This window comes from Granulicella sp. S190, from assembly GCF_009766095.1.
GTDB lineage: Bacteria > Acidobacteriota > Terriglobia > Terriglobales > Acidobacteriaceae > Edaphobacter.
On record NZ_LMUD01000002.1, the window covers coordinates 299,297 to 356,967 of the forward strand.

Annotated in this window: 31 protein-coding genes; 20 read left to right on the plus strand and 11 right to left on the minus strand. The window is 55.6% G+C overall.

Features of this window, described 5'->3' with window-relative positions; genetic code table 11:
* Positions 1-319 precede the first annotated feature (319 nt).
* From GSQ94_RS01180 to GSQ94_RS01230, 11 genes are all read left to right on the plus strand, one after another.
* Positions 320-919, plus strand: coding sequence for a hypothetical protein (locus GSQ94_RS01180; protein WP_158941483.1), 600 nt, complete (start codon positions 320-322; stop codon positions 917-919).
* Positions 920-1,005: 86 nt separating this feature from the next.
* A complete protein-coding gene (locus tag GSQ94_RS01185; protein WP_158941484.1) occupies positions 1,006-1,581 on the plus strand; it encodes a hypothetical protein in 576 nt (191 codons plus the stop codon).
* 66 nt (positions 1,582-1,647) lie between these two features.
* Positions 1,648-2,034, plus strand: coding sequence for a nuclear transport factor 2 family protein (locus GSQ94_RS01190; RefSeq protein ID WP_158941485.1), 387 nt, complete (start codon positions 1,648-1,650; stop codon positions 2,032-2,034).
* Positions 2,035-2,112: 78 nt separating this feature from the next.
* On the plus strand, positions 2,113-2,937 hold the full coding sequence (locus GSQ94_RS01195) for an SDR family oxidoreductase (RefSeq protein WP_158941486.1): 825 nt from the start codon (positions 2,113-2,115) through the stop codon (positions 2,935-2,937).
* Between the two features lie 30 nt (positions 2,938-2,967).
* On the plus strand, positions 2,968-4,116 hold the full coding sequence (locus tag GSQ94_RS01200) for an alpha/beta fold hydrolase (RefSeq protein WP_254063511.1): 1,149 nt from the start codon (positions 2,968-2,970) through the stop codon (positions 4,114-4,116).
* 160 nt (positions 4,117-4,276) lie between these two features.
* Positions 4,277-5,188: an AraC family transcriptional regulator gene (locus tag GSQ94_RS01205; RefSeq protein WP_158941488.1), complete on the plus strand. Its 912-nt coding sequence runs from the start codon at positions 4,277-4,279 to the stop codon at positions 5,186-5,188.
* A 157-nt stretch (positions 5,189-5,345) separates the two neighbouring features.
* A complete protein-coding gene (locus tag GSQ94_RS01210; protein ID WP_158941489.1) occupies positions 5,346-8,132 on the plus strand; it encodes a winged helix-turn-helix domain-containing protein in 2,787 nt (928 codons plus the stop codon).
* 8 nt (positions 8,133-8,140) lie between these two features.
* Complete coding sequence (locus tag GSQ94_RS01215) at positions 8,141-9,391, plus strand: condensation domain-containing protein (RefSeq protein ID WP_158941490.1); 1,251 nt, start codon at positions 8,141-8,143, stop codon at positions 9,389-9,391.
* Positions 9,392-9,461: 70 nt separating this feature from the next.
* Positions 9,462-9,866: a nuclear transport factor 2 family protein gene (locus GSQ94_RS01220; protein ID WP_158941491.1), complete on the plus strand. Its 405-nt coding sequence runs from the start codon at positions 9,462-9,464 to the stop codon at positions 9,864-9,866.
* 205 nt (positions 9,867-10,071) lie between these two features.
* Positions 10,072-10,416, plus strand: a complete 345-nt coding sequence (locus GSQ94_RS01225; protein ID WP_158941492.1) for a helix-turn-helix domain-containing protein — start codon at positions 10,072-10,074, stop codon at positions 10,414-10,416.
* Positions 10,417-10,813: 397 nt separating this feature from the next.
* Positions 10,814-11,209 carry a nuclear transport factor 2 family protein gene (locus tag GSQ94_RS01230; RefSeq protein ID WP_158941493.1) on the plus strand — a complete coding sequence of 132 codons (396 nt, stop codon included), beginning with the start codon at positions 10,814-10,816 and terminating at the stop codon, positions 11,207-11,209.
* Positions 11,210-11,246: 37 nt separating this feature from the next.
* Here GSQ94_RS01230 and GSQ94_RS01235 read toward each other — a convergent pair whose 3' ends face one another.
* The 4 genes from GSQ94_RS01235 to GSQ94_RS01250 all read right to left on the minus strand — a co-directional run bounded on the left by GSQ94_RS01235 (position 11,247) and on the right by GSQ94_RS01250 (position 15,241).
* Complete coding sequence (locus GSQ94_RS01235; protein ID WP_158941494.1) at positions 11,247-11,852, minus strand: hypothetical protein; 606 nt, start codon at positions 11,850-11,852, stop codon at positions 11,247-11,249.
* A gap of 842 nt (positions 11,853-12,694) precedes the next feature.
* Positions 12,695-13,054: a hypothetical protein gene (locus tag GSQ94_RS01240; protein WP_158941495.1), complete on the minus strand. Its 360-nt coding sequence runs from the start codon at positions 13,052-13,054 to the stop codon at positions 12,695-12,697.
* 115 nt (positions 13,055-13,169) lie between these two features.
* The gene (locus GSQ94_RS01245) at positions 13,170-13,865 is read right to left on the minus strand and encodes a response regulator transcription factor (RefSeq protein WP_158941496.1); all 696 of its coding nucleotides are present in this window, start codon (positions 13,863-13,865) and stop codon (positions 13,170-13,172) included.
* Positions 13,862-15,241, minus strand: a complete 1,380-nt coding sequence (locus tag GSQ94_RS01250; protein ID WP_158941497.1) for an ATP-binding protein — start codon at positions 15,239-15,241, stop codon at positions 13,862-13,864. Before GSQ94_RS01250 ends, GSQ94_RS01245 begins: the two co-directional genes overlap by 4 nt.
* A gap of 343 nt (positions 15,242-15,584) precedes the next feature.
* Between GSQ94_RS01250 and GSQ94_RS01255 the strand changes: the two genes are divergently transcribed.
* Positions 15,585-18,971: a carboxypeptidase-like regulatory domain-containing protein gene (locus GSQ94_RS01255; RefSeq protein ID WP_254063512.1), complete on the plus strand. Its 3,387-nt coding sequence runs from the start codon at positions 15,585-15,587 to the stop codon at positions 18,969-18,971.
* A gap of 273 nt (positions 18,972-19,244) precedes the next feature.
* On the opposite strand, the gene GSQ94_RS01260 is transcribed toward GSQ94_RS01255, so the two are convergent.
* The gene (locus tag GSQ94_RS01260) at positions 19,245-20,639 is read right to left on the minus strand and encodes a hypothetical protein (protein ID WP_254063514.1); all 1,395 of its coding nucleotides are present in this window, start codon (positions 20,637-20,639) and stop codon (positions 19,245-19,247) included.
* Between the two features lie 287 nt (positions 20,640-20,926).
* Between GSQ94_RS01260 and GSQ94_RS01265 the strand changes: the two genes are divergently transcribed.
* The 4 genes from GSQ94_RS01265 (at position 20,927) to GSQ94_RS01280 (ending at position 29,270) form a co-directional block, all read left to right on the plus strand.
* Positions 20,927-22,114, plus strand: coding sequence for a phosphatidylinositol-specific phospholipase C1-like protein (locus GSQ94_RS01265; protein ID WP_371417412.1), 1,188 nt, complete (start codon positions 20,927-20,929; stop codon positions 22,112-22,114).
* Between the two features lie 101 nt (positions 22,115-22,215).
* Positions 22,216-25,761: a TonB-dependent receptor gene (locus GSQ94_RS01270; protein ID WP_254063516.1), complete on the plus strand. Its 3,546-nt coding sequence runs from the start codon at positions 22,216-22,218 to the stop codon at positions 25,759-25,761.
* 86 nt (positions 25,762-25,847) lie between these two features.
* Positions 25,848-28,157 (plus strand): GH92 family glycosyl hydrolase, encoded by a 2,310-nt coding sequence (locus tag GSQ94_RS01275; RefSeq protein WP_158941498.1) that lies wholly within the window; start codon positions 25,848-25,850, stop codon positions 28,155-28,157.
* Positions 28,158-28,286: 129 nt separating this feature from the next.
* Positions 28,287-29,270 (plus strand): amidohydrolase, encoded by a 984-nt coding sequence (locus GSQ94_RS01280; protein WP_158941499.1) that lies wholly within the window; start codon positions 28,287-28,289, stop codon positions 29,268-29,270.
* A 97-nt stretch (positions 29,271-29,367) separates the two neighbouring features.
* On the opposite strand, the gene GSQ94_RS01285 is transcribed toward GSQ94_RS01280, so the two are convergent.
* From GSQ94_RS01285 to GSQ94_RS01295, 3 genes are all read right to left on the minus strand, one after another.
* Positions 29,368-31,857 carry an Ig-like domain-containing protein gene (locus tag GSQ94_RS01285; RefSeq protein ID WP_158941500.1) on the minus strand — a complete coding sequence of 830 codons (2,490 nt, stop codon included), beginning with the start codon at positions 31,855-31,857 and terminating at the stop codon, positions 29,368-29,370.
* Between the two features lie 79 nt (positions 31,858-31,936).
* Positions 31,937-34,348 (minus strand): choice-of-anchor tandem repeat GloVer-containing protein, encoded by a 2,412-nt coding sequence (locus GSQ94_RS01290; RefSeq protein ID WP_158941501.1) that lies wholly within the window; start codon positions 34,346-34,348, stop codon positions 31,937-31,939.
* A gap of 54 nt (positions 34,349-34,402) precedes the next feature.
* On the minus strand, positions 34,403-37,972 hold the full coding sequence (locus GSQ94_RS01295) for an Ig-like domain repeat protein (protein WP_158941502.1): 3,570 nt from the start codon (positions 37,970-37,972) through the stop codon (positions 34,403-34,405).
* A 214-nt stretch (positions 37,973-38,186) separates the two neighbouring features.
* On the opposite strand from GSQ94_RS01295, the gene GSQ94_RS01300 reads away from it, so the two are divergent.
* The 4 genes from GSQ94_RS01300 (at position 38,187) to GSQ94_RS01315 (ending at position 44,730) form a co-directional block, all read left to right on the plus strand.
* Positions 38,187-41,261 (plus strand): sensor histidine kinase, encoded by a 3,075-nt coding sequence (locus GSQ94_RS01300; protein ID WP_158941503.1) that lies wholly within the window; start codon positions 38,187-38,189, stop codon positions 41,259-41,261.
* Positions 41,254-41,868 carry a response regulator transcription factor gene (locus GSQ94_RS01305; RefSeq protein ID WP_158941504.1) on the plus strand — a complete coding sequence of 205 codons (615 nt, stop codon included), beginning with the start codon at positions 41,254-41,256 and terminating at the stop codon, positions 41,866-41,868. Before GSQ94_RS01300 ends, GSQ94_RS01305 begins: the two co-directional genes overlap by 8 nt.
* 291 nt (positions 41,869-42,159) lie before the next feature.
* The gene (locus tag GSQ94_RS01310) at positions 42,160-43,074 is read left to right on the plus strand and encodes a transcriptional regulator (protein WP_158941505.1); all 915 of its coding nucleotides are present in this window, start codon (positions 42,160-42,162) and stop codon (positions 43,072-43,074) included.
* Positions 43,075-43,272: 198 nt separating this feature from the next.
* Positions 43,273-44,730, plus strand: coding sequence for a hypothetical protein (locus tag GSQ94_RS01315; protein WP_158941506.1), 1,458 nt, complete (start codon positions 43,273-43,275; stop codon positions 44,728-44,730).
* A gap of 27 nt (positions 44,731-44,757) precedes the next feature.
* Here the strand turns inward: GSQ94_RS01315 and GSQ94_RS01320 are convergent, their stop codons facing one another.
* The 3 genes from GSQ94_RS01320 to GSQ94_RS01330 are packed head-to-tail and all read right to left on the minus strand — an operon-like array spanning position 44,758 to position 57,487.
* Entirely contained in the window at positions 44,758-47,373 is a 2,616-nt protein-coding gene (locus tag GSQ94_RS01320; RefSeq protein ID WP_158941507.1) for a condensation domain-containing protein, read from the minus strand.
* A complete protein-coding gene (locus GSQ94_RS01325) occupies positions 47,370-55,496 on the minus strand; it encodes a non-ribosomal peptide synthetase/type I polyketide synthase (RefSeq protein ID WP_158941508.1) in 8,127 nt (2,708 codons plus the stop codon). The genes GSQ94_RS01320 and GSQ94_RS01325 overlap by 4 nt, the downstream gene beginning before the upstream one ends.
* Positions 55,493-57,487, minus strand: coding sequence for an amino acid adenylation domain-containing protein (locus GSQ94_RS01330; protein ID WP_158941509.1), 1,995 nt, complete (start codon positions 57,485-57,487; stop codon positions 55,493-55,495). The genes GSQ94_RS01325 and GSQ94_RS01330 overlap by 4 nt, the downstream gene beginning before the upstream one ends.
* Positions 57,488-57,671: the final 184 nt, after the last annotated feature.

Below are 57,671 nucleotides of genomic sequence, written 5' to 3' on the forward strand. Positions count from 1 at the left end.
GATGTTCGGTCCTCCCGACGCAAAGCGAAGCAAATCTTTGTTAACGGCCTTGGCAGTGCAACGATTCGAGCCGAGACGTTCCAATTCGTTGCGATTCAGTTGGGTCCGCCGCAATAGTGCGCCTACTCGTGACAAGTGGCGAGCGATCGCTTCGTCCTTTGCATTGATTAACGATGATTTTCAGTGAGACCTATTCTGCGGTGCTGCAAGATAACTTTCGGAAGCACGGGGCGCAAGCGATGAAGGCCGCGGATGTGCTCACACGGAAATAACTGATGCTCTCAACCAAAACCGATGTAACAAGCAAAGGAGTACTGTCATGAAAAGAATTGCCGCACTCGCCATCCTTTTTGCCTCCGCATGCGCTATCGCACAGAACGATATGAGTATGCCGAAAGATTCACGTTCCGACGCCGACAAGATCGCAGACGCGCTGAAGGCCGGCCCTGAGTTCGTGACCAAGGATGCAACCGTTGTCGATTGGCCCAAAACAAAGGATGGAGAATACCGCGTTCTTCGTCCCGGAACGAATGGATGGACATGTCTGCCTGGACTTGGTGCGGCTCATCAGGACGAGCCCGGTTGCTACGATCCGGCGTTTTTTACGTGGATCAAGGACACGCTGGCGGGAAGAACGCCGCATCTTGACCGCGTCGGAATGTCATACATGTATGCAGGCAAATGGCTTGCGACCAAGGACCACCCCAGCCAGGATGATCCCCATGCCTTTCATGTCGGTCCGCACATCATGATCGTGACCCCGGATTCCAACGAGCTGACGCTGATGAATCGCGATGGTACGGGCGGCTTGGCCTATGTGAATGGTCTTCCCGGACGTCCTGGACTCTTCCTCGTCATTCCCATCAAGCAGTGGGGAGATCCCTACGTGACGAAGCCGATGGAGCCCATGAACCACTAAAGCATCTCTCGTCTGGAAGTGGTGAAAGGCAGACCCTTTCTACAGATCAACGGAATGCTCCCAAGAGAGAAGATATGAGGTGCAACTTGAAGATACACAAATCAGGTTATGGGATCGTCGTTGCTGTCTGCATCGGAGCGCTTGCACTTTACTGTGCAAGCCCCCGAACAGCGGTACACGCGGCGAATAACAACGACGCATCGACCCAGGCGAAGATAGCAAGCGCGATCTCTGCCGGGCCGGAGGACATCACCCGGGACGCCACCATCGCCGAGATGGACGCCAAAGGCAACATGACGGTCATTCGTAAGGGGACGAACGAGTGGACCTGCATGCCGGGAGACCCAAACAGTATCGCCGATCCTCCGATGTGCGAAGACAAAGCTTCCATGCAGTGGGATTACGCGTTTCGACGGCATCTGCCGAAACCGCTCAACACGGTTCCAGGGATCACTTATATGCTTGCGGGCGCAGAGCAGCGCAGCGATAGCGACCCCTATGACAAGACCAGCCCACCGATCAAGATCGGGCCGCATTGGATGATCATGTGGCCCTTCGATCCCAAGCTGACCGGACTGCCGACGAAGCACAAGCCTGCCGGTGCTTACATCATGTGGGCGGGTTCGCCCTATGCCCATGTCCACATCATGGGTAGACCGTAACAATTCATGCTCCGATGCCGATTGTTGTGATTGGCATCGGACACGCATCAGCTTAGGAGAATTGTCGTGACGGAAGAGAAGAAGAAAGAGATCGCGTTGACCTTTCTGACTGCTCTGCAGACCAGAAATGCGGCTGAACTACGGTCCGTACTTACCGACGATGCTGTATGGAGCCTACCCGGAACCAGCGCCGTGGGCGGCGAAGCAAAGGGGGCGGAAGCTGTCGTGGCCAAAGGCCAGTTTCTCGGCAGCCACGGAGTCAATTTCGCCCTGCTGCATGTTCTCTATGGCTGGAAGGATGTGGCCATCATGCTGCATAACACGGGCCAGCACGGAGACAAGATTCTTGATGAATATCTGACGTCCATTTTGTCTTTACGCGAAGAGAAGATCCAGCGCATCGACACATACATCTCCGATGTGCCGATGTTGGATCGTTTTGCGGGTGCGTAGCCTCCTCGCTACCATCGGTGCGGATCGAGATCATAATTCGGACGATCACGTCCGTCATAACCACAAGGAGAATTGCTAATGCCGCAGACAGTATTGATCACAGGTTGCTCCTCCGGACTTGGCCGGGCGACAGCATTGGATTTTGCACGCAAGGGCTGGAACGTGGTTGCCACCATGAGACAACCTGATGGTAATTCCGACTTCGCCGGCCTCGATAATGTTCTCGTCACCGAACTCGATGTGGAAGACGAAGGTAGCATCCAGGGCGCTATCGATGCTGGAATCGGATGTTTTGGTGCTATTGACGTTCTTATCAATAATGCAGGCTTTGGCCTCTTTGGTCTGTTTGAGTCAACTCCCGTGGAGAAGATACAACAGCAGTTTGAAGTGAACGTCTTCGGCGCAATGGCAACAATCCGAGCGATTTTGCCGCACTTCCGGTTTGCAAAGGCGGGCATCATCGTAAATATCACCTCGGGAGCGGGAGTATTCGGCCTGCCTGCGCTTTCTCTGTACTGCGCGAGCAAATTCGCTCTGGAAGGCTTCTCCGAAGCACTCTCCTATGAGCTTGCTTCCCAGGGAATCAAAGTAAAGATCGTCGAGCCGGGCGGCGTCCTCTCGACGAGCTTCGGCAAGCGTAGCGGAGAGGAGGCGGCTGGGAATAATTCGCTGCCGGATTACGCTGCCTTCATGGGCCACACGGCGGCCCTATTCGACAACATGCGCTCCGGTCCAATGGGCACGGAAGAGCAGGTCACGGAGTGTATCTATACGGCAGTCACAGATGGAACAGATCAACTGCGCTATGTGGCCACCGATGACATCAAGCCGTTGATTCATGCTCGCCGCGAAACCTCTGAGGCGGAATACATGACTCTGATGCGGTCGTTTTTTGCCGGATAGATGAGATGCGCAACACGCAGGAGTTGCCAATTGAAATTCACGGGTAGGTACTTCGTTTCCATATCCATTGTTGTCGTTGCATTAGCTGGCGTCATTGTCCATGTGGCTTGGTCGCAGTCTACGGAGAAAGGCACTACTATGCAGCAGAATGCTATGGCATCCCCTTGGCAGGCCGCGCGTAACGATGGGGCGGCGGAATCCGATGCGGTCTTCAAGAACTACAAATTCCGCGATGGCGAGGTTCTGCCAGAAGTGCGTATCCATTACGCTACGCTGGGCACGCCTCACCGGGACGATTCAGGACAAATTGACAATGCGGTGCTCGTTGTCCACTGGACAGGCTCAGACGGCAACGCGCTTCTGAGCAAAAATTACATGGACGCTCTGTTTGCCCCTGGCAAGCCACTAGATGCGTCACGTTATTTCCTGGTCTTTCCTGATAACGTGGGGCACGGTCGTTCCAGCAAACCGAGTGACGGTCTGAGAGCGCAATTCCCGAAGTACGGGTATGGCGACATGGTAGACCTGCAATATCGTTTGCTCACGCAGGCGTTAGGGGTGAAACATCTTCGAGCGATCCTGGGCATGTCGATGGGCGGAATGAATGCCTGGCAGTGGGCCGAGAGTCATCCCGATTTCATGGACGGTATCATGCCAGTCGTCTCAATGCCGATTCCGGTTTCCGGAAGAAATCTACTCTGGAGGAGGATCGTCATCAACTCCATTCAATCCGATCCCGACTATAAGGCAGGCGATTATTCGAGTCCTCCCGCCGGCTGGATAAAGAGTTTTCCGCTTATGAGAATGATGCTCGACGGTGTCCCCCATTTGCAGGAAGTCGTGCCCGACCAGGCCGCAGCGGATCGATTCATTGCTGAGGCGCAAAAGCAAGCGATGCCCACCGACGCAAACGATATCCTCTACTCCCTCCGTTCGTCCTCCGACTACAATCCAGACCCTGAACTGCACTCCATCAAGGCCATCGTCTACGCCCTAAACTTTTCCGATGACGCATTCAACCCCGCAGAACTTCAGAATATGGATGGTCTCATCGCAAAGGTACCGCACGGGCGCTTCGTACTCCAACCAGGATCTGCGCAGACCTTTGGTCATTTGACGATGGCTCATCCGGAACTGTGGGCAAATCACGTTGCCGAGTTCATGCAAGCTCTTCCGTAGACGCCTTGCCCATCCCCAGCGCAAGGCCTCGCACACCGAGTTGATGGCGCTCATTCGGATTCTGCGATGAGATGCTGGCGCAATCCTAAGGCTTTGCGCGAAAATAGAGGGAGGCAGTCACAAGCCTGGCGCAGCAGCCCGCCGCCCGGAGTTAGACACCATGATCGACACAGGAGCTTATGCGGAACGGATGGCGAGGTACTTACACCTCGAAGATTCCCCCGTATACGCGACGCTTGGCTCCGGGAATTCTGCACTTGCGGTGACTCGGCTCCATGCCCCCCGCGGATTCTTTACACCGACAGATCCGATTCCGGTCGAAAAAGCGTTCTCAATTCATCTCCATCTTCGAACCAGCCTGGGAGGTCAATTGTGGTTGGGTGGAAAGTTAGAACCCACTGGAAAGCGGCCGTCCGGGGGAGTAACGATCCTAGATCTTGAGCACGAGCCTATTGCGTTCTTTCCGAACCCGATTGAGGTTATACAGTTTTACATACCGCGAGTCGCTTTAGAGGAATTCGCTTATGAACATCACCTGCCCAAACTCGACACGCTGCGGTGGCCTCATTGCGAAATGGATACGACCCTAAAGCATCTTGGAAAGTCGCTTCTATTTTCTATTCAACAGTCTCGTCAGACGTCCAGACTTTTTCTTGACAACTTGGGCCAAGCGGTTCTTGCGCACGCAACATTTGCTTATGGCGGAGTTCGCAGCGGGTTGAAATCAGATCGCGGACATCTGGCTCCGTGGCAGACCCGTCGTGCAAAAGAACTTCTGAGTGCTAATTTGAATGGCGACATCTCCCTATCTTCGGTCGCAGCCGAATGCGGCTTGTCGGTAAGCCACTTTGCTCACGCTTTTCGAAAGACATTCGGACAACCTCCGCATAAGTGGCTGATGGAGCAACGACTAGACGCCGTCAAGAACCTACTGCTGACCTCCCGGTTATCGCTTGCGGAAATCGCGTCTCAATATGGTTTCTCCGATCAGCCCTCCCTAAATAGATTCTTCAGAAGATTTGTGGGCGAAAGCCCCGGCGAATGGCGACGCAGCAGAAAAAGCCATCTTTGAACAGTCTTCGCCAAGACACTCCCGGTCCTCCTGGCCTACGCTTTGAAAGCATGGTAGATGCGGGAGTTGACTGTGTTTTGCCCGCGCCTCAATTCATTTGTTTCTGAGCCCCATACGCTTTGTGGCGAATGTCTTGCGGTCGCGCAATTTGGGAGCGATGAAACCATCTTCTTGTTTCGGCACGTTCGAATTGATTCCAGAGCGCAGCGCTCTGCTGTGTGATGGGGAAGCTGTGCATCTCGGCAGTCGGGCATTTTCGCTGCTTAGAATCCTCGTAGAGAACGCAGGGAAAGTGGTGAGCGGGGCTGAATTGACTGCTCAAATATGGCCGGACACAAGCGTTGGCGAAGCCAATCTGAGAGTGCATCTAGCCGCCGTTCGAAAAGTCTTATCCGAAGGCGGCTGTCCGGATGGATGTATCGTGACGCTTCCTGGTCGCGGATATCAGTTTGCGATGCCGGTCACGCATCGGAAAACAGAGAATTATCAAAAGAGTTGGGTCAATGTTCCACCTCTACTTGCGAAACTGATAGGCCGCGATCAAGTCATTCAGGAGATTCTTTCGGATCTGGCCGATCGTAGGCTCATCAGCATTGTGGGCAGTGGTGGAATTGGCAAGACCAGTGTTGCGTTGGCGACGGCTGGAAGAGCTATTGAAATCTATCCGGACGGCGTGTTCTTTGTAGATTTCACGTCTCTCACCGTCTCCTCGCCGTTGGCCTTTGCCTTGGCTAGCTCTCTCCGACTGCCGGCGTCATCGGGCATTGATGAAATGGCGGTTTTCGATTATCTGGGACCGCGTGAAACGCTTATTGTCTTTGACAATTGTGAGCATGTGATCGAAGCTGCCGCCTCATTCGCGGAGAAGGTCTTGCGCGAATGCCCGAATGTCCATCTCCTTGCCACAAGCAGAGAGCCGTTGCGCACTGAGGGAGAGTTTGTGAAGAGGTTATTACCTCTTCAAGCGCCGTCGCTCGGAGATGCCTCGCTCACCGCTGTCGAGGCTCTAGCCTTTCCGGCAGTCCAACTCTTCGTCGAGCGAGCGTCTTCAGGCGTTGCGGGCTTCTCACTCACGGATGAAGATGCACCGGCGCTGGCGCTTCTCTGCAACAAGCTCGACGGAATTCCCCTCGCTATAGAGCTAGCCGCTGCCCGCATCGACCTCTTTGACATTCGAACGCTCACTATCCAGCTTGAAGATTGTCTTGAACTCCTAACCCGCAATCGACGTACGGCGCAAGAGCGTCATCGCACGCTGCGCGCCACGCTTGATTGGAGCTACGGGCTTCTGTCAGATGGTGAACAGCTCCTCCTATCGCGGTTGAGTGTGTTTCGAGGTGAGTTCGATCGCGATGCCGCCCTTATGGTCGCAACGGATCACGTCATGACGAAGAGCAGAATTTGGGAGTCCCTGCCCAACCTTGTCGCGAAATCTCTTCTCGTCATGTCGAACGAGAGCAGCGCACCCGTATTCCGGCTCTTGGATTCCACCCGCGCGTACGCAGTCGAGAAGCTTGGAGACGGCCCCGGCGCGAATTCTGTTCGCCGCCTACATGCCGAATACATTCGCGATAGAACTCTGAGCCTCGCACCTAAGAATGGATTTGTGGTGAAGTCTCACCAGGAATCCCATAGCAAGATGGTCGATGAACTCCGTTCAGCTATTGCGTGGGCTTTCTCACCGAAGGGCGACCCAGAACTCGGAATTGAGGTTATAGCCTCCTCGGCATATCTCTGGTTTCAGCTATCTCTCTTCGAAGAGTTCAAAGTTCACGCCGATCGAGCATTGGAGGCGATGAGCGGCACGCCGAACGTGTCAAAGGCGGAACTCCGTCTTTTGCTTGCGAGGGGACCCGCGCTCTATGAAACCCTCGGCGCGGTGCCGGAACTCTTCTCTACTGCAACTCGGGCGCTCGAACTTGCCAAGCAGTTAGATGATCGGCTAGGAATCAGTGGAGCCCTTCATAATCTGTGGCGTTATCACCACGGCCTCGGAGAATATAGCCGGTCGCTGGACGTTGCACTCCAGATAGAAGAGTACGTCGGCGGTGATTCTCAACACGTATGGTGGAATCCGCTGAAGGCTCTGTCGCTCTTGTATCTGGGGAATCTCAAGGAGTGTCGATCTGTTCTGTCGGAAATAGAAGACCGGGTGACGATCTCCGATGATGGCATACGCGGAGCGTATGACTATAACTTGGCAGTTTTGGTCATGGGAACCCTGGCCCGCGTTTTGTGGCTTCAAGGCTTTCCGGAAGACGCTATTCGCGTCGCTGAAAAATCGGTTGCTGCCGCATTGGAAACGAAGCAGTCGGTCGCGATCTGTTTTGCACTTTCCATCGCCGGATGCCCCATCAACATTTGGAATCGGAACTTGAAAGACGCAGAGCGCAACCTGTCCCTGCTACAGGAGCACGCCCGCCTATCCAATTCTCTGTATTGGAAACAGTACGTGGATGTGTTCCGTTTGGGCGTCGCAGCAGCGAATGGCCAGCCCGCGGACCGTCAATTCAAGGCAGGAAGGCAACAATCTTATTGGGATTATCGCCATTGGGAAAACTTCAGTGTGCTGGGGCTGAGTTTTGCACCCGTCCTCCTAGTGCAGCGGGCGAAAAGCGACCCTTCGTGGTGGTGTGCTCCCGAAGTTCTGAGATTAGAAGCCGTGCGTATGCATGGCGAGGGCAAGTCGCAGGCGAGAGCTGATGTATGCCGGCTGTTGCAGCAGTCTTTGGAGATTGCGCAACGTCAGCAAGCGCTCTCGTGGGAATTGAGGACAGCGACCTCGCTCCTTGAGTTGGCTCAGACTGGCGACGAAATCAAGCAGGCGAAGCGCCTGCTCAAGGAGACAATGAGCGACTTTACCGCCGGATTTGATTCGTATGATTTTCGAAGAGCAGAGGCTCTCCTTGAAAAGTCTCCTCGTTTTGCAGGTGCATCCCTGTGACGGAAAACATGAACTTCTCCGAGGTTGACAAGAACAGGGTGCTGAGGCAACTGGACTCCTTTGAGGAACACTTCTGGCTGATGGAGCGGGTTGCTCGACGCGGGCACGTTCTCGCGGCCGAGATCAGCGGCCAGACAAGAATCGAAAACTGGCACGAAGCACTTCGGGAGTTGCAGAAGGCATATCCGCTTTTACAAGCGTCGATCGGCAAGGTTGAAGGAGAACGTCCGTTCTTTTATAGCGTTCCGGAGCGGCCTATGCCATTGCGCGTGGAGCCGCTTTCGTCGTCGTTTTCAGCCACGGAGGCAATCGAGAAGGAGCTCTCGGACCCCTTCAAGGACGGCGAGCCTTTAACGAGGTCTGCGTTGTTTCATCAGGAAGATAAGTGCGTGTTCCTGATCGCCTCACACCATGCTTCATTGGACGGAAAGTCTCATCTCTTCCTGCTCCACGACCTGCTGTGTTTGCTGACGGAATGCGCGTTGCAAAAACCGCAGCCGCTCACCCCATCTGTCGCCGAACTGTTCGGTCGTGAGAGCCCGGAGTATCGAACATCGGAACATACTTCCTCGGTTTCAAATGAGGCGGTTCCCGTGCATCCGGCAACTGCCGTCCACGTCACCCGTGCAGAGTTGTCGAAGGCCGAGACGGAGGATCTCGTGGATAATGCCAAATGGCGGGGTGTCTCTGTTCACAGCGCCGTTTTGACGGCGTTGGCTCTGGCAGGACTTCGGTCAAGCGTAGTTTGGCGGACTGATGGTATTCGTTGTCTGAGCCCAGTCGATATACGCCCGTTTCACGGGCTGACCGATCAAGTGGGGCAGCTGGTCGTTCTCCACCGCTGCCTACTGGAAGGACTACGCGAGGATCAGTTCTGGGAGATTGGAGCGCGGATCACCTCTTCAATGAAGTCAAGTTCGCTTCGCAGCAACATCGACGAATTCCTGAACCAAGCCAGTTCCTTGGTAGAGGATGAGCACTCGCCGCAAGCCCATCTAAGACTGCTGCTGAATAGCGGGTTCGTGCACGATCTCATGCTGACGAGCTATGGCTCCTATCAAGTGCGCACGCGTTTCAGGGGACTGCATCTTAACCAGGTCTTCACCGCTGGGTTTGTCGGGGGGCCAGATACACAAAAGTTCTCCACGATGACGGTGAATGGATCGCTTGGAATTACGCATGTCGCCCATCATCCGTTTCCGGAGATGTTGCAAACCGCAAAAGGGATCTTGACCGCCGCACTAGCAACAAGCTCATGAATGATCATGCGAGCCTCAAATGCCGGACTCGTGAAAACAGATGTTTTGATCACCAACGAAGGGAAATAATATGAGTAATACAGATGTTTCAGCGAACAAAGCACTTGTCTTGACGGCCATGAAGGCAGTCTTTGTGAATCGGGACTTAAGTGCTTTCGATAAGTATTGGGCTGAAGACTATATTCAGCACAACCACTACATTCCTCCTTTTCGAGAAGGGCTGCGCGAACTTGCTGCCAACGTGCCGGCTGACTTCAAGTACGACCCGGGAATGATTATCGGAGAGGGTGACCTCGTGATGATCCACGGACGATATTCCGCACACGGCCCTTTTAGTAAACCCGTTATTGCCGTGGACATATTCCGGATCGAAAACGGATTGCTCGCAGAGCATTGGGATGTTCTTGAAGAGGAAATACCCGCTGCTCAGACGGCGAGCGGCAACGAGATGTTTACGAATCCGCAGGCTTCTTAATCAGATCAGCAGACTCCAGGAAAGAGCTTCTAACACTTGGCATTGTCCGAATTTGCTTGTGCTGTTGGCTGAACACCTGTCAGATTTGCCTCCAAACCCGACGCAGGAAACGAGTGGAGGCCTCTCTTAGTCGCCGCTCACTTCTGTCCAACCTGTGGGCGGCAACTGAACGGAGTCAGGCTAGCTCTGAGAGGAAGATTTCGCAATGCGAGACAAGTCCGTCGAGTATTCTTGTGCTGCAGAATTAGCTGTCGGCCACCTCCAGGGAAAGTGGGGGATACAAATTCTCTGTGTCATGCGGGAGGGGCCCATTCGACTTGGTCAGCTCGGACGTCTCATCCCTTCAGCTTCCAAGAAAGTGTTGGCTGAAAATCTGAGAAAGCTTCAGGCCGCGGGATTGATCGTGAGAAATGATCTGAGCAGCCATATTCTGCACGTCGAGTATGATCTGGCGGAACCGGTAAAGGCAGCGACATACGAGCTGCTCGATCAACTAGCGAAGTGGGGGGACGCGTATGATGAGCTCAATTCGAATCATCCCAAACCGTAGGAAAAGGTGAAATCGGCTGTAGCAGGTGGGTACGGATCTCTTGTGTAAAGTCGCTGCTATGCTGTGTGGATGGCAATCCATCTTGATTTTCAGCTCCCAAACGGTCAAATTTCCGGGGTAACCTTGAACGACACTTCGCTCACTGCAATCCCTCTTTTAGGCGACCTAATTTCGGTAGGTGCTCCTCCCGACTATAAAATCGTGTCGCGCCGCTTTGACTTTTTTGGAGGGTCCCCTTCAACCGGGGATGTGACCATTCTCTTTGAGTGCGAAGCAGCGAGTTGAACACCAGAAGCGGGCAGGCGACTACTGCCGACTAGTAGGCGCTTGTCCGAGAGCATTCAGACTGGCCGGATAAACGAGAATCGATTCCACGCCAGGCGTTATGGGAGAGTGAATGGCAGACACTAAGACCCTTATTGAGCAGGCATACGCCGCATTCAATAAGCGAGACATCGACGGCGCATTAGCTCTGATGGCAGAGGACGTACGCTGGCCCAGGGCTTCGGAGGGAGGCGAGGTTGTCGGAAAGAAAGAGATTCGCGCCTACTGGACTCGCCAATGGAGCGAGTTCGATCCCGCTGTAAAGCCGCTGGAAATCACCGAGGAAGACGGTGGTAAGACTCACGTCAAGGTGCATCAACTCGTCAGGAGTCTTCAAGGGGATGTTCTTTCGGACAGCGAGGTTCTCCACGTATTCACTGTGAAGGGCGGTCATATCGCAGCCATGGACATTGGGGATGAGGCTGGTGAATCGGCCGGTCCGTCTGCCGCATTCGCACATCGGTCCTGACTGGCTCATCGGCCGTGAAGTCGGCTCGTATTTACTATCACGTCGATTGAGCTATTGCGCGGGCGACGAAACAGAGGTCTTTGAAGACTCTGGCTTCAAAGAGATTCGTGCTCCCGGCGACTCTCATCACTTCATCCGCCTGCCGGCTGACACGGCGGTAGGTGCGAAGCATCTGCGGCACTCCGGGCTGAGGTCCACGACGGACAAACGCGTTGCACAACTCGCGCATAACCCCTTCAACCGTGGAATCGTGGATGTTTGGGTCTGTGCCGTCCAAGTCGCTAAGGGACTTCTGCAGACGACGATTGCGCGACTCGAACACGAACCAGGTGTGACGGGCAGGGTTAAGCTGCTGCCATGTAATTGTCATCCCGAGTTCGCACGGCATGTTGAAGCGGGGAGTTGGGGGAGGATTGCGGTCGACTTCGATCCGCGACAGGTCGTGAATGGAATAACGGCAACTCTGAATAAGAGCGAGAATTCGATTAAGGCGGCGTTCGCCGCCAGGAATTCCAAGAGTCGCCCTTGGCTCAAGGCCGAGCTCCGTCAGTCCTACGATATAGGCCAGATAGAGACGGCTGAAGTGGGCGTCATAAGGAATATTGAGAAAGACGGCGTTCTGCTGGACAAGGGAAATCGGCATTTAATCTTCAGACCTCGACTATTTCTTGGTTCTGAAAACCGTGCCGCTCTCCTTTGAAGTCCCTGAGGAATCTCGGTGACGCTCGACGAACTGACCCGACTTTGAATCGCGACGCACGAGACGCAGGAGAGAGTTCTGTCGGCTCTTGCTTAAGCCGAGGCTCTTCCCAAACTCTTCGAGAGTCGGAACCGGGGTCGAGATGGTAACGGAGCGTGCCATTGGTTCTATTGTATGAGATGTCCGCCAGAGCTTCCAGAGCTTTCGGAAGGGGCTGATATTTTGTTGATGAACCCATGTCGTCTGCCTTCTTTGGGCAGAGGTCTAGTGGACAGAGGACGTGGGTTCGATAAGGGTGCAATAACGCTTCCTCGGGGTGCCTCAAGGCGCTAAAAGAGCCATCCGTTACGCCTGGTTTCTTACAGTTACGCGTTTCTTCCTTGCTGTCACGGCAGAGGTCGCGGGTTCGAGCCTCGTCGTCCCCGCCATAAGCTACTAAGAATGAATAGCTTATGGCGGACCTCATGTGACAATTAAATGCATTAATACGCAATGGGGCTAAAACTCCTTGCAGTCGCCTTCCCCGCCATCGACAACTCTGCCTGCCTCATACTTGCTAATGCGTTTATCCACGGATACAGCCTGTGTAGAGGTCCATTTTGATGCGTGAATTCGCATGTTTCAAAAACTCTTGAGCCATTCACATCTACGCAGGTTGGTTGCTGGACTTGTCGTTCGCGGAACAATCTCGTAGACCGGCCCAAATGCCGAATCAGTGATAGGCCTCCCATGAGTTCGGAGCACGCTATTTATCTTGCTCCCACGGGCTGCGATAAAGGCTTTCATCAGGTCTTCCAAAGAGTCATGATCATTCCGCCAACGACGATGAAGGCTCCGCCGAGGTAGATCGCTTTTGTCGGTGACTGATGAAATTGGAGCTTTGCGATAATTTGAGCGACAAGAAAGAACAGCACGACATAAACGCCAAGGAGCTTCCCGAAATCGACTTTCGAGGTGTTCAAGAATAAGCTGTAGCACACGAGCACAGCCGTGCCGCCAAGAAACCATCCGGCGCGTCTCAGTCCTGAGGCATGATAAAGGCCAAATTGAAAACAAGCATCGCCCTGCACTTCGAGATACGCTGCGAGAATAAGTACGGCTAATGTGCCGGGGAAGCTGGAAATAACCTGGGCAAATTGATTCATTCTGCTCCTTAGAAGTCGCACTTCGATATGTCTTTACTGCCTGGATACAGTAACCCAAGCGACTCGGCGCCGCTCTCTACCAAGTGAGCCTAAGTGCACTTGAACATCGGGCCATTTACTCTCCACAAAAGCGATAGCCTATATGGCTCTCGGTCAAGATATAAATGGGGCGAGTAGGATCGTCTTCAATTTTCTTTCGTAGTTGGTTGATGACAACGCGCAAATATTCACGTTCGTTGCTATAAAGAGGACCCCAAATGGATCGCAATAGATTCTCGTGTCTGACAGGTCTACCAGCATGCTCCATCAAACAACGGAGGGTCTCGTATTCTTTTGGAGCGAGGCGTATCCGTTCCCCCTTTTTCTCTACGAGCCGACGATTGGTGTCGAGCATAATGTCACCGACGATGCTAATCACGTCCGGTTCTCTAACCGGGATATAGCGACGCTTAATGACTCCTCGTAACCTTGCGGTTAGCTCGCGAATCTGAAACGGCTTCGTGACATAATCAAACGCTCCCGCGTCCAAGGACTCGACGATATCCTCTTCGTCATCTCGAACCGTGAGCATAATGATTGGCAGTCCGGGGAAGGTTTGACAGATTCTCCGACACGTCTCCTTTCCTCCCATTCCAGGCATATTAATATCAAGGAGGACCGCGTCGTAGTTAACCATGCGCAACTGCACGAGCGCATCCTCCCCGTTCTGAGCCTCTCCGACAGCAAATCCTAGAGCCCCTAATGTTTCAAACAAACTCTGTCGAATCCCCGCATCGTCTTCAACAACCAGCACCTTACTCTTCTGAGTCATGCCTTCTCCTTTGCCATGCGAGGTAGTGCGATCGCGAAGGTAGTTCCATTGACGTGATCACTCTCAACCCATGTACGTCCTCGATGAGCCTCTGCGATGCGCCTAACTACGGAGAGACCGATCCCGGTACCGGAGATTGATTTGACCGACTCAGAACAACGATAAAACCGTTGAAATACCTTTTCTCTTTCGTCAACTGGAATAAACGAGCCCTCGTTCCTGACCCTAATGACCAGTTCCGCTTCTTCTTCTCTAACCGCAATGACCACCTGCGACTTAGGACGGCTATACTTTGCCGCATTGTCGAGAATCTGAAAAAGGGCCATCTGAAGAAGTTTCCGGTCCGCGTATGCAGCGTTGCTGCCGGAACTCAATTGAAAGTCGATAGAATGCCCATCCAGTTCCTGTGACGATTCGTCTATAGTGTTTTGAATCAGTCGAGCGACGTCGATCTGCTCGCGCTTGATCTTCATATCGCCGCCATCCAGCTTCGCAGTGAGAAGCAGATGGTTGGCAAGATCGCTAAGATGACCCGCATGCCGATCGATCAACCCAACCAGTTTTTGTTCTGTGCCGGATAGTGTATTCATCGCCAGCAGGCCGGAGCTTGAGGCCCTGATTGTCGTGAGAGGGCTTTTGAAAGCGTGTGCCAGGCCGTCAAGAATGGCAGAGCGTAGTTGCTCGCTCTGTTTTGCAGCTTCTGCATTTGCCTCGGTAAAGAAGGAGCGTGCTCTTTCGATTGCAACTGCGGCGAGTGATGCGGCTGCATTGACCGAGGCCGCGTCGAGAGAATGTCCACAAAGCAAGATGGCTCCAATCGGCCTCGTTCCTAACCGAAGGACGCGCCGTGAGACACCTGTGCTCAAGTCATCTTCGTTTGCTTCCAGAAAATAAGCGGAGCGCACTTCCTCCTCGGAGAAACTACAGTCTCCGCTTTTGCGATGGCGCATCTCATACGCGTTCCAAAGGGCTACGCTTTTTACTTGCAGGCTGGAACGCATGAGATCGACGAGCTGCTGATCGGCCGCAGCGTCCCGGCTGAGAAGCAAAACATGCTGACTGAGTTCGTAAAGCTTTTGCTGTTGAGCCTGACGTCGCTCTAGCTCGCGAGCATGGTGACTCACCTGATTCGAAAGACTGCTAACGACTAAAGCAGTTGCTTCAAAGACCAGAATAGCTACCCAATCATGCGAATCAGTAATGTAAAACCGGAACAAAGGCTCGGTAAAGAAGTAATCGAGACACACCACAGACAGAATTGAAACTAGGCTTGCTTCCAATAAACCCCAACGAATCGCGATGACTACCACCAGAAAGAGATGGATGGAGGTTGATGCGGAGAGATTGAAGTGAAGCCGATAGGAAAGCAGCGTCAACACTATCGCTGCGACGCTGCCTCCCGTGATTCTGCGTAGGACAGTCGGGATCGATTTGACAATCATTCAGTTGCTTCTGATGGAACTATAGCGACTGAGACATAAGTAAATCGTAAAGAAGGACCTTATGCATTGCTGACGGAATTCGCGATTTACTGGGAATGTCGGTCTTTTTCCGACATAAAGGTGATTCAACATGAACTTATTTAGAGGCCTTACTTCATTAAGCACAGAAATCTGCCCCCCACTTGAAGAGGGGACGACCGTGTCTCTTCAAGAGAAGCAGTACCAGGCTCAACCCAGTCACAGATGGCAGCCGCGGTTCTCGATGAGGAGTGCTTTGTTGGGCGTTGCCTCCGTGGCTTTTTGCTGCCTGTTGATTGCCACCGGGACAATCGCTCATGCGCAATCGACGTTTGGAAGCGTAAGAGGTAACGTACTGGACGCGAGCGGAGCAGCTATTCCGGGCGCACAGATTGTGCTGCACAGTACAGATGAAAATACAGAGCACACAGCTAATACCGACGATTCAGGTGCCTTCATCTTTGAGAATGTGAAAGCTGGCAAGTACACGCTGCGCGCTCACCGCGATGGTTTTGCAGACACTGTTGTGTCGGGCATTTCAGTGGAAGCACGACAAGACCTCAGGCTTGGGGCTACGCTCAATATTGCGGCACAGGCGACAACCGTGGAGGTCTCGGGGGCGGCTGATCAAATCAATACGGAAAATGGAACGATCAGCGACTCGAAGACCAATATCGAGATGACTCAGCTACCTTTGAATAACCGCGCGACTACTACAAGCCCTCTGGGTGCGCTTGCTCTATCACCCAACGTTCAGACAGACAGCTCGGGAAATATCGCCTTGGGAGGTGCAAGCTCCTCCCAGGTGAACTTCTCCGTCGATGGCATTTCCACTGCGAACGTGCGGCAGAATGGAGCACTGCAGGACGCTTATCCTTCGCAGGAAGGAATCGCAGCAGTCAAGGTCACCGCGTTTAATAACAGTGCGGAATTCTCGCAGATCGGCGATGTGACATTTACCACGAAGAACGGAACAAGCCAGTATCACGGGAGCCTCTTCGAGTATCTACAGAACCAGGCACTCGATGCAGACCCGTACGGCTCCAGCTCAAAAGCTCCTAAAAAGTTCAATACATTTGGCGGCTCGCTCAGTGGGCCCGTTGTGATTCCGCACCTCTATGACGGACATAGCAAGACGTTTTTCTTTGCAGACTACGAGGGCAACCGGCGCAGTACTGCAGTGTTCCAGCAAGAAGTCGTCCCGACTGCGGCTGACAGAAGCGGCAATCTCTCCGACATAGGCGGCCCTACAATCCCGTTATCCCAGATCAACCAGACAGCGAAGGCATTACTGGCTTACTATCCACTGCCGAACGTGGCGGGCGCTACCAACCAGACGCAAACCATCAACTATCAGAACTTTCAATCGACCCCGGCACGCACCGATGGCGCGGACATCCGAGTCGACCAGACGATCTCGTCGAAGCAATCGGCCTATGTGCGCTTCAGCCGCAAGAACATAACCTCGGACGTCGCGAACCTTTTCCTGCCAAACGACGAGGACTCCATTCACAACAGAAGCTTGCTTGTCTCGCACACTTACGCGATCACGCCAAGGCTGCTGAATGAATTCCGTTATGGCTTCACAAACGTTACGACCAACGTCAACTTCCCCATTCAAGGCTCGACTGCATTGAGCCAGTTGGGCTTGGCCGACGTCAACATCAGCCAGCATCCGCTGACCAACGCATTTCCTACATTCAACTTCAGCGCAAGCACGCCGTTTCCAGCTATTGGCAGAGACAAGGCGGGTATCACCCAATCGAAGACAACACAGTTTAGCGACAACCTCACTTACACATTCGGCAAACATACCTTGAAGGGTGGTATCGATATCCGCCGCGTGCGGTACTTCGACCTGGAGAGCTTTGCCCCGGAGTTCGCCTCAGACGATTTCGGAACTTTCATCTTCCAGCCGAGCTATGGAAATGCTCCGACGGATATCTTTACAGGCAACGCTTTCGGCGACTTCCTCGAAGGTGCTCCCACTACGCTTCTCTTCGCCGTCTCCAGTCCGGATGTTGGCGGAACCGCAACGCAATATAGCTTCTTCGCCGAGGACGAATTCCAGGTAAACAGCCGCCTGACACTCAGCTACGGCCTGCGTTGGCAGATTCTTCCAGGCTTCCAAGAGGATGGCGGTAATCTCGCGAACTTCGATCAGCGGAATAACTCCATCGTCGTCCCTGATGCCTTGGCTAAGTACCTTACCAGCCAGAACATCTCTGCTTCCAATGTAGCCTTTCAGCAGTCTTTCAACTCCTGCCCGTCTGGCACGGCCGCCGGATCTACGGCGAATGGTCTCCCCTGCACGGCGTATATTACCGCCAGCCAGGACGGCTTGCCACAGAGCCTGCGCCAAACCTATAAGGGCGACTTCCAGCCACGTCTATCAATCGCCTATCGCCCGTTCAACGATACAAAAACCGTGGTGCGAGCGGGATTCGGCATCTATACGATGACCAACCTGGGACCACTCTCGTTCAATAACAGCGGCAATCCAACCTCGAGTCTGCACATCTATTCCAACTCCAACACGGCAGGACCGAATACTCCACAGATTGCCTTTCCAAACACCGCACCTTCCACCACCGGCGGTCCGACCTTTGGCGGTGGCGGACTGGATCAGGGAGTTGATCCCAACTATCGCGATCCCCAATCGAGCCAGTGGAACGTGACCGTCGAGCGGCAACTATCCAATGCCACATCGCTCCGTGCAAGCTACGTCGGCCAGCACACCTACCGGTTGAGCATCACCGAGGACCTCAACCAGATTCCGGCCAGCACAATTCCATACAACGCGGGAGCGACAGCTGGAACTTATGTAGATGCGCGCGCTCCGTACCAGAACTGGACGACGCTCTATAGCACGTTCAATGCGGGCGAGGCGAACTACCATGCGTTCGAGATACAGGCGAGCCACCGTTTAGAACATGGGCTCTATTTTGACGCCAACTATACCTATGCCAACAATGTAGCCGATAACCAAGGTGATGCACCAAGCGCGTTTGCAGGAGAGGTCAACTATGGGCTTCCGATCGCAGACCGGTTCAACATAAAGCAGAATCTTGGGAACGTCTCGGGCACTCGCCGCAACCGCATGCTGTTGACTGGGATGTATCAACTACCATTCGGCAGGGGACGGCAGTTCATGAACACGAGCTCGTTGACGGATGCCATCCTCGGGGGTTGGGACCTGACTACTATTACGCTGCTGGAGACAGGCCCCTGGCTCACCCCGAGCATCAGCGGTTCTTTCGATCAGTCGAACACAAACGTCGTCAATCGCGGTGCTGTGCTGCGTCCCGATGTTGTCCCGACAGGCACTGCGGGTTCCGTCACCTACAACAACTTATCTTTCCTGGCTACTCCAGCAGGAGCGGGTCGCTTCGGCAATGCAGGAGTCGGAATCCTTCAGGGTCCCGGGACGGCTGCGGTGAGTCTTGGCGTGGCGAAGCGATTTGCTCTCTCCGAGAAGGTGCATGCGCGGTTCGAGACGACTTTCACGAACGTCCTGAATCACACCAACTTTGCGCCACCTGTGACGGCTATCGATAACTCACTCTTCGGACAGCTGACGGGGCCGCAAACGGCAGAGAACGCTGGAAACCGGACAGGACAGGCAGCACTCCGGATCGACTTCTAATTCCATTGCTCACTTTTAGGAGGCAAGAAGACTACCTTCTTGCCTCCTTTTTTTGTTCTAAGCAACCGGAGACGAGATTGTCGTTCCTCTTCTTCTGAAGAACAAACCTGAGGGTATCCTACTGCGTGGCCCGTACCGATTCGACATCTCCGGGCCTACAGAAATTCGCACCTTGAAGATCCACCCAGTGTTACACGGAGCAGATTATCTAGAAATCAATCGTCACACAAGAGTTGTCTTACCGCATAATCTCCTGAACAGTCTTCACTCGATTTAGCGTTTCGGTTCGATGCGAAGGGAGATGATGTGCGGATGTGCGGCGTTCGCTCCGATGTTGCTGGTCTCCAGCAGAACTTCGAATGGCTGCATCTTGCCGTCGGAGTCGAAGATCCTGTCGATAAGCGGTTTTGAGACCTCGCTGAAGAGGTAGTCGGCAGCAGCCTGAGTTCCGGCCATGTTTAGCCCTTCGATAATGAGGACGTATCCCGTGCTATCGAGGTTGCGCGTTACGGCAATGACACCGAAGGTATTACGGGCAGGGTCAGCTTCGTCGGTGGCGTAGGTCGATCTCTCGCCGGGCAGAGGATGCAGGTTGCGGATCTCCGGGGAGTCTGCATTTTGCATATGTTCGAACTGGAAGTTGAGGTCTTTTTGAAAGAGCTCGACCCAGGGGTTCGCATCGAAGGAGCCTGACAGAACGACGTTTGACTCCTTGAGATCGTCGAGGGTCACCTCGCGCGCGTAGCGTACCTTGAATCGATTTTTGACGACTTCGGGCAACAGGGAGATGGCCGAGACAAGGTTGAGGTCCACGACGCTGGTGTAGCGGCGGGCCCCGAGCTCGTTCACGGTGGCGGTGTCGATCCCGAGCGTTGCATGGGTCCGCTTCTGGTACTCGCCCCCAACGTAATCCGCAAGGCTAATCCGTGTCTTTGTGAGGTTCTGATAGATGACGAGACCGCTATCGGCCGGGACAACGAGGGTGTCCTTCACGGGGCTGAAAAAGGTGCTCCAGAATCGATTCGTTGGAGTGGCCCGCGGCTTTGGGCGAAGGTCGCGAAACAGCAACACGGCCAGAGCCAGAAACAAAGCTGCACAAAGAATCCTGAGCGCACGAGAGGAACGGGTGATGGGCCTCGAGTCGCTGGAGGTTTCACGGTAGAGGTGGAAGTTCGGCGACCTGGAAGGTAACGAAAGAGGGTTTTCCTGGGGAAATTCGGGAGCTGACTCCCCGAGGAGCATCCCATCTTCGACGAAGAGGGGGACGTAGCCGCCGCGCGGGACGACGATACGTGTGGTCTCGCTCTTGCCTTCGTTGGCGAAGTACTCTTCGAGTCTCTGGCGCAGGAGGCGGGCGTAGTTGCGGACAATGTTATCTTCGCCCGGATTGTATCCCTGTGGGCGACGAAAGACCCGCTCTCCGATCTGTTGTTCGGTGATCTCGCCTGCTTGATCAAGCAACTGTTTTTCGCAGATGTAGAGGATGAAATGGGTGAGGAACTTCGACTTTGCGAATCCTTTGCTGGCGGCTATCCGCTGGGCGAGGTGCCATCGTTCTTGGTGTTCGAGCCGTGTGAGATTCTCAACGGTTGCAGTCGCGCTGGCTGAAGGCTGGCCGGTTACGGCGAAGCCAACTGGTCTGCCTGTAAGGGGTATGGCCACTGTCATCAGTAGAAATGGGCGCGAGAACTTTGTTGTTACTGACAGATTAAACCGAAGCTACCCAGCATGACATGGCGCGTGAATGTGACGTTAAAAATACGGATATCACATATCACTAACTAGTTGATCTACAGCGAGATACGAGTTTCCACGGGCTGCGAGTCCACTATCTTTCCACCGTGGAAACCCCTAACAACATCTAGACAGCGCGGTGATGATCGACGCATTACAAAAGCATTTGGAGAGTCGTTGCGGAAAGAGTTCAGGGGTTCTCCTCTTCGCAACGATGAGAGATGTTGCGAGCTTCGCAACAGAATCGAGAGATCAAGATGATGAAGTGCGGGGCATTTTTCGTGGTGGCTGTTACCTCTTCGCTGAGCGGCCTGGCGCAGACACCCGCTCAGCAGGATCGAGTTCTGCGTCTCAACCAGATCCAGGTGATTGGAAGCCACAATAGTTATCACTCGGGGATCGCGCCGAGTGAGCGGAGGCTAATCGAACAACAGAATCCGAAGGCAATGCGTGCGCTTGACTACGCACATGCTCCACTTGCAGATCAGTTAAGCGGAGGCGTCCGTCAGCTTGAGATCGATGTGTATGCGGATACGAAGGGTGGGCGCTATGCTCATCCGGCCATTGTGGAAAAGGTGGCACAGGCGGGCCTGCCAGCCGATCCTGACTTCGATCCGAACCATGAGATGGAGAAGCCGGGCTTCAAAGTGATGCATGTGCTGAATGTGGATCAGCGCAGTTCGTGCCATACGTTCGTCGGTTGCCTAACGGTGGTGCGCGGCTGGTCGAAACAACATCCGCAGCATCTTCCAATCTTTCTGCTGGTGGAGACGAAGCAGGGCCACGCCGGTGTGGCGACGGCTCCAGATGGTCCGGAGCCGTTTACCTCTGAGACTTTCGATGCTTTAGATGCGGAGATTCGTTCGGTCTTCCACGCAGACGAGATGATTACGCCGGACCAGGTGCGCGGGAGTTACAACACGCTGCCGGATGCGATTCGCACAAATGACGGAAAGAAGGCTGGAGGATGGCCGCTACTCGCAGATGCTCGCGGGAAGGTGGTCTTTTTGATGGATCAGCGACCGGTTGAGGAAGTTTACACAGCAGGTCATACGGCGCTTCGCGGGCGCGCGATCTTCACGAATGCGGCTCCCGGTGCTCCAGACGCGGCGTTTACAGAAGAGAACAGCGGTACGAAGGCAGAGATCGACGCGCTTGCCAAGCAGGGTTATCTCATTCGCACTCGCACGGACGACGGCACCGAAGAGGCGCGAACCAACGACCATGCTCGCGCGGAGGTAGCGCTCGCCAGTGGAGCACAGATGCTGAGCACGGATTATCCGTCATCTGAGCCTTCGCGATGGACCGGATTTTTTGTGGGTCTGCCGCACGGACTGGTAGCACGCTGCAACCCGGCGACCGCGCCTTCGACGTGTATCGATGCGTTGCTAGAACCAGCGGAAAGGTAACGGCTGACGACGAGGCTAGTACAAGATTTCCTACTACGTTCACGTTGAGAATCTTCAGAGACGTTTGGACTAAACGAATTTTAACTTGCCCAGGAGGTATCGTGGTTACGAAATTGAACGACTCAGGCTCTCTTTCAGCGTGGATGCGTGGTGTGTTGAAGTACGCCCACGCCTGGTGTTTCGTTGCATTGCTTCTACTCGTCAGCTTTGCGACGGTGAGTCCGTCAAGCCTGTTGGCGCAGTCTGACAACTCGGCGATCGCAGGTACGATTACGGACTCTTCAGGCGCCGAGGTTGGCCAGGCGGAGATCACGGTGATAAGCGAGCAGACAAGGGCCGAGCACAAGACGGTCAGTAACCGGTCTGGATTTTACACAATTGCCAGTCTGGCTCCGGGCAAGTACACGGTGAGAGTGGTAGCGACGGGCTTCAGCACTGTGACGCGGGAGAATAACAATCTCGATCCGGCGGTTCCTGCCACGGTCAACATCTCGTTGAGCGTCGGCAAGACTACCGAGCAGATCGAGGTTCGTGCTGAGGAGTCCACGGTGCAAGCGGACAGCGCTACCCTGGGGCGCGTGATCACGAGCAGCCAGACGGACAATCTTCCTTTGAATGGACGGAACCCGATCTATCTCGCGCTGACGAAGGCGGGAATCACGAGCACCAGTAACCTGTCGACGTTCAACTTCAGCACGGGGCTGGGCGCACTGAACATCAATGGAGGACGCGAGCGTGACAATCTACTGACCTTCGATGGTGCGGTGGCAGTGCGTATTCGCGCCAGCGGGGATTCGATTGGCACGCCCGATCTTGACGCGGTACAGGAGGTTCAGATTCTAGCTACCAACTATCCGGCGGAGTATGGGCGCTCGATCGGCGGCCAGGTTCGCATCATCACCAAGAGCGGCGGCGATAACTTTCACGGCAGCCTTTATGAGTACTTTCAGAATCCGGTACTGAGCGCGAATACGTGGACGCGCAACAACAACTTCATCAACAATGATAATCCGGCTTATCCAGCGGCGTTGAAGACGAACTTCGTGGGGCACTTCACCTTCAACCAGTTTGGCGGCAACCTCAACGGGCCTCTTTATGTGCCTCACCTCATTCCAAAGGGCAAGGTATTCTTTCTGTACTCGGAGGCCTTTGTTCGCTATAACCCTTTGACAACGAACGCGCTGACGGTTCCCAATCCTGCCTTCCGTACTGGTGATTTCACTTCGTTGATTACGGGTAATCCGAAGACGAATCATTACATCAAAGATCCGGAGTCGACTCTGCCATGCAGTGTTTCGACCGGTGGCCCTGGCTGCTTTTCGGTGAACGGCGTGGCTAATATGATCCCGCAAAACCGGTTGAGTCCGAACGGTGTAGGTCTGTTGACAGCGTTTCCGGACCCAACACCGAACTTTGTGCAGGGTTCCAGCAACCTGCTTACCACGGGGACCAACCCTGAACAACAGCAGATTGACAGCGGGAACCTGGATATTGTGCCGACGGAGAAGGATTACATTCGGTTCCGGCTGGTTCACTTCTACTATCACGAGGACAACCCGTTCGCGACGTCGAACTATGGTAACGTGCCGCGCATTTACAGCCGTCCGAACCAGACCGGTTCGATCGATTACGTCCACACCTTCAACGAACGGATGACGAATGAGGTTCTACTTGCAGCCAGCCATGATGCCGCGCGGTTGAGCATCGATACTTCTACAGGGACCTATGACCGCACGCGATATGGCATCAACTTCCCTTATCTGTTTCCGCAAGGTAAGGATCTGCCGAACAAAATCCCTACTGTAGCGTTCGATACGACGACGAGCGTCACTACGCTTGACGGAAGTACGTACCCTTCGCACTCGCAGGGGGAGCTTTTTGACTTTGCCGATACGTTCACGCGAATTATTGGGAATCATATCGTTCGCGCGGGTGCCCTCTATGAGCGTTCGGGAGAGAACGACGATGACCAGATCGCATTTGCGAACTCAACACCGGGACAGACGAATAATCAAAACGGCAAGTTCGATTTTTCGAGCGGCAACAGCCAGGGGTCGGGGTACGACATAGCCGATGCGGCGTTGGGGTTGTTCAATACTTACTCTGAGGTGGGCGCTCGCAATGAAACGCCAAACCGCGCGAATATGTATGAGTTTTTTGCGCAGGATTCGTGGAAGGTGACACCTAAGCTGCACCTTGAGTATGGAGTTCGCTACAGTAGCATTCATCCTTACTACAGTTTGTGGAACAACGCGGGCACGTTCGATCCAGCGTTTTATAACCCGTCGAATGCGATCAAGGTGAATGCGTCGGGAAATCCGATCGCAGGGAGTGGCGATCCCCTGAATGGAACGGTTCTCTGGGGCGATGGCTTTACCGCGGATGCGAAGAACCACGTGCCTATCGCGGCTACGGGGCAGTATGACAACCTCTTTCACAATCTTCCGCGTGGCTATATTCACGTGCAGAAGTATCTCTTTCAGCCTCGGCTTGGAGTTGCGTACCAGTTCAATGGGAAGACGGTGTTTCGCGCGGGCTTCGGTCGCTACGTCAACCGTCAGGGTGTCTCTGATGGCGTCTTCGCTGGTGGAATTCCTCCGCTGCAGCAGGTGGTATCAATCTCGACCGGAAGTGTCGACAACCCGGGAGGAACTGCTGCTGCAACGGGTTCTTATCCGCAGCTGACAGGAGCAATCAATCAGAGTTCGCCGCAGCCTGAGGCTTATACGTGGAACGTGTCAGTGGAGCGAGAGATTGGCTTCGATACTGTGGCGGATGTCTCTTACGTTGGCAGACATGCACTGCATCAGCAGTTCCAGGGCGACTTGAATCAGGCCCCAGCGGGAACCGCACAGCAGTTTGGGACGAATGGAGTCAATGCGCACCGCCCGTTTGCGGGGTATGCGGCTATCACCGAGGTCTACCAGGGTGATACAGCTTTCTACCAGGGATTGCAGGTAGATGTGAATCGTCGTTATAGTCGGAATCTTGGCTTCGGCGTTGCCTACACGTTCGCTCACTCCGAGGACTGTGGATCGTTCCAGAAGAACTTTCTGCCGAACTTTCTCGATACCAAGGGGCTATGTGGCAATGCGGATTACGATATCCGGCAGGCGTTGGCACTCAACTCGGTTTACCATCTTCCCTTTCAGAGCCGCAACCGGTTGACGAATCAGATTCTGGGCGGCTGGCAGCTCTCGCAGTCCTATCAGTTCCAGACGGGAACGCCATTAAGCGCTTCGACAGCTACGGATATTGCGGGCGTCGGCTCAGGCTTCCAAACTCAGCTTTACAGCCGGGTTTCGGGAGAAAGCCTGAAGGGCAACGGGCACTTCTCGGTCGCGGGCGACTCGAACTCCTGGTTCAACAAGAATGCTTTCGTCGCTCCCGCTACCGGAACGTTTACGACGCAGCACACCCGCAACATCATCTTCTCGCCCGGAGCTGCTTACTACAACGCCAGCCTGCAGAAGCGGTTTCAGACGCTGGAGAGCCAGTACTTCACCTTCCGCTTCGATGCGTTCGACTTTCCGAATCATCCTAACTGGTCGGCTCCGGATGTAACTCCTACGGATGCCAACTTCGGCAAGGTGACCAGCAAGACGGGGCAGCGTTCGATGCAGGCCAGCCTCCGATATTCTTTCTAATCTGCAATCAGTCGTAGGTTGAATCGGGGGGTCTGTGCCTGCAGGCCCCGCATTTTTCGTAGACTCTTAATGAAATGGAACCCATTATGTCCGGAAAGATTTACCCCTCTTTGCTGTCCTGCTTCCGCTACGTTCTCGGTGTTGTCATGCTGGCGATGCAGGTTGCGGGCCTGGGTGGTCTAGCTTACAGCGCGACGCAGGACTATACCCACAACGTCGATCCGTTCATTGGCGTTGACTGGGGAGGCAATACCTTTGTTGGTGCTGCGATTCCCTATGGTCTGGTGAAGGTGGGCCCGGATATGGAGACCTTTGATGGTCATCCGTCCGGCTTCGGATACTCCAGCAGTGGCGTCATTCGAGGATTCTCGCATCTGCACCTGAGCGGCGCACAGGGGAAGTACGGCAATATCCTGGTCGCTCCGGTTACCGGCGAGCTTACTCTCGGTGACATCAGAACCCCGCGTACAGACGAAGTTGCAAAGGTTGGGTATTATGCTGCGAAGCTGACTCGCTACGATGTGAAGGCAGAGCTAACCAGTAGCCGCCGGGTTGGTTTCCATCGCTATACTTTTCCTGCCTCGCAGCAATCGCACATTACGATCGACATCGCGCATGCGTTGAGCCTAGGCACAGACTGGCAGGCGCAAAAGTTTCTCGGCGCGGAGATTCACCTCACCTCAAATCACGAGGCGCAGGGAGTAGCGCGCTTCACAGGGGGATGGAATCGCGGAGGCGAGTACCGGGTCTTCTACTATATGGTGCTGGATACTCCGTCCAAGACGATGCAGACGTGGACCGGCACGACTCTTAGCGATGCGAAGGATGCTACGGTTGGAGCCAGTACTCCGATCGGCGCTTCCTTCAACTTCACAACTAAGGCGAAACAGGCAATCCAGGCAAAGGTCGGCATCTCCTTTATCAGCTCAGAACAGGCGAAGGAGAATGTGCGACGGGAGGTTCCCGTGTGGAACTTCGATATGGTGCGCGCTGCTTCGGTTTCGCAGTGGAATATAGAGTTGGCCAAGCTCAGTCTCTCGGGCGAGAGCGACTCGCAACGACGGCAGCTCTACACGGCGATGTATCACATCATGCTGATGCCCACCGATCGCACCGGGGAGAACCCGGACTGGAAGTCCTCCGAGCCTTACTACGATGATTTCTACTGCATCTGGGACACGTACCGCACCTCAAGTCCGCTGCTGACGTTGATCTCTCCCGATCGTCAACGCGATATCATCCGCTCTCTGATCGATATCTATCGTCACACCGGTTATATGCCGGATGCACGCAGCGGGAATGATAACGGGCGAACGCAGGGCGGCTCTAATGCAAACGTGGTGGTAGCGGATGCGTTTGTGAAGGGCATGAAGGGGATCGACTACGAGACTGCGTTCGCTGCCATGATTCACGATGCTGAAGTTCCTCCGGCCGATCCGCAGAAGGAGGGTCGCGGCGGCCTGAAGGACTATAACGAGAAGGGCTTCGTGACGCTCGCCGACGAACGCTCGGGCTCGCGTACTGCGGAGTACAGCTACGACGACTTTGCCATCTCCGAGGTGGCATGCGGGTTGGGCAAGACCAAGGAGGCGGAGCTTTACAGCAGCCGCAGCCATAACTTCGAGCACCTATGGGATAAGGATATGAAGGCCGAAGGGTTCAGCGGGTTTATGCGGCCACGCAATCCTGATGGCTCGTGGGCTGCTCCGTATCTGGTCATCCGCGGCACCTGGCCGGACTTCTTCTATGAGGGCGACATCTGGACATATTCGATCTACGCTCCGCAAGATATGAGGCACCTGATCGAGATGGCTGGAGGCGATGAAGCGTTCACTCATCGCCTCGACTGGACGTTCCTTCGTCGTCACTTCGATGTGACGAACGAGCCTGGTTTTCTTCTACCGGTTCTCTACAACTACGTAGGCCGGCCTGACAGAACCGCGGAGATTGTGCGCCTCACGCTGGAGAAGGCGTTCTCCGACACGCGTGCGGGTATCCCAGGCAACGACGATTCGGGTGCGATGTCGAGCTGGCTGATCTTTTCTACACTCGGCATCTTTCCCGTCGCGGGGCAGGACGTCTATCTCATCAGCACTCCCAGTATTCCGGATGCGTCTTTATCACTTGGTGGCGCCAAGCAACTTCGGATCATCGCCAAAAATCTCGATGGCGATGGCCTGAACCGATTTGTGCAGTCGGCGACGCTGAATGGTGTTGACCTTCCTAATGCATGGTTCCGGCACGGACAGATCAAGGATGGAGGCACGCTAGTGTTGACGATGGGGCCTGCGCCGTCGGCGACGTGGGGAAGGGCCATGCCGCCACCTTCGATGAGTGATCGTGACTTTCGTCTCTGCGCAGGAGTGTCGCGATCTGCTGTCGCTTCCTCGCGGTAACACTTCGTCAGAGGAAAGCAAATGACGTAGCCTGATGGCGTGGCGCAAAATTCCTAGTGACAGGAGAACCAATCAAAGCAGATGTAGAGCCATCAAGTAGTATGAACGCAATTCGAAGGTAGGTGCTTTTTGAATCGTAGGCATTTTCTTGAAGGCGGCGTACTTGCGGCGTGCGGAGCCCTCTCCCCGCTCGCGAGTCTGTCGTCGCATGCGCAAACCTCCTCGGAACCTCCGTCGTTTGCGAAGATTATCGATGCACACATTCACCTGTTCGATCCCACGCGGCCAGAGGGTATCCCGTGGCCCCTACCTGGAGATCTCATCTATAAGCCCGCCCTTCCCGCTGGGTACGAGTCGCTTGCACGCCCTTTGGGCATCGTGGGTGCCATTGCAATTGAGGCCAGTCCCCTGCCCCGCGACAACGACTGGTTGCTACGAACTGCTGAATCCTCCCGCTTTATTGTGGGCGTGATTGGTGACCTCGTTCCAACCGAAAATAACTTCGTTGCAGAGCTTGCAAGACTGCGGGAGAGCCCTCTTTTTCTGGGGATACGCCAGGGTAATCTCTGGAACAGAAACCTTACCGAGGATGTGCGCTCGCCTAAGTTTTGGGTAGCTCTCCGTGAGCTCGCGCATGCCGGTCTCGTCTTTGAAAGCGCAAACCCTGATCTACCACTCCTTGAGGCGCTTGCAATCGTTGTGGATAGGATGCCCGAACTTACCGTCGTTATCGACCATCTGCCGCACATGCGGCAACCCGTTGCCGCAGAAGACCAACGGCGTTTCGCAGCGCTCCTGACAAGCCTTGGCAAAGCACCCAGGTGTTTTGCAAAACTCTCAGAAATTCCCGATCAAATCGGCGGCCGGCCTGTGTTGGACCTCGCTCCGTATCGCGCACGCCTGACTCAGTTATGGACTGCCTTCGGCCCTGAGAGGCTGATCTTCGGCAGCGATTGGCCGAACAGCGATCATATCGCCGGCCTGCCCAAGACTGTCGGCCAGGTCAAGCGATACATCATGGAGAAAGATGCCGACACGCGAGCAAAGTTATTTTTCGAAACCTCGAAGAGCGCATATAAGTGGCGTCCGCGGCAGGTAAACCAAATGCTTTGACGATCAGTTCGAACTCGGGTTCGCGCGTGGAGACAAATCTTCAGTTCGGATCGCGGTCTCAACCGTCACCTGCGACGAATCAAGACCGCGTCCACGCTCAACGAACGTTTATCGCAAGGGCCTGAGAACTGGACGGATTATTATTGGCGTCTCCTGCATACTGAGCAGTCACCTCGTACGTTGCAGCCTTTAGCACCGAGGACGGAACTGTAATACTTGCTATGCCTCCAGACAGTTCGGCTGAGCCAACAGAAGCCGTGCCGAACATCAGTGTCACCTTCCCTGTTGCAGTGCCAGGCACATTGGGTCGAGCAACGGAGACCTTATAGCTTCCCGATGAACCTGCGTTGATTGTTGTCGACCCAGTGAGACTCGTGGTGGTAGTCGCCTTGGTGATTTTGACCGTCTGCGTCGCGCTCACTGCCTCGTTGTAGTTGTCTCCGCTGTAGGCGGCAGTCACGACGTACGTGCCGGCCGGAATCTTGCCAAAATTTGCGACGAAGGTCGCCACGCCACTGCTGATAGTCGTGCTCCCGAACTTATAGGCAGGAGTGCTGAAGGTTACAGTTCCGGTCGGACTTGGAGCCCCGGTTTTGCCGAGCAGAACGGAGAAGATCGAATCCAAACCCTGTGTCGTCGTCGTTGGGCTGGCGTGGAATGAGATCGCAGGCAGAACTTTGATGTCTAACTTGTCATTCACAGAGACTGAATTGACGAAAGCAGTCGAGCCGCCATAGGTCACATGTAGCTGATAGACGCCCGGAGCGATGAGGGTGGTCGGGAACGAGAAGGTCGCTTTCCCGTTGGAGAGCATTGCAGTGGATACGGTCTGGCTGCCGACGACCAGGCTCACGCTTCCTTCGGGAACGTTGCTGCCGACGTGAGCAGCGACTACCACGCTGACCTTTGCCGTCTGTCCCTGCTGAATCGTAGTCGGGGCACTTTCGATCGTGGTGGTTGTGGGCACTTTGCTCACCTGGACCGTTGCGGTCGCTGATTCGACTCCGCCACAGGTAAACGAGTAGGTCACGCTTCCGCTGCCCACTGGGGTAATGCTTTCTTCGCCCGATAGCGCACGCAGTCCGGCCGATCCATTGCCTCCGAAGGTCCCGTCAGTGCTGCGCGCCAGGCACACGGCAGCGTTGTTGCTGAACGCATTGTTAGCCGACCATGCAAGAGAGAGCGGCACACCGACATATGCCGAAGATGTGCTGGCGGTCAGCGAGATAGCAGGTGGCAGTCCGGTGTTTAGCTCGTAGAGAATTCCTGAGGCAAAGCCACTCGAATAGGTGGCTCCGTACAGGTTGCCATCCTGTCCTTCCACCACGCCGCCGTACGGGTTTATGGCGAAGTCGTCGTAGGGATTTTCGAAGGTGTAAATTCTGTTTGCGTTCCCGAAGGTATCCATCTGCAGCGCAGTGCCGCCGGGGTTGGTACCGCCGTAGCCTGGCGTGAGGTACATGTAGCCATCACCTGCGATCATGGGCCGGCCAAGATCCACATCGCCACCCTCGGCAAACTCATTGGGGTACACAGACTGACCAAGAACCGCAAGTGGCGTCAACGTGGAGGCTGCGCCGCTCGGCGTGATGCGGAAGAATGCGCCCTGAAGACTGAGAGCACCGCCGCAGCATGAGGTTCCATACAGGTTGCCGTCCTGGGCTTCCACCAAATCTGCGGATGGAAGGGATCCATCGGCAGCGGAGTAGAAGTTTGTGAAGTTGTAGAAAGCCTTGAAGCCGGTGCCGTTGGTGTTCAGCTCGAATGCCGTGCCCCACCCGAACGTTCCGCCGTAAGCCGCAGTCCCATAGAGCATGCCATCGCTGGCGAGAACGAGACCCCCAGTCACACCAGCTCCGTCTTGCTCTCCTGTGAACGAGTAGAGCGTTTTAAAGCTGTTCTTCTGGTAGTTCCAGCTCCAGACACTGCCATCTCCGAAGTTTCCATCGGAAAATGTTGTTCCGTAGAGCGTTCCCTTTCCGTCATCGATCATGTCGCCATACGGCGTTCCGCCATGCTGAAAGCGATAGAGAGACGTAAAGGCCCCGGAAGAGATGTTGTAGCGAAAGAGGGCTCCGCCCGCGACCTCGCTCCCGGGGGCACCGAATGCAATCGTCGTTCCATAAAGGTAACCGTCTGTAGCTTGAATCAAACCGCTCAGAGGAAGAGTGCCATCGTTCTCACAGTCCAAACTGTAAAGAGTAAGGTAGATTTGCGTTGCAGGATCGAAGTTGAAGATGGTGCCGCAGCCATTCTTTCCGCCTGCTGTCGTGGTGCTGTATAGCTTGCCATCACTGGCAAAGATTACAGGAGCATCGGGACCTTGTCCGTCCACACTTGATGAAGGCACGTTGAAGGTATGGAGCACTGCAGGGCTTACCCCGCTCGAAAACTGCAATGTGGGTACGTTCGCTGCCGCTGCTTGAGGCTTAGCCTCATTATTCAAGGGCAATGCGAGCTTACGCGACCCGGGCACGAGAGCAGCCACGCCCTCAGCAAGCTTCTCTTTGACTGTCATGGGCGATTGGGCGACAGACGGTAGCGCCGCTGCGATAAGGGCGAGCATTAAGACCGGAACCTGCTTCATACGTTTCACCACTCCCTGTCATCTTTTGGAAAGAAAAACGCAGGCGCTATATGTGCGTTGCGCCTGCGCCTACTTCGTTCTATTTCTGAGTTACGGTGACAGACTCGTTCGGAGAAGACGACGCCGCATTCTGCGTATCCCCCAGATAGACCGCGCTGAAAGAATACGATCCCGCGGACACGCCGGCGGTTGAACTCTCGATGACCGCCTTGCCATTGGATACCGTCGCAGTCGCGATCACTTTTCCGTTTCTGAGCAGCTGCACGGTGCCCGTCGGGGTGCCGGTCATATTTGGCTTTGTCACCGCGACGGTCGCGACCAGCTGGTTCCCTTCAACCACCGCCGATGCAACTCCCAGCGTTGTGATGGTGCTGTCCTTAGCGATGGTCATCGTCTGCGTAGCAGAGGCTACCGTGTCGTCAACATCTCCTTTATAGGTAGCACTCACTACATAGCTCCCGGGCAGGTACTTGCTGGTATCGATCGAGACGATAGCCGAACCCGAGGTAAGCACAGTGCTGGCAAGCGTTTCGCCCGAAATCGAGAAGACGACAGAGCCGCCGGGAGTGTTGGCTCCATTTGTTACAGAGACCAGCAGAGTGGCTGGCTCTCCATCAACCAGTTTGTTAGGACTTAGAGTGAATTTGATCTCTGGCGTAACCTTCGTTACCGCGATCTTCGCAACTTCAGAGATCGAAGCACCGTACTTCTGATCCCCTTCGTACTTGATCTGAAAACTATAGTTGCCCGTCGCAAGCTTGGCAGTCGCGAAGTGAATCTGGGCGACGCCATTTATTACTCCAGCGGTAGCAATTGTCTGTCCGCCAACGATCAGTGCAGCGCTGCCCGAGACCTCTCCGGACGGAGACACAACCGAGACCTCGATCGTTCCTGCCTGCCCATAGACCAGTGTCGAAGGCGCAGAAGTAATCGTTGTCGTCGTCACAATCTTTGCAAGAACATCCACGGTTGCAGTTGCTGTCTGCGAGCCGCCGCAGGTCAGAGCGTAGGTAATGGTTCCCGATTTAGCCGGCGCTACCGTTGCCGATCCTGCGATCGACGTAATACCGGTAAAGCTGCCATCAGAGCTTGTGGCGAAACATATCTTTGCCGAATCGCTGAAGGCGTTGGTCGCCTTCCAGGTGAGTTGGACCTTCTGATCCTCGTCTGGGGCCGTTGTGCTTGCAGTCAGCGTCATTGCAGGCACAATGCCTGCTTCGATCTTGAAGATGTCGCCGTTCTGGTTCTCGGCGCCAGTGATGGTGCCACCCCAGAGGTTGCCAAGCTGGTCTTCCAGCACTGCGGCCGCGGGAGTGCCGGAGGTATCGCTGGCTCCGACCGCGGCGAAGTCATGTACGTCGGTATAAACGCCTGCCGTTGTGAAGGCCATCAACTGACCGTAGCCGGTCGGCCCACCTTGCGGGCCGACTACGTAGAGCTTCCCGTCGCCGCCAAGAGTCGGGGAGCCGTGCTGTGGATTCACACCCTGACCGGCGCTGAGGCTAAGGGCGTAGATCTGCGTGTAGGTGGGGTCGGTTCCATTCGGCGTGATCTTGTACAGCGTGCCGCATCCATTACTGTTGTCGTTCGCCGAGCAGTCCCTGCCCCCGTAGAGAGTGGTGCTATAAAGCGAATGGTCCGATCCTTCGACAAATCCCTGAACCGGAGAGTATCCGTCAGTGGCACTCGATCCGAAGTTGTGAATAACCTTGAAGTCGGTTCCCTGGACGTCGACAGACCAGGCCACGCCATCGCCGAAACCCGTACCGGTGTGGTCTGTTGGGCCACCAAAGCGCGAGGTGCCGTATATTCTGCCGTCGCTCGCAACGATGATCCCAGCCCAGGGATGCTGTCCATCTACGCCATTTTTGAAGTCGTAGATATCTGTGTAGGAGTTGGTCTCATAGTTCCACGAGAAGATATTGCCAAGGCCATTCAGCCCGTCGTATGAGGTGCTCCCGTACAGGTGGCCCTTACCATCATCGATTAGCTGACTGTAGGAGCCGCCACCGATGGCAAAGTTGTAGACCGTCGTGAAGACTCCCCTGGAGAGGTTGTACTGGAAGATCGTGCCGCGATAATTAGCGCCCCCTGAATCGGTCACTCCGTACAGGTTGCCATCGGAGGCTTCCATGAGCGAAGTGACTACGGTCGCGCCGTCGGGCGTAAATCCGAAGTTATGGATGTCGGTGTAGTTGCCATCAGGAGTCAACTTGAATAAGACTCCGTTCATAAGCGTGCCGCCCGCCACGGTCGCGCCGTAGAAGTTCCCGTCACTGGCGAGCATCAGGCTGTTGGAAGAGCCTGTGCCGTCCGGCGCGCAGCTTCCACCGCAATGATAGGCTCCTTCAAAGCTGAAGACGTCTACGATAGACGGCTGAGTGTATGCAGAGGTGGAAGCGTCCGGCTTGCTATGCAGCGCACTGGCCGGTAAGGACGATGCGGCCAGAATAACTACGGCGGCAGTGGTTTGGATCAGTCTACGAATCATATTTCGAACTCCCCGAGATACTGCGGCAATGCCGATGTTGTAGGCCACTTATCCTTACCGAGCCGCCGCGCTGGCCGAAGGGGCAGCGGGTGCGGCAACGGTTAAGGAGAGGGTTCTTGTGGAAGGCTGGTTGGTAGCGTCTCCGCTGTATTTCGCGATCACACCGTAGGCACCTGGTGTAAGGCCCGCGGTGTTTACGGAGAGCACCGCACTGCCGGAACTCAGATTGAGAGTTCCGAGTGACTTGGCCCCGAGGAGGAATGCGACCGTGCCTGATGGAGGCACGGTCGAGCAGCAGGCGTGTGTCACGACCGCTGTGATAGATACCGGAGAGCCTTCGGCAACTGGATTCGTGCTGGATGTGAGGGTCACCTCCGTCAGCGCCTTGGTCACAATCACAGTGAGCGTTGAAGAATTGGAGGCGGCATCCGAACCATCCCCTGCATACTTGGCGATTACGTCGTAGGTTCCTGCAGGAACGCCGGTCAGCACTTGCTCGTAGACAGCTTTGCCCGTACTGTCTAGCGTCGCTACACCTTGTGTGCTCTGTAATAGAGTGCTGGAGTAGAAGTGTACGGATCCTGTCGGGACGCCTGTGTAGCCTGCAGGACGGGCCACATTGGCAACCAGAGTCACCGTGCCGCCCGCTTCTACGGAGCTTGTACCACTCGGAATCACGGTGGTCGCCGCCTTGTTGACGATCAGTTTTTCCGCCGCTGAAACCGAAGACTCGTATGTGGCGGAGCCGCTGTACACAGCAACTACTGAGTAGGTGCCCGCAGCATACGTGGCCGTGGAGATGCTGATCGAGCATGCTCCCTTTGCAAGCGTGCAGACTCCTTTCGAAATCCCATTGGCCGTGAAGGTAACAGTGCCATCCGGCGTGCCTGCGGCACTAGAGACTTTGGCCGTAAAAGTGGATTTGGACGAACCTGCAGCCAAAGACGAGGGTGACACGGTCAGCGCAGTCGCATCGGCTACGGAGCCGGCCTTTACAACTTGGAGAGTCGTATGTCCGGCGGCAGAGGCGTAGTTCTCATTCGTCGACGAATAGGTCGCTGAGATCGTGTAAGCTCCCACAGCCAGCGAACCTGGCGCATACACGTAAGTCGCTACCTCGGCGCAGCTTCCAACGGACGAAGAGCACCCGTCAGTCGGCTCAAGCGTCGCCGTACCGAGTGTCGTGCCTCCGATCGCGAAGGTCACTGTACCCGTTGGATAGCTGCCAGAGCCGCTGACAGTTGCTCGGTAAGTAATGCTGGAAGGCTCATGCTCGAAGACGTAGGAAGCGACGCTTGCGGTAAGCGTTACAGTCGCCTTGAAAGGCGAGGCGCTCCCGTAAGCCTTCGCGAAACCCTGCGCCAGATTCCAGGCATTGACTGAACCAATGCCGGTCGAGAAGTCCCAGCCGACGTTGGTGCCATAGGTCGGCTGGTAGGAGCTGCTCGATACCGAGTCCACGCCGATCGCTACACCTACGGGCGCGTTGATGTTGGTGTCGTTTGCAATGTCGAAGCAATTGAACGCAAGCAATGTTTGCGGGTTGAAATACGTGCAAGGCGTGTTGATGTCGCCACGTGTGACGTCATGAAAGACGCAGCCGCTCGTGCCGTTCGTACCCTTCGTCGAGTTACAGGCAGCACTCCCCGCTGATCCGTATTCAGTATTCGCCAGCGAGTAGTAGAGATAGTTCGGATTGCCCGCAATCTCTTTCGTGTAGTCGTTGATCAGCGTCTGGATGCCGGCCATCATCGGTGACGAAGCCGAGGTTCCCCCTTCGCCAGTCCAGGTATCGGGCGTCCCGGTGCACGGCTGGGTGCCTAACTGTGCTTCTGCCGGATTCGATGCGCAAATCACGATGTAATGCCCCCATATGCCGTTTGAGGCGAAGAGCGAAACATCCGGGATATCACGCACGTTATCGTTCGGGTTGCCCACAATCTTCTGCCACGAAGGCTTAGGTTGACCCGCGCAGCTTCCATCGGCTACGCCACTGGTGTCAGGCGTACCGCTGAAGCAGTTGCTAGGGCCTCCGCTGCCTGCCACCGTGTCGATGTACTCTGGCGTGTTCTGGGGCGAAAGTGTTGCCGCCAACGGGCTGGCGCAAAAGCCAGTCGCACCGTAGGTCTTTCCGTACCCCAGGAAGCTAGAGATCAACTGACTTGCGCAGGTATCGTTCCATGGGATCTCAGGAATGTAGCTCTTAGCCGAGGAGTAGTCCGGGTTGTTGGTCGCGTTCCAGTAGGTCGCCCTGGTGTGGTCGTAGGTGTCGCCAAAGTCGGTTCCGCCCACGGCCACGTTATAGGGTGTCGTCGCATAACCGCTGGTCCCCACGCCGTAGTAGGAGAATGAGTTTCCATCGTCGCAGGAGCGTGCACCATCGTCCCCGCTCGATACAAAAATGGATACGCCGCGTGCGGCCCCATGTTGATAGGCGTAAGAGAACGCCGCATTACTCGCCGCGCCGTTGCCCGCCTCGCAGAAGCCATAGCTCATGCTCAGCACCGGCACCGTGATCTTGTCCGCAGAGATGAGATTTTCAAGCGCAACCAGGCCACCAAAGGTGCTGTAACCATTCTGGCAGGCCTCAACAACTACATTCGCTCCAGGTGCCATGGCGGTAGCGTATTCAATGTCAAGCGCCACCTCGATGTCGGTCCCGTCGTTATAGTCTCCTGGCTGTCCGCAGAAGATCGGCCCTTTAGGAAACGAGGTCGTCTGCTTGCCGCCATACTTTGCTAATCCAAAAGTGTTGACAAATGTCGTCCAGTCCGCAGAGGTACCCGTTCCGCTGGGATCGTAGGCAGTTTCATCCTCGATCAGTCCGATGGTCTGTCCCTTACCCGTGTGCCCCGCAGCCAGCAGAGGCGTGGTGTTATAGATCGTCTGACCATCTCCGGGCGTGAACAGATAGGAAGTGGAATCACCTTCGGGCGCCGTGTAGTCTGGCGCAACAACACCTGCCGCCACCCCTGCCTTTCGGCTCTCCTGTACCGCCACTTTGCTGCGTGAAACATGATCGCTATGAGGCATAAAGTTGCTGAGCGAGGTAGGGCCGACAACCACGCTCGCGAGCGACGCAGGGATCTTCGGGTCAGACATGTTGGCAACGTGTTTCTCGCCGCTGGGAAGCTCCAGCCTGTGGATGTCGGTGTGGAACGCCTCCCGGACCATGGCCGCAGTCCCCGAGAAGTCCACCACCATTCCGTCTGGAGTGATGCCGCCAATCGCAAAACCATGCCCCTGGAGCCACGTCGTTACCTTGGTGAGGTCATCCCGGTTGACGCCGTACTGCTCATCGAACTCCTGCTCCGATATCCAGGAGTGATACGACGCACTACCCGGTGTCTGCATCTGCTCCATGACCTTCTGCAGCGCTGCCTCCTGTTCGGGCGAGCGCTTCAGCTGCAGCAGCATGTGCGGCATAGCGAAGCCAGCCTCAACCGCGCCTCGATCGTTCGCGGTGTCGCGGGCGGCCCGATGGGTATTACCAACCAGTGTCACCAGCACGCGCTCATCGATCTGGCTGGTGACGCGGGCGGGGGCGGAGACCGAACCTGGTACGGTAGCGGCCCAGATGTAGCTGGTAAATGCGAGAAGAGCGGCGACTACAGCTTTCTTCATAACTCCCGTTACCTCAAAGCGTTGGCTTTCAGTGCTTGTTGCGTGGAGCTCGCGTGGCCGCGGCGAAGCGAGCGCCGGACGTGGTGCTTCGTAGAGGTGTCGTCTGTTAAGCGGGTCAGAGGAAATAGAAACCCTGTAGAATTGATAAACTTTCCATGAAAATCTGCCTAGCCCTCATTAGCATCCCTGCGGCACCCTCTTTTGAGGGGTCAGAGTGATTTCTCTGCAAAGGGTGCTGCGTCTGCTGGCATGGATTCTTCCTACGATTCTAGGCGCTCAGTTACTCGCCGACTCTCCGCGTGTCCCGGCCGCAGTAGAAATCCGGCAGCTTTATCACTCCACTTGGACCGTGCGTGACGGCGCTCCTGTCGGCATCTGGCGAATCGCGCAGTCGACCGACGAATTTCTGTGGATCGCTACCAACTCAGGGCTCTACCGCTTCGATGGGGTGCAGTTCACCCAGTTCCGTCCAGCCGACGGCGGCACGTTGCTGTCTGAAAACATAATCTCCTTATACGCGCCCAGCACAGGCGGGCTCTGGATCGGATATCAGTTCGGCGGCATCAGTTTTATCAAAGACGGCAGGATCACGAACTATCCCGCTGAAGGAATCTTTGCATCTTCTTCCACGGGCTTTCTTGAGCTCAAAGACGGGACGCTGTGGACGGCGACCGGTCAGGGCATGGCACGTTTCGTTCATAATCAATGGCAGCAGATGGGCCCTGAGTGGGGATACCACGGGCGATCGGTCCTCCGCCCTTTTCTAGATGCATCAGGAACACTCTGGGCCTACAACGGCAAAACACTGCAGTACCTTCCGGCAGGCGAGCATACGTTCCATGACAGCAGGATCGAAGGCAAACTTTGGGGCCTCGTTGCGGACAGGTCCGATCGCACCTGGCTGGCAAGTGAACACGATCTCGTCGAACTTGTTCGAGCCCACGATGGTAGCTGGTCGCTGTACCCGACCCATCTGGACTTGTCGCCGGGTCTCGCAGCACAAGCGCGTGATGGCAGCTTCTGGATGGGATCCGACCAGTCCGGTCTCTTCCGCCTCCCCGCGCCGCTTCCCTCTCCCGGCATGCCGGTGAGCCGTGCCTTGTTTGAAAGCTTCGCGGCGAAAGATGGGCTTACCGCTAATCTGAGCATCCAGGTCCTCCGCGATCGCGAAGGCAGTATGTGGGTCGCCACAGAAAAGGGACTCGATCAATTCCGTCCAGCCGCGCTATCGTCCATAACGATGCCGCTGGGAACAAATGGCATCTCCCTCGCACAGGATAAAGACGGGCTCCTGGTTGGCGTAAAAAATATCCGCGGCCCCTCGTTGTTCCGACTGCAAGGCAGCAAGCTTGTACTGATTCCACATAGCCCGGAAGGAATCACCAGCATCTATGCCGACGGAGGCACTGACGTCTGGCTCGGGGTCACCAACCAGCTCTGGCACATGGTAGGCAGCAGGTTTACAAAGATCCCGATGCCCGACGACGAGAATGGTCTTCCCCTGGAGATCCAGACTATGACCGCCGACGCGAAGGGAGTCCTGTGGGCAAGCATCCTCGGGCACGGCACCTTCAGGTTAGACGCCGGCAGATGGACCAGGTTCAAAGCTCCGGACTCAGACCACTTCGCCGTGCTCAACATGATGCGTGATCACGAAGGACGTATCTGGCAGGGCTTTGTTCACAACAATGTCGCAATCGTGACCGGCGACACGACGAAGACACTCGGACCTCGTGATGGCGTGACTGCGGGCAACGTTCTCGCAATCGTCGAGTATGGAGATCACGTCTGGCTGGGCGGCACCGAAGGCCTCTCCTACTATCGTAACGGTGCGGTTCATTCCATCCTGAGTTGCGACGAAGAGTCTCTCGGAGGTGTCAACGGTATCGTCGAATCCGCTCACGGAATTTGGTTGAACCAGGCTACGGGGGTGATCTTCATCTCGCACGATGAGCTAGCACAGACATTTGCCGATCCACGACATAGGGTCTCTGTGCGCCTGTACAACTACCTCGACGGCATCACCGGAACCACGGTGCAACTCAGGCCGCTGCCCGCCGCGATGGCCACAAAGGACGGACGGATTTACTTTGCAGGCCGCCACGAGCTGACATGGATCGACCCCACGCACATAGCTAAAAATACTGTTGCGCCGACGGCCATAGTAGACCAAATGGTTGCTGATGGTCATGAGTATCTTGCGCCGTCAGGCGTAATTCTTAACAAGGGCGTACAGAACCTGCGCTTCGACTACACCACTTCAAGCCTCATGATTCCGCAGCGCGTGCGCTTTCGATACATGTTGGAAGGTTTTGACAAGAACTGGCAGGACGCTGGTACCCGCCGACAAGCGTTTTATTCTAAAATCCCTCCCGGCCACTACACGTTCCGCGTCATGGCCAGCAATAACGATGGCGTCTGGAGTCCCGTCGCCGCGACGACGCCGCTTTACCTGCCTCCCACCTTTTGTCAGAGTCGATACTTCGCTGCGCTACTAGCTGCAATAACGGCCACTCTTCTCATCATGCTTCATAAGTTGCGGCTTCGTCATGCGACAAATCAGGTGCGCCGCCGACTCTTGGAGCGACTGCGCGAACGGGAGAGCATCGCCCAGGATCTGCATGACACCTTCTTTCAGTCCATCCAGGTATTGCTGCTACGCTTCCACACGCTCACTAAGCAGCTTCCGCAAGGCGATCCCGCCCGCCGGTCCTACGAGAGTGCATTAAAGCAGTCCGAGCATGTGATGGTAGAGGGACGTGAGCTGTTACTTGAGCTCCGATCCGAACCTTCGCGCGATATCCCCCTTCATGCAACCTTCAAGTACATGGTTGAAGAGCTGCGCCCCAGCGTGACTGCGCGCCTCACCTTTGAAACAACCGGACGCCCCCGCGAGCTGGACCCCGCCGCAGGCAGAGAAGCTATGAAGATCGCACGGGAAGCCCTGGCCAATGCAATTCGTCACGGCGAAGCATCCTGCATCGAAGTTCTCCTCAACTTTAGCAACTCACATCTGCGCATCGCCGTCCGCGACGATGGTGCCGGGATCCCCGCTGAAGTGCTGCAGCACGGCCATCGCGAGGGTCACCTAGGCATGCTGGGCATGCGAGAGCGAGCAAGACAACTTGGTGCGCGCATCGAGATAGGAAGACATGCAGGAAGAGGTACGGTGGTGGAGTTGGTCGTGCCTGCCGCCGTAATCTATGCAGCGAAGAACCTGCCGCGCAAAGAAACGTCCCGCCTTCACCTGCTGAAGCTTAATACTGTTCTAAGGAAAATTGATGATTAGAGTACTTGTAGTCGACGATCACCCCATGATGCGCGCCGGCATTTCGGTTGAAATCAACACCGAACCGGACATGATCGTCGTCGGCGAAGCTATCGACGGCCATGAGGCTATCCGACAGTTTCGTTTGCACAAGCCAGAGGTCATGCTGATAGACATGCGTATGCCGAATATGGGCGGCCTGGAGACGATCTCCAAAATACGAGAAGAGTTTCCTGCGGCGCGTATCGTTGTACTCACCACCGCAGCCGGAGACTTTCACGCCATGCGCGCCTTTCGCGCAGGAGCCTCCGGATATCTGTTCAAGGACATGCTGGGCTCCGAACTCGTCAAGACCATTCGCCTCGTTCATCAGGGGCAGCGTTGCATCCCCGATGAGATCGCCTCAAAACTTTTAAGCGCTAGCGGAGAAGCAGAGCTAACGGTACGAGAGCTTGATGTCCTGCGCCGCGCCGCGCGCGGTCTTTCTAACAAGCTCATCGCCGAAGATATGAACATCTCTGAGCACACTGTAAAAGGCTACTTGAAGAACATCATGGCAAAGCTGCAGGCAAACGACCGGACCCACGCAGTGACCATCTCTATTCAGCGCGGCTTCTTTGATGTCTGATCTCTGCGACTAGAAACGCGGAGTATGAGAAGTGGAAAGCCGCTCCAAACAGTTATATCTGTCAGTGACATACAGTGCATGTCGCCTAAACCGCTCTAAACCTGAAGATTTTGAGTGATTCTCTGCGGGAAAACCTATAACCTGTTCCCCTGAGAGATCCAACGAACATTGCAAGCTTGGAGTCACTCAGAATTACTTTCGTAAGTTACTAGGGTATGAGAAGTATTCTTGCACCTGTGCAAGCCTGAAGAATAAACTGTGCATGAAAATTCTGGTTACGGAGTACGTACCATGTCAACTCAAACCGTCCTAAATGATCTTCTGGAAGAGTGTTGGATTACGACCGATGGCGAAAAGATGAGCAGCGGATTCGATCGCGAACACTTTGAAATCACCCATAGTCTCACCGAACATCCTCTGTTACAGATCCCCGAGTTGATGGAGCTGGCAGATCGAACCAAGAAGACCCGGCCAGCAGGCATCTACTACGACGCAGGTAACATCCGTGTAGACCAGCGATGGGATCAGATGCCTGAGAAACAGTTCTCAGTCGTCGAAACCATGAAGCGAATCGAGACATGCGGAGCGTGGCTTCTCTTTAAGGATGTACAGAAGGACCCTCAATACAAAGCATTTTTAGGCAGTGGTTGGGAAAAGATCAAAGCGAAGATTGGCAATAACCTGCAGACGCGCATCCTTCGTGAAGACGCTCTGATCTTTGTCACCTCTCCCAAGCGCATTGCAACCTACCATATCGACCGGGAGTGCAGCTTCCTGCTGCAGATCAAAGGAACGAAGACGATTCACATCTTTGATCGTGCAGATCGAGAGGTCCTTCCTGAAGAAGAGATTGAACGTTTTTGGACCGTGGATAACAACGCACCGGTCTATAAGCCCCAGTTCCAGGGCAGGGCAACCTCTTATACACTGCGCCCCGGAAACGGTGTGCACATTCCAGTGAACTGTCCTCACTGGGTAGAGAACGACGACAACGTCTCTGTCTCTCTCAACGTAAACGTTCAATTTATAGACACGATTCGAGCGAACACGTATCGAGCTAATCATGCGCTCCGAACACTTGGTTTGACTCCGCGGCCGCCAGGTCAGTCGCCGGCGGTGGACTTCCTCAAGTCCCGCTCCATGGTTCCTGTGGTAGCTGCGAAGGCTGCCTTGCATAAACTTGCATCCTTGAGAAAGTCTTCCTGAGAGTGAACTACGCAACCTGCGCCGGATGCGGGTTGCGTAGTTCTTCCTAGCTCAACCGCATCCCGTCTTGCGACAGTCATCTTCGATCTTCCATCCGCTGGCATCATCTTCGACTTCAGTTAGCTTCACGCCCGAGCGTTCAAATCAGGAGTTTCCGAGCGGCTTATCGTTTCATAGGGTGAGTGCTCTCGATATGCCATGCGACTCTTCGAAATTATCTTGATTGCAACCTTGCTTGCTGCAGCCTTCGCACAGCGAACCACCTCGGCAGCAGGCTGGTCACGACCACTTACGGTACTCGCTGTTCTGGTCGCACTCTGGCACATCTTTCACGAGGGAACTCATTGGCAGATGTTCCCTGCCCTGGCAGGACTCGTTCTGCTGATAGCCTGGCAGCTCCTCTCTGCATCGCAGCTTGCTTCACGATATCCGGCGATGAAGAATGGCGTGAGCGCTACAGTCGCGCTCTTTTCCATCGCAACCGTCGGATTATCTCTCCTGATACCGATGTTTACGCTACCCAAACCGACAGGGACTTACCCTGTAGGAACGCGGATCATCTATCTCAAGGATTCCAGTCGTACCGAAGATGCAGCGACGACTCCCGGAATGCCCAGAGAGTTGATGGTACAGATATGGTATCCAGCCGATCCGTCGAACCATCATCTCGCCGCATACGAGAGGAGCGTAGAGACAAGTCTCTTAACCTCCTATCGAAGTGTTCTCTGGACAAACTCCAAAGAAGACGCACCTGTCGCGACTCAAGGTGGCCCATTTCCCGTCCTGCTCTTCAACCATGCCTGGGCAGGAAGACGCACGCAGGATACTTTTCTTACAGAAGATCTAGCCAGCCATGGTTATGTGGTGGCCTCTATCGAACACACCTATAACGCCAGCCGTGCGGTGCTGCCTGGTGGCCGTGTCATCGACTACGACGACGGCGACAGCTTGCTCGACTTCCGTCTTCACTCGGCGAAAGAGATTCTAGCTACCTGGAATAAGGAGCTCGGCAAATGGGTCGCTGATGAGGTCTTCGTCCTGAATACGCTGCAGAACGAGAATCTCGATCAAAACAGCCCATGGTATGGCCACCTCGATACTCAGCGCGCCGGTGCTCTCGGCCACTCCTTCGGCGGTGCTGCCGCCATCCAGGTCTGTTCCGTGGACGCGCGAATTCAATCGGCAGTCAACTTGGACGGCTGGACCTTTGGAGATATTAGCAAGCGAGCGGCCAACCAGCCATCGATGTTTCTCTACGGTATCGCAACCACTAACCAGCCAAAAGATCCGACCACCTCCGGACCAGCCGAGCAGGCAGAGGCAGAACTCAATGCTGTCGACCAGAAAGAAGTGGAAGACAGCCTCAAGCAATTTGGCGGGTACAAAGTTTCGATTAGCAATACCTCGCACATGGACTTTACCGACCATCCCTTGGTGAGTCCATGGCGCAGATGGACACGGCCAGGCCATATCTTACCGGCGCGTATCCACACTATCGTCCGCACCTATGTCCTCGCATTCTTCGACCAGACGATTCGAGGAGCAAAACCTCAACTCCTCCAATCAGGAGCCCCCGCTCAATTTCGAGAGGTTCAGATCGAGAGCTGGACTCCCGAAACCAAGGCTGTGTCATCGCTGACCCCCACCACTCCCTGATAAGTTCCTCCGCAGCTTGTATCGAGGCTATCTATTCACCGGCTCCTCGAATTGGCTAAGGCAGTCGTAGATCGACTTCGCCAGCACATCGATGTCCGGTACAGACAGGACGTGCCAATGATCTCCAGGAACGGTGTGAACCTCCACTCCTCCTTGGAACACTGCCGACCAGCCATTGTCCGAGGGAATGCTGCTATCTGCCTGATGCTCTGCTCGAAAGAGGGTAAGTTTTCCTGGAAACGGTTTTATCTTGTACTTTCGCGCGGCAACAGCGTTGATCTCGTGAGTATTTTTGAGGAAGGCAGGCAACGTGGAGGACACTCGAGCTGCCAGGGTAACCGTGTAGCGGATTCTGCGCTCATGGAAATCTGCCTGAACGAAATCGAACCAGGCCTTCGCGCTGCCGTGACCGGTATGACTCCGAAAAAAGCCTCCGACACCGCCCTGCTTCTTCCCATGATTCGTGGAGGTTCCACTGGACGGCACTTCCATATAATCTCGCACCCTCGTATCAAGCATCCCGAGCATGCCGATCTTTTCGCCGGCTTCCAGGAGCTGCCGGCCCATCTCCAGAGCCATAACTCCGCCAAAGGAATATCCAAGCAGGTGATACGGGCCGCTCGGCTGCACACGCCGAATCTCTTTGAGATAGTGAGTAGCCATATCTTCCAGGCGAAGCAGCGCTGGCTTCCCTGCTTCGAGCGCCTGCGCCTGCACACCATACACTGGCTGGTCTGCGCCGATCTTCGTCGTCAGTCCATAGAAGTTCACCACGTTCCCACCCGCGCCGTGAATGATGTAGAGAGGGCGCTTGGTCCCCACCGGTTGAATCGGTACCAGCGACGTTACCGTATTCGGCGCGTAGCGTCTGCGGACCAGCTCTGCAACCATCTTGATCGTTGGTGCCGAGATCAGGCTGGCCAGGCCAAAGCCCATCGAGTAGAGGTTGTTCATTCGCGTCACAAGCCGAAGAATCGAAAGCGAACTGACACCCAGCGAGAAGACATTAGTGTCGACGGATATGTCTTCGATGCCAAGCATCGAACGCCAAAGCTCGCGAAGCTGAATCTCGATCGGATCGCTGACCGTCGCGACCTGCTCTTCCAGCTTCTCCAGAATCTCGCCGTCTTCCCCAGTCTGCTTCTCGTCAAAGGCTCTGATGCTCCTGCGAGCCGCAGGCCGGTTTACGTACTCGGGAAGCGTGGCGGGGAGAAAGTCGTCTGCAGGTGCCATCCGCTCCACTTCAATAGATGATTCGCGAACGGCAGACTCAAGCAACGCAATGAAGCTTGTCAGGTAACGCTGAATTGTCGTCGGGCGAAAGTAATTTGGGTTGTATTCAAGCTGCAGCCGCGGCCCTTCTTCCGGACGATCGACGATAGCGAACATCCATTCGAAGACTGCCCCCGGACTCATCGAACGCAAAGGAGTAATCTCGAGCCCGGCTACCTGCTGCGTCACCATGAAAGACTTCTGATAGAGAAAGAAGATCGGAATCTCGAAGGACGCATCATTAAACGAAAAATGCGGATCGTAAATGAGCTCTTCAAACGGAAGCTCTTGATTCTCGTACGCCCCTAAGGTCCAGTCCTGCACCTTAGTCAGCAGTGACCGAAAAGTCTCTTTCGGTTCAATCCCAACGCGCAGCACCTGGATATTCATGAAGAGGCCAATCAGCTCTTCGGTATCCTCATTTCTATTCGCGCACGGTGACCCAATGACGATATCCCGCTGCCCTGTCACTCGATGTAACAAGGCACAGAAGATACTGAATAACAGGATATTCAGCGTCACATTTTGATTTCGGCAAAACTCATGGGCTAGCGCGGTAAGCTCAGGCGAAATAAGAAATGTTTCAATGTCTCCCGACTCTGAGTCGGTACGAATATCTCCGCGGCTCTCAAGAGTCGCATCATGCGGCAGCTCGATACGTCCGAAGTTCGTCCCTAGAGTCTTACGCCAGAAGTTGAGAGATTCCTCTGCAGCCTCACTCTTTCGCCACTCCTCTTGCCATACAGCAAAGTCGGCAAACTGGATTGGCATCTCCGGCAGCACAGGCTCCTTCTCTTCCACCAGAGCTTCATAGAAGACCGCAATATCGCGCAGAAGAATCCCAAGTGAAATGCCATCACAGATGATGTGGTGCATCGTAACCAGCAACAGATGATGCTTCGGGGCGAACTTCAAAAGTTTGAGCGTGAGGAGCGGCCCGCGAAACAAGTCCATGCGATAGGCCGCATGCTCCCGGATAAGTCTGCCTGCCTCCTGCGAGTTGGCAGCATCAGGTAGATGCTGCAGATCCACAACTGGAAGTGCAACGCTGTACGGCGTTCCAATAATCTGCGAAAGCTTCCCATCCACCATCGAGAAGGTCGTTCGCAACATCTCATGCCGACGCACCGCCATGCTGAAGGCCAGCGCCAGCAGGTCTACGTTCAACTCTCCCAAACACTGCCACATCAGCGGCATATTCAACGCGGGATTTCCAGGATGCATCTGGTCCAGCGACCAGAAGCGAATCTGCCCCTGGGTAGCAGGCATGAAGTACACTTCGTCCGCTGGCGATGCCGTCGTACTCACGGCGGGCACCTCCTCTGGAGCGTTCGCGATGCTATCCGTCGCGGAATGGAACTCTTGCTTCATCGTCGTATCCCGCCTTCACCGCGATAGCTCTTTCGCGGCGCTACAGCAATTCGCGGTGCAACCTTGATCGTATTGGACTTCGTCTCCGCCTGCGCCCCCAACCCGTCAGATAAAGCCAAGATTGTCCGATGCTTGAATATCTGTGCTGCCGTTACGTTCAGACCTTCTCTCTGAGACCGTGCGGCAATTCGGAAGATTAGCAAAGAGTCAGCGCCAAGCTCAAAGATACTGTCTGTAATGCTAACGCGATCGAGCATCAGCACGTCAGCCCAAATGTCGGCAAGCTTCTTCTGCTCTTCCGTAGTGGGGACAGTAAAAGAACGTTGCGCGGAGTGAAGTCCCGCCTTGAGAAACGTGTCAGCGTCAGGCAAAGCTTTACGATCGATCTTCCCGTTTGGCGATCGAGGGAGCTGCGGAAGCGGCATGATCGCGGCTGGAATCATGTACTCAGGCAGCGCACCCGCAAGCATCGTGAGCAGATCTGCTACCAACGCGGTGGCATGTTCTGCGGAGTTGCCGGCATCGACATACGCGATGAGCCGCGTAATCGGGCTGCCTGCGCCTTTGCTCGTATGCGCCACAACCACAGCCTCGCGCACCGCTGGATGTCTGTTGAGTGCGACTTCAATCTCTCCCAGCTCAATCCGATACCCACGAATCTTCACCTGGAAGTCGGTACGTCCGAGCAGCTCCACGCGCCCTTGTCCACCCTCTGCATGCCAGCGGCCCAGATCTCCCGTCTTATAAATACGCCCTTCCACAAAAGGGTTAATCAGAAACTTCTCCGAGGTAAGATCGGGACGCTTCCAATAGCCGCGCGCCAATCCCTTACCTCCAATGTAGAGCTCCCCTACAACTCCAACCGGTACCGGTTGCAGACGATGATCGAGCACATAAAACTGTGTATTCGCAATCGGCGGCCCAACGAATAATGGCCCCGTACCGGCAGTCACACGAGTCGCAGACGACCAGATGGTAGTCTCGGTTGGCCCATATACATTCCATACCTGCTCGCTTCTCTCAACCAGCTGATCGGCCAGGTCACGGGGCAACGCTTCGCCACCGCACAGTACCTTCAGCGGGAAATCGCGGCTCCACCCTGCATCGATCAACATCCTCCACGTGCCAGGGGTAGCCTGCAGGACAGTCGCCTTATTTTGCTGAAGCAGACTAAGCAGGAGATAGCCATCTGAAACCTGCTCCTCGTTCGCGATGACTAATCGCGCCCCAGTCAGCAGAGGCAACAGCAGCTCCAGGCCTGCAATGTCGAAGGCAAGCGTAGTCACCGCCACAAACACGTCCTGCTTCACCAGGCCAGGCTCACGCTCCATCGAGCGCAGCAGATTCATCAGTGCGCTGTGCTCGATCGCGACACCCTTTGGCCTGCCGGTGGTCCCCGACGTATAAATCACATACGCCAGAGAGTTCGCTGTAACCGGCACGTCCACCGGCGCATCGCTCTCCTCCGCGATCTTCGAGTCCAGCATCACGATCTTTGCCGTAGTTTTAAATCCAGGCTGCGCAGAGGCAAACGAGCTACCCACTACGAGCAGCGGAGCGCCCGCATCTTCCAGCACCATCTCTAATCGATCCTTCGGATGCCGCGGATCCAGAGGGACATAAGCCCCTCCAGCCTTCAGCACTCCAAGTAACGCCCCAAGCATCTCGACCGACCGCTCCACGCAAAGCCCGACTAGATCACCCGCTTTGAGCCCCTCCCGCTGTAGTCTGCGAGCGACGCGGGTCGCATACTGGTCCAGCTCCCTTCCTGTCCAGCTCTTCGACCCACTCTGCACCACCACCTGGTCCGACAACTCCTTGGCGCGTACCTCCGCCCAGCAATGAATAGGCAGAAACTCACGATCAAACTCCACGTCGGTCCGGTTCCAGGACTCCACCACCTCCGAACGGTCCTGCGCATCCAGTAACTCAATCTCATCCACCCGCACCGTCGCATCGCGCACAACGCTGCTCAGCAGATTGGCATATAGATGCATCCAACGGCGAATTGTGTCCTCGTCAAAGAGATCGGTGTTGAAGTCGCAATCGTATTCAAGATCGTCTTCCGTCTCGATCACGTTCAGGAACATATCTGTATTTACAAACTGCTTTGGATTTGCCTTGATCACTGCCGACAAGCCATCGAAGCCAATACGTGTTCCTATCTTTTCAAGATTGAACTGCACCTCGATCAGAGGAAGTCTGCTCGAATCTCTCGGAATCGAAAGCTTGTGCAACAAGCTGCCATACGTGAACTCCTGGTGATCGAACGCATCGAACAGCACATTGCGCGTCGCCGCAAGATGGCTCTTCACCGTCTCCTCATCCTTCAGTTGGCTCAGCATCGGCAAAAAGTGAACGCAGTGCCCAACCAGACTTGCGTTCTGAAACAGAGCCTGCCCCGCAGTCGAGATGCCAACGACAACCTCAGGCTGGCGAGTCAGACGATGCAGCAAAAGCTGAAAGCCCGAGAGCAGCGTGACGTACAACGTACATCCCAGCTTCGCGCTTGCGCCCTTTAGATCCGCATAAAGCGCAGAGCCAAGACTCCCCTTCAGCGTCGCCCCATCGTAGGTCTTGTTCATCGGACGCGGTCTGTCAGTGGGCAGGTCGAGCACCGGAGCAAGCCCTGAAAACTTCTCTACCCAATACGCTTCGTTATCCGCAAACTCACCCGACTTACTACGAGCCTGCTCTTGGATGGCATAGCTGCTGAACGGCAGCAGCGGAAGCAGCTTCGCCGTGGCACTCTCTTTACCGCTGTAAAACTTGCTGATCTCTTCGAAGAGTTGATTCACCGACCAGCCATCCAGAACCATATGATGCCCCGTGAAGAGCAGCACCGTCTCCTCAGCAGACATCTTGAAGATCGTAGCGCGCGCCAGCGGTCCCTCCGTGAGCGAGAACGGTGTTCTCCCCTCACGATCGATCGCCTCACGCAGCATCTGTTCACGAGCAGCTGTCGTCTCTGCCAGCGACGAAAGATCGGCATACTCAATGGCGCCAGAGAATACAGGCGCAATCAGCATCGACTCGCCATCTTCGCTGACCCTGCTGCGCAGCGCGTCATGCCGGGCAAACCCCAGTTCGATCGCATGCTTCAGGTCTTTCTCCTGCACATTGCCGCGTAGCCGCAGAGTGACCGACTCATTGAAGGCGCAGTTCGCCTCATCGCCCAGGGCAGCGGCAAAGTAAATCTCTTGTTGTGCCTCTGTAATCGGAACCTGAGCAGGCGCTTCCTTCAACGCGCTCGCGTGCATCGTAGGACCAGCCACAGCAACCGAATGACTCTGATGCTCTCCGTGGCTGGGCAGCGCGTTGTTCTTCTGCATCTCTTCCACGGTCTCGCGGAAGACAGCTTCAACCGTCTCGAGATCCGAATCAGAGTGAGCCGTAGTCAGGAAGCATGGATACCCTTCCTGGATATGAACGCCCTTCTCTCGCATCGCGTAATACAGCAGGCTGCCAAGCCGGGCATCTCCGTGGAACGTGAAGTAAAACCACGATGCAAAGTGATGGATGCGGCTCGGAACGCCGCGCTCGACAAAGAAGTTATCGAGTCGCGTCGCGATCTCGGCGGTCTTTCGATTCAGATCAAGCTGAAGCTGCGGCCCCGCACTCTTCAAATGATGGAGCACGGAGCGAGCTGCTGCCAGCGCCTGCGGATGTCGAACGAAGGTCCCGGCAAAGAACGTAACCCCCACCTCAGGGATCGACGCATCGCCATACTGCCAGGCCCCGCCGTCGAGCGCATCCATATACTGCGCCTTGCCCGAGAGAACGCCGATGGGATACCCGCCGCCTATCACTTTGCCGTAAGTTGCCAGATCTGCACGAACTCCGAACGCCTCCTGCACACCACCAGGAGCAAGTCGGAAGCCCGTGACTACCTCATCGATGATCATCGCGATCTCAGCCTGCTCGGTAATCTGCCGCACCGTCTTGATGAAAGCAATAGGCTGCAATCCAGGGTTGCGTGTCTGCACTGGCTCAATCAACACTGCTGCAATCTCGCTGGCATTTTTGCGAATGTACTCAAGCGACGCATCCGCGCCATACTCCAGCACAACGACGTTTCCTGTGTTCGCAATCGGAATCCCAGGTGCCAGAGGCACCGTCCCTCGAGGAGTACTGCGCACCAGAACCTCATCGAAGGTTCCGTGATAGTCGCCCGCAAAATAGATGATGCGGTCGCGCCCCGTTACCGTTCTGGCCACGCGAATCGCCGCCATCACCGCCTCGGACCCGGTATTGCAGAAGGTCACCCGCTCATTCCCTGTCATCTCACAGATCTGCGCCGCAACCTCGCCGGCCATCGGTGACTGCGGGCCAATCGCAACACCCATCTCAATCTGCTGATGAACTGCGTCAAGCACAAACTGCGGCGAGTGCCCGAACATGATCGCGCCATAGCCGTTCACAATGTCGATGTACTCATTGCCATCCACATCCCAGATCCTCGAGCCCTTCGCGCGCTCGGTCACCAGTGGATAAACCATCTCCTTCCACTGCGGACGGAATCCGGCAACTGCACGTGGATCGGCAAGGTGAACCCGAGCCTTATCCGTCAGGCGCTTCGACCCTGGCGTCTTCTTCACATACTTCGCGATGAGGTTGTCGAGATACTGTTGCTGATCGCTATCCAGATCCTGTTGCACCCTCGGCTGCAGCGGCCTGTAAGAACCATGCTTGACCTCCGAACCCTCGCCGCTCGCCACTGGAGCAATCGCTGTCGACGCGCTGGCCGCTACAGCCGCCGGAGTAGAAGCCGCAGCAGGCGGAGGAACAGGTAAAGCAACCGGAGCGTTGGGCGCCACTGGTTGACCTACTGATCCTCGCAGCGCCGACAGTTGCTGCTCAAAGACCTTCGACATCATCGCCATCTGTTCGCTAAACAGTCGCTCCACTGCAGAGCCACCAAGCGCGGGCGTACTGCCGCTCGCGAAGCTGATGGGAGCGGCAGAGGCAACGGGAGCAGCTACCGCAGCAAGGGGTGCAGCCACCGGGGCTGGCGCCGCTGCCGGAAACGCATCGGCCGGAAGTACGCTATCCAGGTAAGTGGCAAGACTCGAGATCGTGGAGAACTGCTCCATAATCTGACGGAAGGTTAGCTTTACCCCAAACTTCTTCTGCAGACCTTGTGTAGCCTGGGTAAGAAAAAGCGAGTCGAGCCCAAGCTCAAGAAACTGGTAGTCGACCTGGTCCGGTGTGATCTCGATACCGCTCAGTTGCGTGAAGACCTCTGAAACAATCGGCTGCAGACGCAGCTTACGCTCTTGCATTGGTGCCTCATTCAGCGGTTCCGTCGTACCAGTAACCGCTGCCTCTTGGGGTTGTGTGTTGAATTCCGCAGTTGCAAAAATCTGTTGTTCGTTCTGACGCGAAGCCGCGGCAAAGGCCGGTGGCTCCACCCAGTGCAGCTTCCGTTCGAAAGGATAGGTCGGCAGCGAGACCCGGCTGCGCTCCTCCTGCCCGTAGACCTTCATCCAGTCCGGCACAGCTCCTGCAAGCCAAAGTTGCCCGAGCGCCTCCTGCAACGATCCCGCCTCCACCGGCGACTGTTCATCCCGCTGCGAGAGCGAAGAGACGATCACTGCCGTGCTGCTGTTCGGCTGCTGCCGCGCCAGGGTAGCCAGCGTGCTTCCCGGTCCGACTTCCAGCAATATCTGCGGAGTCGTCATCAAAGTCTTCAACGCATCTGCGAACCGAACAGGATTGCGAACCTGGTCCGCCCAGAAGCGTGGGCTCGTCGCCTGCTCCGGTTCAATCCACGTCCCGGTAAAGCTCGACACATAAGGACGAGCAGGCGTGCGCAACGTAGTCTTCGCCACCTCAGCCTCAAACGCCGCCAGCATCGGATCCATCATGAACGAGTGAAACGCATGTGACGTTCGCAGTCTTCGGAAGAGCGCCCCGTCTGCGGTCAGCTTCTTCTCTAGCCGTTCCACGGCCTCCATCGGTCCAGCCAGAACACTCAACTTCGGCGCATTCAATGCGGCGATCGAGATATCCTCAGCCAGATAAGGCTGAAGCTCCGACTCGCTCAGCCGCACTCCAACCATCGCTCCTCGCGGCATCTCCTGCATCATGCGTCCGCGAATGCTCACCAGTCGCAGCGCCTCTTCGCGGCTCATCACACCCGCGAGTACAGCAGTAACATACTCTCCAATGCTATGCCCCGCAGTGGTACGCGGCTCGAAGCCCCATGCCTGCCAGAGCTTCGCCATCGCATATTCTGTGACGAAAATCCCCGTCTGCGCGAACTGCGTCTGTTGAAGTCTCTCCGCAGCCTCAGGCGAAGCCACATCCGCCGGAAACAGAATCTCCCGCAGGTCAAGCCCAAGCAGCGGACGCAGAATCTCCGAGCACTCGTCAACCTCGCGACGATACAGCGGCTCGCTCTTGTAAAGAGCACCGCCCATCCCTGCGAACTGCGACCCCTGCCCCGGAAACAAAAACACAATCTCCGGACGCTTCGCCGAGACTGCTTTACTCGACTGCGTACTTGCAGACGACAACTTCGCGACAGCATCTTCAGCAGTCGCGCAGACAAAAGCGGCACGGTAGTCAAAAGCTTTCCTGCCAACGGCAAGCGTGTAAGCAATGTCATCGAGCGGAACTTCAGGATGCGCCTGAATAAACTTCGCCAGGTTTGCAATCGCCGTCTGCAACGCGGACTGCGACCTCGCCGAAACGCACAACAGCTGCGCCGAACGTGGGGACCGCGCCGAAACACCAATCGCAGGCGTCTCCTCCAGCACAACATGGGCATTCACTCCGCCCACGCCAAAGGCGCTCACACCTGCCCGTCGCGGCCCCTTGGACTGCCAGTGGTTCAACTCCCGGTTCACATAAAAAGGCGAGTCCGTGAAATCGATGTTCGGATTCGGCGTTACAAAGTTCGCCAGCGGTGGCAGCGTCGCCTTGTTCAGGGAGAGCGCCGTCTTGATGACCCCGGTCACACCAGCCGCAGCATCCAGATGCCCGACATTTGCCTTTGCCGTTCCAATCGCGCAAAAGCCCGAAGCCTCGGTACTCAGCCGAAACGCCTTCGTCAGTGCCGCCACTTCGATCGGATCGCCCAGAGGCGTTGCCGTGCCATGCGCTTCAATATAGGTAATCGTTCCTGCATCGACTCCGGCCATCGCCTGCGCCGCAGCGATCACACCCGACTGGCCATCAACCCCGGGAGCCATGTAGCCAGCCTTCATCGAGCCATCGTTATTCACGCCGAACCCGCGGATCACAGCCGTAATATGATCGCGGTCCGCAATCGCATCCTCCAGCCGCTTCAGCAGAACCGCACCCGCGCCATGGCTGAAGACGGTGCCAGTCGCCGCAGCATCGAACGGCCTGCAAAACCCATCCTTCGATCCGATGCTTCCCTCGGAATACATATGCCCGCGTCTCTGCGGAAAGGTCACCGAGACCCCGCCCGCCAGCGCCATATCGCACTGGTAGTTCAGCAGGCTCTGGCTGGCCTGTGCAATTGCAACCAGCGAAGTCGCACACGCCGAAGCCACGCTGATGCACGGCCCCCGCAGATTCAGCTTGTACGCCACGCGAGTCGTCAGAAAGTCTTTGTCGTTCCCCATAAACGACCTGAACGCGCCAACCTGGTAGTTTCCAGTAACTTCATCGAGGAACGCACGATCGTGGCTAAGATTCGCCAGAAGATACGTGTTGAGACTGCATCCGCCAAACAGACCGATCTGCCCCGCATAGGTCGACTGGTCATAGCCGGCATCTTCCAACGCATTCCAGCACGTCTCCAAAAAGATCCGGTGCTGCGGATCCATACTCTCGGCATCGCGAGGCGATATACCGAAGAACTCAGCGTCGAACATCCCAGGATCTTCCAGCACTCCACGCGCCGGAACATAGTCCGCTCCACCCTCCAGCGCCGCACTATTGCGCGCCTCCAGTTCGGATGGCGAGAAGTGAGAGATCGAAACCTTTCCAGCGGCAACATTCTGCCAGAACGACTCCACATCCGGCGCACCAGGAAACCGCCCCGACATTCCAATAATCGCAACGCAGTCCAGCAGTTGCTCTTCTCCTGCGCCCTGGTCTTGTGGGCTTTGGCCCTCCGCACGAATCTCTTCGTTCAGTCGCTCATTCATGACGCCACGCCCTTCGCTGCCCGAGCTCGTGCAAACGCACCTCTCGCCTTCTGTGCCTGCTGTTGAACAGCAGCTTTCTCCGCCGTAGTGGATCCTTCGTTTGCGAGCCGCTTCGCCAGTGTGCGAACCGTAGGGCACTCGAACATCACCGTAATCGGAATCGACCGCTCGAATTGGTTTTGTAACTGTAGATGAGCACTAATCAGCAGCAGCGATGTCCCGCCCGAGTCGAAGAAATTATCATCGAGCCCCATCCCACTCAGGCCAAGCACCTCCAGAAACACCTTCGATACCCGCTCTTCCGTCTTCGACAGCGACTGCGCCGCCGAATTGCCCTGCGCAACGCTAGCCGAAACAACCGCCGGGTCAGGCAATGCCGCAGCATCCAGCTTGCCGTTCACCGTCAGCGGAATCTGCTTCACTGCGGTATACGAAGAAGGCCTCATCTGGGCTGGCATCTTCGCCACAAAAAACTCGCCGAGCGACCGCGTCGTTACCTCAGCCCCCGGAGCAGCAACATAATAAGCCGCAAGCCTCTGGGTTCCAGCCTTATCTGCCCGCGCCACCACGCAAGACTGCTGCACCCCCGGAGCCTCCGCCAGCGCTGCTTCAACCTCACCCAGCTCAATGCGAAATCCGTTGATCTTCACCTGGCTATCGTTCCGGCCAAGGTATACGATCTCGCCGTCCGGACGAACTCGCGCCAGATCGCCCGTGCGATAAAGTCTGCCGCCCGCATCCTGCGTAAAGGGATCAGGAATAAACCGTTCCGCATTCAACTGCGGACGATTCAGATATCCGCGAGTGACCCCGCCACCCCCGACATAAAGCTCTCCCACCGCACCAGCTTCCACCGACCTCTTCTCTTCATCCAGAAGATGAAGCTGCATATCGGGAATAGCCGTGCCAATCAAACTCTCCTGCACCGACTCCGCCTCACTTGCAACAATAGGCCGATACGTCACGTGAACGGTAGTCTCTGTAATCCCATACATATTCACCAGCTGAGGCGTATCACCATGGCGCTTAAACCACGGAGCCAGCTTCCAATACTGCAAAGCCTCTCCGCCGAAGATCACCACGCGCAAAGAGAGCGAAAGAGGCGCGCTATCCTGCTCCACCTGGATCAACAGAGAGAACGCCGAAGGCGTCTGGTTCAGCACCGTCACCCGTTCCTGCGAGAGCAGTTCATAGAACTCCCGCGGCGAACGGCTTACAGCAAACGGTACGATCACCAGCCTCCCCCCCGTCAATAGAGGTCCCCATATCTCCCACACCGAAAAGTCGAAGGCGATCGAGTGAAACATCGTCCACACATCGTCCGCCCCAAAGTGAAACCACGGATCGGTCTGCGTCAGAAGGCGCAGAACATTCCGGTGTGTCACCATCACACCCTTCGGCTTTCCGGTCGAGCCCGAGGTGTACATCAGGTACGCAAGATCCTCGCCGCCAGATGCCGCCGGAGGATCTCTCAGATCACTCGGTACAGCCAGCACCCCGTCTATCTCAATCACCGTGACTGCCAAGGCGGACAACTGCTCAGACAAGCCCGACGCAAGGGCCGCTGTGGTCAAAATCGCTACCGGCCTTGCATCATCCAACATCTCCAGCACTCTGGTCTTCGGATATCCAAAGTCGATGGGAAGGTAGGCCCCTCCCGCCTTCAGAATGCCAAGGATCGCCGCCAGCATCTCAGGAGAACGATCGAGATAGATCGCGACAAAGGAGTCCCTTCGAACGCCAACCTCGCGCAGTCGCGCTGCAAGCTGGTTCGCCTTCGCGTTCAGCAAGCCATAGCTCCAACGAGCATCGCCGAAGACAACCGCCGCCTTATCAGAATTTATCGCAGCCACGCGCTCGAAGACACTCACGATCGTATCGAGTGTCGCCCCGGCAAACCCACTCACCAAAGCAGTCTCAGAGGCCTGCGGACGACCCATCAGTCGCGCGTCCTCCATGGCCGGATTTTTAATTTGCTTAACGTTCGCCATCGAGCCCCATGCAGATCAAAAACGCAGCCTAACCGAATTAGCTCAGTGTGCTCCAGCAGCGTTATCGAACGATCGAAAGTGTATGCAACACACAACACGTCCCCATGAATCAACTGAAGCGAAAACTAATGCTGGAAGCCCCTAAAGTCAACCCGCTCATGTTGGCTAATTGTACTCATGTTTG

What these genes read in the sequence shown, in the direction of transcription:
- GSQ94_RS01180 (WP_158941483.1), top strand. Translation starts at nt 320, where the DNA reads ATGAAAAGAATTGCCGCACTCGCCATCCTTTTTGCCTCCGCATGCGCT.
- GSQ94_RS01195 (WP_158941486.1), top strand. Translation starts at nt 2,113, where the DNA reads ATGCCGCAGACAGTATTGATCACAGGTTGCTCCTCCGGACTTGGCCGG.
- GSQ94_RS01205 (WP_158941488.1), top strand. Translation starts at nt 4,277, where the DNA reads ATGATCGACACAGGAGCTTATGCGGAACGGATGGCGAGGTACTTACAC.
- GSQ94_RS01210 (WP_158941489.1), top strand. Translation starts at nt 5,346, where the DNA reads ATGAAACCATCTTCTTGTTTCGGCACGTTCGAATTGATTCCAGAGCGC.
- GSQ94_RS01215 (WP_158941490.1), top strand. Translation starts at nt 8,141, where the DNA reads ATGAACTTCTCCGAGGTTGACAAGAACAGGGTGCTGAGGCAACTGGAC.
- GSQ94_RS01220 (WP_158941491.1), top strand. Translation starts at nt 9,462, where the DNA reads ATGAGTAATACAGATGTTTCAGCGAACAAAGCACTTGTCTTGACGGCC.
- GSQ94_RS01225 (WP_158941492.1), top strand. Translation starts at nt 10,072, where the DNA reads ATGCGAGACAAGTCCGTCGAGTATTCTTGTGCTGCAGAATTAGCTGTC.
- GSQ94_RS01230 (WP_158941493.1), top strand. Translation starts at nt 10,814, where the DNA reads ATGGCAGACACTAAGACCCTTATTGAGCAGGCATACGCCGCATTCAAT.
- GSQ94_RS01235 (WP_158941494.1), bottom strand. Translation starts at nt 11,852, where the DNA reads ATGCCGATTTCCCTTGTCCAGCAGAACGCCGTCTTTCTCAATATTCCT.
- GSQ94_RS01240 (WP_158941495.1), bottom strand. Translation starts at nt 13,054, where the DNA reads ATGAATCAATTTGCCCAGGTTATTTCCAGCTTCCCCGGCACATTAGCC.
- GSQ94_RS01245 (WP_158941496.1), bottom strand. Translation starts at nt 13,865, where the DNA reads ATGACTCAGAAGAGTAAGGTGCTGGTTGTTGAAGACGATGCGGGGATT.
- GSQ94_RS01260 (WP_254063514.1), bottom strand. Translation starts at nt 20,639, where the DNA reads ATGACAGTGGCCATACCCCTTACAGGCAGACCAGTTGGCTTCGCCGTA.
- GSQ94_RS01265 (WP_371417412.1), top strand. Translation starts at nt 20,927, where the DNA reads ATGTTGCGAGCTTCGCAACAGAATCGAGAGATCAAGATGATGAAGTGC.
- GSQ94_RS01275 (WP_158941498.1), top strand. Translation starts at nt 25,848, where the DNA reads ATGTCCGGAAAGATTTACCCCTCTTTGCTGTCCTGCTTCCGCTACGTT.
- GSQ94_RS01285 (WP_158941500.1), bottom strand. Translation starts at nt 31,857, where the DNA reads ATGAAGCAGGTTCCGGTCTTAATGCTCGCCCTTATCGCAGCGGCGCTA.
- GSQ94_RS01290 (WP_158941501.1), bottom strand. Translation starts at nt 34,348, where the DNA reads ATGATTCGTAGACTGATCCAAACCACTGCCGCCGTAGTTATTCTGGCC.
- GSQ94_RS01295 (WP_158941502.1), bottom strand. Translation starts at nt 37,972, where the DNA reads ATGAAGAAAGCTGTAGTCGCCGCTCTTCTCGCATTTACCAGCTACATC.
- GSQ94_RS01305 (WP_158941504.1), top strand. Translation starts at nt 41,254, where the DNA reads ATGATTAGAGTACTTGTAGTCGACGATCACCCCATGATGCGCGCCGGC.
- GSQ94_RS01310 (WP_158941505.1), top strand. Translation starts at nt 42,160, where the DNA reads ATGTCAACTCAAACCGTCCTAAATGATCTTCTGGAAGAGTGTTGGATT.
- GSQ94_RS01315 (WP_158941506.1), top strand. Translation starts at nt 43,273, where the DNA reads ATGCGACTCTTCGAAATTATCTTGATTGCAACCTTGCTTGCTGCAGCC.
- GSQ94_RS01320 (WP_158941507.1), bottom strand. Translation starts at nt 47,373, where the DNA reads ATGAAGCAAGAGTTCCATTCCGCGACGGATAGCATCGCGAACGCTCCA.
- GSQ94_RS01325 (WP_158941508.1), bottom strand. Translation starts at nt 55,496, where the DNA reads ATGAATGAGCGACTGAACGAAGAGATTCGTGCGGAGGGCCAAAGCCCA.
- GSQ94_RS01330 (WP_158941509.1), bottom strand. Translation starts at nt 57,487, where the DNA reads ATGGCGAACGTTAAGCAAATTAAAAATCCGGCCATGGAGGACGCGCGA.